The organism is Massilimicrobiota sp. An142, from assembly GCF_002160725.1.
Classification (GTDB): domain Bacteria; phylum Bacillota_I; class Bacilli_A; order Erysipelotrichales; family Coprobacillaceae; genus Allocoprobacillus; species Allocoprobacillus merdigallinarum.
Genome location: NZ_NFLD01000005.1, coordinates 55,796 through 113,466, shown reverse-complemented (window position 1 = coordinate 113,466; position 57,671 = coordinate 55,796). Strand labels below are relative to the sequence as shown.

The following is a 57,671-nucleotide window of genomic DNA, read 5'->3' as shown; positions in this document are numbered from 1 at the left end:
TGGTTCCATATTGTTCCATTATATAGCTTCGTGGCAATATCAGGGTGATTCATGAATAGCTTTCTGCCACTGATACCCTTCAGCATTTTGACTATATAGGACGGAGCAATCTTTGGTGGAGCAGAAACAAACAGATGAACATGATTTCTATCTCCAACAGCACATTCGTGAATAATGAATCCTTTATCCTGTGCTGTCTGTTGTAGAATATCTTTTAGTTCCTTGGCTATGTCATCTGTGAGTATGCCCTTTCTATATTTGACACACCAGACAATATGATAATTGATGTTGTAGACGCAAGTTCTTCTTTTTGTATATTTATCTTTCATACATATAGTATATCATATTTTTGATTATATTTGTTAATTATCTAAATATATTTGTATAAATAACAAATATACACTTAAACATATAGTCAATTCATCTCGGCACATCGCTACGCTATGAACCGAGAATTCTTGACTAGTTTCTTAAATATTTTTAATATCACTTTCTCGTACCCAACAAATTCCATCACCTATCAAATATGGATTTTTAGCTCCTGGAATTATTTTTGTAATAATTCCACTATGATACAAAGAAGATAATGATATATCAGAATCACTTGAAATGTAACATCTATCAAAAGATACTTTATCTCCTACTTCATAAGTTCTATTTTTTATTTTATTTAACTCATTATTCTTTATTATTAATGGATAGTTTTTATAAGAATAATTTAAATCTACACTGCCACTAATTCCTACAATTTTGCCCTTTGATGTATACTGCCAAATACCACAATCTATCTCACATTCTTTAGCTTCCCATTGAGCTATCCAACGGTCATATTTTTTTAAAGCTTGAGAATCTAGTTTTGTTGTATACCAATACTTCGAACAATAAAACATTGCATAATAATTATTATTTTCAATTGTTTCACAAAACGCTTTAATAATATTGGTTAATTCTTGTTTTGATAAACAACCTTGATTTGTTTCATCTTCAATATCAATAATAATAGGATAAGTAATCCTATAATTTTTTGCTAACGACAAACAGTATTCTGCTTCTTTAATAGCCTCACTTTCATTTACAGCAGTAGAATATATGTATAATCCCACAGGAATATTCATTTCATTAATTTGTTCAATGTTATCAAAAAATTTTTCATCAGTGTAGATTTTTCTATATGTTATTCCTCTGTATGCAGCACGTAAAATAATAAAATCTAATTGGTTTTTGATAATTGAAAAATCAATTTTTCCATTATGTTTAGAAATATCAGCTCCCTTAAACATCTTCATCATCTCCATCAATAAAATTTTCTAGAATAGCTATTACTTTTTTTATAGCCACATTTTTTTCTACACCAATGGTTGATAAATTTTCTTCTATACTTATAATTTCATTAATTAAATATCCTACAATAATCATATTTTTACATATATTCAAAGAAAAATTGACATCAATTTCATATCCTATCCACACCATTACTAATATTCCAACTTTTTTCATGATACCTGCATATCCAACTTTTGAACTTAATTTCCCATTGATGGAATTCGTAGATTTTTGTAGGAAAGCAGTATAAGTACCTAAACAATAGTCAATAATCATACTACCTATTAGAAAAAAAGTTAGAGTATCATTAACATTGAAAATATTCCATATAATTAAAATAAAGATGCATATAATACCTACTTTTATGATTGCTTTTTTCATAAATAAATTCTCCTTTCATTGCGTCAGTGAATACGTTTCATATTTTTCTTCAATTAGTATAAAGACACAGTCCATCAAGAAATAATTAAATTTATATTCTCATCTAAATAATTCATATTTTAAAATTTTTTATATCAGTTCTAGAATTAACTCTATTATCTAGCATTATAAGTTTCAAATAATATAACAATGTATCACACAAAAAAAGAACTTCCTTATTTGTTATAGAATATAATAATTACACTAGCTAATTTACTCGTAATTTAATTTTCGTAATTATTTGTCTATATTTCCTAAGCACAGAACTATGATTTGCATAACCTAAAACAATTGATATATCATCAAAACCCATTCCTTTATCTATTCTCATTTCTAATAATAAAATCTCATCAGGGAATAAAAGAAGTAGCCAAGAATCAACGAGATGAACAATATATGAATAATAATTATATAGGTCCATAAAAGTAGTTTGATTAGCTTTACTGCTTTCTTCCATATTCATTTCGTATAAGTGCTGTTTTGCAATAAAGTATAATCCTAGAGTAAGTTCTATTTCTTTATATGTATAATACATTTTATATACTCCCTACTCAGTAAATAAACCTTGTAAAACGTTTTACAAATTAATTATATTTTATTATCAATGCACTTTTGTGCTTTATAAAACTATATTAGAGTTTTTCATGAGTTATAATTGACAACAATAAAACATAATGGTATCATATTGACACTTAACATATTGTTAAAAAATTCACAGACTAGCAAATCATAGTCAAAAAAATCATCATGCTTTTTATATTAAAACAACTAAAACACATAAAAAAATCTTATGGATTACTAAAGGAGTATTTATGTTAAAAAAAATCATCATTTCTCTATTAGGACTATCATCAATATTAAGTCTTCTGTTTCTTTGGTTTTGCTCTTGGAGATTGGATTTATACGTTGAGAATAAAGATGATGATTCTTTTTTTCATTCCACTCAAATAAAAGGATATGCCAGAGGATTAGATGAAGCTAAGTTTCAAAGAAGTCAATATAATGAAAAAGATTTGCTTATTTTATTTCGTGATTGTGATATATTTCAATATCCTCATATTTATTATGAAGACACAATTTATTTAAAAACATCTGCATTACATTATTCATTGCATGATGCAAACACTTATGCACAATTTTCAATTAGCGGAAAATATTCCCAAGAAAATCAAGATGAATTTGAAAAACTGCAACAAGATTTTGAAAATGCTTTAGATAAAAACATAGCAAAAAGAAATTACAATTTTACCAGTTATATTGAATCAAATAAAAACCAAAATAATACTTCTTATACATTTACAATTTACTCTACTTTAATTTTCCCATTAACAAAAGAAAACATTTATGAGGAAAAAGGGTTATATGAACCACAAAATTATAATAAAAATGACATTCAAGTGGGAAGAAAACTATTTGAATATGATTTTAAGATATACCAAAAAAACATTCAAAAGAAAATAAACCAATATAAACTGTACTGTGAAATATCTACCATAACACTTTTTCTATCAATCCTTTTGCTTATAATTTATTTATTCAAAAAAAGGCTAAACGTATAAAATTTCACGTTTAGCCCAAATTTTACAACTCAGATATAACATATTCTATAAATGCATCTGCAGCAGCCAATCTATACTCTAATTCAGGTAATTCTTGGCCATCTAATAGTTTTTCTTTTAAATATTTCATTGGGTCCATGAACTCAACATTTGGAAACATTCCTTCTTGAAATACTGTAACTGCTTCAGAAAAACTATCAAAATCACCATAAGCTTGTTTAACATACAAACCACTTCTATTCTTCGCTAATTCAGAATTTGAACCAATAAAATAATCATAAAATGCATCTGCAATACTTGTTTGACTTCCCATGTAATATCCCAAATTGAATGCATCGATATCAGCAATATAATCTACATAAGGGAATGTCGTATCTGCTGTTTTACTGCAAATATTATTTTTTGCCCAATTTCTATAATTAGAACCACCTTTATTCTTAACTTCCGCAGTAAATGTAGTCAAATCTCCGCCCCATCCAGCAAATACATCTACTAATGGGTCGAATACTTCCCAATTAATATCCTCAAATCCTGGTATTACACTAAGATATAGTTCGGCACTAAGAGTAGCCATTAGATGATAAATGTCATACGTCATTCCACTAACTGGGTCTTTAAAATCATATCCTTTAGATTGGTCAACTCTTTCATCAGCTTTTTGAGTATAATTTGTATCTAATTTGCCTCCAGTTAGCTCCCAAAGAGTTCCTCGATATGATTGAGATTTTTCTCTAATATATTGTGCAACACATAAATTACTTTCTTTCACGTTTTGTCCAGTGTGTATCATGGCCAATTCGTATAAGTCTTTAATTACAAAATATACATTTTCAATATCACTTTGTCGTTGTGGATTCACTTTGGAAAATCCATCATCTCTACCAGAATAAGCTACTTTATCAACGGAAACAGCACCTGAACCTGAGCCATATGTCAAATCAACAGAGAATTGGTCAAAGGCCCAATCTTTTGGCATAGTAAATCCTAGATTTCCACTAAATCCATATGAAGAATCTAATACAAATAGTGTTGTAACTTCAGTTTCTTGTTTTAGAATATTACAAACATTTCTTGTACCATAGGCTCCTACTTTATATGAAGCTTTTCCATATGAGCTCATTACTGCACAAACGCCTTGGAAATATGGTACGATATAATTTACAATTTCCGTTACTTGTGGGTCGTAATCAACAGCAAAATATATTGTTGTTCCATAAGGAATACCAAATTCTTTAGCAGCCTTATATGCATTTTCTGCATTTTTCGTACCACTTTCATAACTAAAGGCAGAATTTGAACCACCATCTTCTTGGAAAATCGGAAAGATACGTAATCCCTCATCCAAAATTCTTTTAATTTCTTCATCAGTCAAATTTTTATTTAATCCACCTTCTACCTTTGTTAAATATCTACCCACAATTTCAAATCCATTTGATTTTAAAGTCTTAATTTGAGCCGTTGTGAGTTGTGTCGCTGTGTCACACCCCTTAGCACTTCTATCTGGGTCTCCATTACTACTTAATAAAGACTTGATAATTGAATAATTAATAGTATTTGTTGGTTTAGAGATTAATAATGAATCAGCAAAATCTTCCAATGCACTATCTAGCTCAGCATCATAATATGAAGTTGATGTATCAATTACAAAACCATTACATACAGTAGCATACTTAACCAACTTAATAATAGGGTCTTGTGTCCCTAACGAGAAAGATTGTTCCTTACATAAACTTGTAGTAGTAGGACCCCATGTACCTGTTGCCTCACTTTTTGAAATTCCTAATTCTTTTTGTAAAGCATAAATCAACATTTTGTTCATTTCACGATTATATAACCCATCACAAGGACAAATTTGATAATAATCGTAATAATCATAATTTAACTGTTGTTGAATAGAACGAATAGCATCTGTTCCTCCTTCTAAACAGACGAATGCGCTCATATCCAATAATGCTTTCATAATGTCTCTGTTCATATTACCAGAAGCAGTTGGAAAGCCCATATCTGCTTTTAATTCCTTAACAGCTCCATAGGTTCCATTCCCATAATAACCATTAAAACCTCCAGGTGAATATCCTTTACACCATAATCCTCCTTGTACGATATAAACTAAATTCCCTTCATCTCCTTGATTGATATTAGGACATTTAGCATATGTAGTTGGGCCAAAACTATCACTTGTTTCTTGGATACCAATTTCAATTTGCAAAGCACGTCTTAATCCATAAATAGTGGGCCAACCTGTTCTACCATTTTCTTCAACACGATTAAATCTACTATCATCACCATATGTTTTATTTAACCATTTCTGAACTTCTAATACCATTTCATCAATTCTTGGTTGCATTAAAATAATCCTCCTATAATTAAATTTTGTAGTTTTTAATATCGATATTTTTTCTACAACCTTATTCTAATTCTTTTTTTATGCACTTTTGTGCTATTTATGTTAAATTTCAAAAATGAAAAAAGTTCGTTATATTTGTTATTAACATGTATTCATCATAAAGAAAACTACAAAACAATTAAAGAATTAACTTCGTTTATTGATTTTCAAACCTTTTTTCATCCCTTTCTTGAATGTTCATACGATTCATAAACTCTAGTTCTTTTTGAGCTTGCTCGTTACAATATCTAGAAATCTGTGATTCTCCATTTTTATAGGTTTTGGAATCCTTAGAGGTAGTTTATTCAAGTTTTCAATTCCTTTTTTAATCTTTTTATGAGTTCAGATTGACCATAATGACTTGTTTCTATTTCAACAATTCCCCTTAAATACTCTATTAATTTTTCATTATTCATAATATACCTTTCATTAGCTACAGTAATCAGAAAAAGTATAACATAGTTAAAAGAATAGCTTTCTTTCTAATCATAAATATTAAAGATGTTAACAAATTTAACATGATATCTATTAATACTGTGTGAAAAAGACTGTAAAACACCTTGCTCTTTACAGTCTTTGTTGTACTCATCTCTATTGAAATCCTTTCCAGATTGTTTATCTATATAGATATTATTTTCTTCAATATGATAAAAAAGCAGGGCTTCTACCTGCCTTGCTACATTCTGCTCCTTGCTTGATACTCGGACATATCCGTATCTTTTCATATGTATTCCTTCTTTCTTAAATAAATAAGAATTATTATATGCTATTTGATACAAAAATAATTCTCTTTGAATTGAATACAAAAAAAGAAAACCCTTGGTTTTCTTCGTTTTGATATTAACTTTTAGCATTTTCTAATGATAACATCACTTATTTCTAACTGTCTTAAACACGTCTAAAACATATTGATAGTCTTCTATCATTTCTTTAAATATAGTATTTTCGTATTGATATCCACTATTATATTGTAATAGTTCTATTTCATCTATTTTTTTAGGACTTGAACATATAAATTCACCATCTTTATATTCCATTTCAACATATACTAAATTTATATAACTGTTTCCGTTACCATCCTTTAAATAAACAAATGCATAATCATACGTTTTATTGTTATCTAATTGATAATTGTCTTTCGGTCCCCATTGCATGGTTGCCCCTTTTATAGTATTTAAGTTTTCTTTTTGTTCTTTTGATATATCTTTTATATTTTGAATATTTTCATCATAGCAAATAATCCCATATAGTTCTGTCAATGAACCTTGCACCAGCTGAATGGCTGGTTTCTTTGAAGTGGCTTCATATTCTTTTTCATTCCCCTTAATTTCATATATTATATCTTCATCAGATTCAATATAATTTACAATTATTGGTTCCTGTCTAGAACTAATTTCGTTAGAAGTGGTTGCTATATTATTTGCTTGAAATCCTATCCATACACTTGCTAACAGTGAAACTACAGTCAAAAACATATTTATCTTATTGAAATTTCTTTCTTTTTTTATTTCATCTATTTCATTATAAATTTTTTCATTTTCCTTTTGAATATCATTTTTTATTTCATTTATTATTGCTTTTTTCTCATTATGGTTCATATTTAATTCTCCTTTCACCCTCAAATTATACTAAAAATCTCCCCATTTTTATAGTCATGGTGTGTCTTACCCCTATTTTTTAGTGATTTCTAGACACATTCCTTCAAAACTCTACTCGAAATCATTCTGTTTAGGATTGATTGAGATGATGAGGAGGTTTCAATACATTCAAAACCCCTATCAATCATCAAATTATTGTAGATAATTGACAAAAAGACTTCATTTTTGTAAGTTTCTGCTATCAAATGCAAATAATTGTAAAATAATAGAACTTTCTGCATTTCAGTGCATAAAGTTGAGTTTTTAAAAAGTTTATGCTATACTAGGCTTAAAGGAGGTATAGCGAATGATTGATAGTCATAAACTCAAAAAAAGAGATTTATATTTGAATAAAATCATAGCATTTCAAGACACTGAGCCTGTCAAAGTCGTAACAGGAATTCGTAGATGTGGAAAATCCAGTCTATTAAAGCTTATGATTCTACATTTAAAAGAAAGCGGGATTAATGATGACCAGATACTTGAAATGAATTTTGAATCTCATGCCTATAAGGATATGAATAGTGAATCTTTCTATGAATATGTTAAACAACACATTATACCTAACAAAAGAATGTATCTTTTCTTTGATGAAGTACAAAGAGTTCCAAACTGGGAAGATGCTATTAACTCTTTCCGTGTTGATTTCAATTGCGATATCTATGTAACTGGCTCTAATGCTTATATGCTTTCCTCTGAATATGCAACTTATTTGTCAGGAAGATGTATAGAAATTAAGGTATTACCTCTATCATTTATGGAATTTATAATATTTCATGATTTCGAAGTCAGGGAAAGAAAAAGTGCTTTAGGAGGCACGCGCAAACAAGTTGTTGATAAAAACGGGGAATATTATGACCTTCAAGAACTTTTTGAAGCTTATATGCGTTTTGGTGGAATGCCAGGTATTGCTGATGTAGGACTTGACCAAGAAAAAGCATTTGTATTACTTGAGGGTATTTATTCTACGGTTATTATGAGAGATATTCTTGAGAGAGAAAATCGAAGAGGACAAAAAAGAATTACTGACCCAGTTCTTCTAAAAAAGATTATTCTATTTTTAGCAGATAATATAGGCAACAATATTTCTGTTTCTTCTATTGGTAACACTCTAGTCAATGAAGGGCTTCTTGAGGATGGGAAACGAAAAGGTAATCCAAGTACTCATACGGTTCAAGCTTATATAAATGCATTGTTAGAATCATACTTTTTTTATGATATCAAAAGATTTGATATCAAAGGTAAAGAATTCTTAAGAACACTTGGTAAATACTATATCGTTGATATTGGACTTAGAAATTACCTGTTAGGTGTCAGAAACAGAGATAGTGGACATGCTATAGAAAATGTTGTCTATTTAGAGTTGCTTCGTAGAGGTTATGATGTTTCTATAGGAAAGGTTGACAATTTAGAAGTAGATTTTATCGCCACCAAGACTGATGAGAAACTTTATATTCAAGTTACTGAATCAATGGAAAGTGAAGAAGTACGAGATAGAGAATTAACACCACTTCAAAAAATAAAGGATAACTATGAAAAAATTGTTCTTTCTTTAAATACAGGCTTAGATACTTCTTATGATGGTATTAAATCTATTAATTTGATTGATTGGTTGATTACACCATATGTTTAATAAGACAAAACCTCTCAATATACTATTTATTATGCTATAATAAAAAAGCGGGGAAATCTTGTATGTTCCCTACTTTTCGGCCTGTTGTCCAGTGTCATTTCTTAAATTGTTAATTATTATGACAACAATATTCACCATTGCAATCACGATAACTTCCACGACAATTCCTTGGTAGTCATTGAGGTGGAATATATCGGTGATATATTGAATAGCGAATTGAAGGCACATATGAAAAAGTACCTGCGAACAACCGCCTAAAATAATAATCACCAACGTACCAGATATATTTAGAGCTGGTACGCTTTTATTTTATGTAATAATGTAGGCATATTCAAGTATAACTTGTATGAATGTTGTCTCTTTAACATATAACACTGTTCATAACACCGTCGATAACGGGGTTCCTCAACGCTCTTCAAACTATATTAGTCTAAGCTAACTCACATACAAAAAAAGATGGTGTTATAGGTATTTTTAAAGTATAAACTTGTATTGAACATACGCTATAGACAACTTTATATCTATATAAGCTCTTTTTATGCAGTCTAGACTCAAGCATAACTTGAATTTAACTTATATATATAATAAAATACCTCTGTCGCTTCCAAACGACGGAGGTGAAAATGTCTTTATGGCAAGCAGACTGTTGTCTGCCTTGAAGAAAAGTTGGAAAGCCATTCTGTTCATTATTTTAGTGGACATCATAGAATGGCTCACAACACTACAAATGTTACCTCTCGACACATTAGTTCTTACAATCACTGCCGATGTAACAATCAATTTAGTAGATACATTCTACAAGAGCCAGAAAAGGCAATAAACGCGGGGACTTGTCCCTGCTCTTTTATTATACCACTATTACTAATGTTATGAGAAAAACTAACAAAAACATCTGTTTTCTAAAACAATACTCAAAATAATCTTGATAAACATCCCAACAAAAGATATATTTTCTGTCTTATTCAAGTATAACTTGAGATGTGACTTATTTTTGTTAATTTATGTTAATAATCACTCCTATAAAACCCTCACTATATGCTCCCAACTCAAGCATAACTTGAATTATATAGACAAAAAAAGTATTCTCTGAGAATGAGAACGCCTCTGTAACCTTCTCTGAGAAAACTATTATTCTATTATAAGTGCAATACCTTATAAAACCTAATTATAATCTATTTAACTTATATTTATATACAAAAGAAAAAATAATACTATCTAAAATCTATCAAAACCCTATCAAACTTTTCTCTTTATGTATGAATTAACTTTTCTGTTACAGAAGTGAATAACTTTTACTATTACATAAGAAGAAATATATTACAAAAGTAAACAACTTTTACTGATGTAAGAGAAGAATATTTCTATTATATAAGAATAGATATTTCTTTAATTTGTACAGAAATGATATTTTTTTACCACTCACTTTGGCTCAAAAGCTTACTTTTTATGATAGAAACACTATTTTTGTGATACGAGTGATAATTTTTTATCATTAGAAGGCTAAATATGGATAAAAATGATAATTTTTTATTACGAAAGCCAACTTTTGCATTAAAGTAGAGCACGGAGGTGCTCCCACCCAGAGCTTCCAAGGAAGCTCGCCATTGCCCTAACTGTTCTTACATAATTTATAAAAACATTCGATAAAAACAGGGGCTCGCTCCCACCTTTCATTCTAGAGGGAGAGAAGCTCTGAGCAGGAAGCACCCTTGTAAATAAAAAAATCCCCCTAGGGTTTGACTAGACGCATTGGTCTATCAAACACGGAGATAGTTAAACTATCTCATCTAGGGATTGAGTATTCCGTCGGTCGGTCAGTCGTCGCGAGGTTTTCTCAGTTACAGTTACATGACTTTTGCCATGCTTCCATGGGTTTCCAAAACACCTTAAAAAGGGAACTGCCCCCTACCAGTCCAGACCTCCCTCGTCTGCTGGTACCATCTTCCACGCCGTCATTTTAGCAATATAAATATTACATGGTAGAACTCACCGGGCATTATCTAGACTTTAACAGTATAAGGTATCTTATCAACCTCGCCATCTGGGCTTTGAGGGTTTACGAGCTCGACATCCTATACACCAATAGCAACTAGAATATCAGTATCGATTTTCATAGAAACCAACTTTAGACATGATGGAGGTTGGTTGTATCTCATTGGTCTTGCCCTTATGTTACCCCTGCACTATATAATGTCCTGGGAGCCAGAAATTATACAATACAGGCATAAGTTTTTCCGCAGATTACAAATTCTATGTGGGCTGATAAAACCCCATTCACTTCATCTCCTGTCTTGTCTTTAATCCTCCTTTCCAGACAGATAAATTGAGAAACACTATCTCCAGGTGTGAATGAAACCTTTATAAAATTGATAAAGAAAAAGACTTCTATAAAAGAAGTCATAGTGTACCTTGATTCATAACATATTTTTTAGCTTTAATTGTTATATGGCAGATTCTAAAGCTGTTTTAATTAAAATAAATTAATATTGGTACACTTCCTTTCTTTCATTTGTTATTATAACATATTTTCCTAAATTTTTCAATATATAATTTGTTTATTTACTAAATGTCGTTTTCAAGGTTCTCTTCTCTATTTACATTATCTTAACATAATCTTTAAAAAAGTTTATTACATTTAGCATGTATTACGTGATAAAATACATTTGCGGCCGTAAATTACAAATATTAAGGAGAAATATAATATGAAAAAAATAGTTTGTGCATGTTTAGCATGTTTATTATCTTTTGGTATGATTTCTAATACTTATGCTTTAGAAAATATTTCTTCTAGTCAGCAACCAAACATAAGTACACGTACTGCTAATACTGTTACATATTCCTATAGTTTTAGTAATTATTATGAAACTCCTGCTAGTATTAGTAGTTATGTTCCAAATAAAGGTGGCATTAGTATTACATTATATCCAGATACAAATATGCCAAAAGAAACAATGACTTTTGAGCTCGTTAGAGATGGAACTAGAACAGGTAAAGAGAAAACAGTTGCGATGACTTCTGGAAAATTTGTAAGCTGGGGTGAATTACCTTCTGGTAAATATTCTATTAGACTTACTAGCTCTTATGCAGATATATATTCTGGTAGAAAAGTCTATGGGCAAATAAGAGTGATTTTTGGAGATTAAAATGGATTCGAACATCATTCAATTTCCTATACCTTTGTTTATTGTGATTGCAATAATTATATTCTCTTTTCTTTACTTTTTTAAAAATTATTCATTACTTTATTCAGGATTTGTGGGAATATATATATCATTTGTCATTAGTGTCTTATTTTTCCCTTTTGTTTTAAATCCTGGAGAAAATTATCATTTTGGAGAAGAATTAAGGTGGGCTGTTGATTTCTATCATCCTATATTAAAATTGGAGTTACTACCCGAATACACTCTTTTCCATTTTGTATTATTTATTCCATTTGGATTTATATTAAGAAAAGAATTTCCACTTAAAAATACAATTTTGATTTCTGTTGCTATTATATTTGGTATAGAAAATTTACAGTTACTTATTAATTTTTTAACTTTATATGTGCAGTATGTATATGATTTCGGTGATATCATCATTCATCTCATCAGTATATGTATAGGAATATTGATTTATTATCCAATACATTGTCTATATCCAAAGGTGCAAAGCTTATATAATCAGATAGCAAATAATGAGTAAGATGAAAAGGATTCATTTATTTTATATATTTTTAAGTGGAATACTTGTTCTTTCACTTTTATGGGTGGTTATATTATCTCGTTCTCAGGATTTTTTACCCTTCTTGATTCAGGACATTTCTCAAAGAGATAAAAATTTCGAGTCTATTGAGAAAATAAAATATAAAGATGACCTTTATTTCGTTCTATATCAGGACAATGCTGCTGAATGTCATCTTGTGATATACGAAGAAAATCATGATTTATTTTCAACAAAATACAATTTTTATGGAAGTTCTGACTCGTCGCAGGATATTGATACTTTTAATTATCTCGAAAACGAGAGAAGTATAATTGTTGTATATGGTAAAAACAACGTAAAAGCTATCAAATACTCTTTTGAAAATCAAAACAAATCATATACTAATGAACTAAACAATGAATATATATTAGATATCTACTTGATAGATGGAAGCAATAACCCTTCTGCTAATAATTTTCAATTGTATGATGAAAATAGCGAGATTATAAACAATATTCCATAGATAGACACTTTTTAAGAGCCACTTATGAGGCTTTTTTTCTATACAAAAAAGGATAGTCATTCTTTTAGAATAACTACCCTATTTTTATTTGACAATCCTTATTAGAGAACAACTGTCTTGTCTTCAATTGACTGATTGTCCCTACAAAAACTATCAACTGCGTTTTCATCTGTTTTGTCACAACTGAAGCCTTATATCTACCAATCTGTTTTTTCATTTTATCAGATACTTCCTTACGTGGAGTAATGACATAAAGCGTATCAGTCACCTTTGCTGCTTTCTGTAACTTTTCAAAAAAGTCTGCATCTTTATGATGTCCTAATTCGCATTCCCAGTAAGTCTTGACTGTAGGAGAAAAATCGGCACTGATATCTGGGACATATCTGTTACCACCCGCAACCTGAATCTGATTGTCTTTTGAATCATATGTGACATTTGTATAACCTAAAGTTTCAAGGATACTCGCAGTATCTTTTATGAGATAGGCATGTTCAAGCGTTGAATGCTGTGATTCCAATTTATCCCTTTGAGCTTTAACAGGAGTTTTTTCTGTTAATCGTTTATAGACTGCTTCTCCAAGTTGCGTTAATCTATACAGCGATAGGTTTCTTCTTAGAAATGTTGAAATGGATTCACTCTCTACAACAAGCTTTTCAGAAAGGTTTCTCATCTCATTCTTCAGTGTTGTTTCCTGAATATCAATCCTTTTCATAACCTCACCAAAAATCTCGGCAGTTTCCGAATAACCCTTTTCTCCCATGACTTTGACGATTTCTTCCTGGTATACTGTGAGTCTTTGAACAACTCTTGCAATATCATACACTTCTCCTCCCATAATCAGCTTGTCGTCTACCACTGCTTTATCCTGAGAAGGCTCTTCACTATTTGAAAATGTTGGAGGAGGTGGTGTAGATGCATGCAAGATTTTATTATTTCCCTCATTTCTCTCCAATGCTTCCTGAAGCGACAACACCTTAGAAGCCAATTCCTGATTTTCTCTTTGACATTCCAGATATAATTGCTGTAATTCTCGAATATTCTGCATAAATTCCTGCTTCTGCTCTATGATATTGGTAATGATGAAATCTCTTAACTGGCCATCACTCATCTTGAAGATTTCATTAGGGCCACCCAGTTGTTTGATAGCATATTTAAAATTGCAGGTTTTTTCAGCGATTGTTTCGAGGTTTTTTCTTAGACTCTTTGCCCTTGATTGAGCTTCTCTATATTCTTTTTCAATCCTATTAATCTGTGCATCGTATTGCATGATAAGGGAATCATTATTCATTCTCTTCACCTCCATATACATTTCTATATATAACAAAGTCAATCTGACTTCTTAAATATTTTAAAGTATTCAGTGAGTCAACAAAATCATTATATGCACTTTCAGCCCACGCCATATAATCGCTGGATGTATAATTTCCAAGCATTGTTTCCAGCATGGTTTCTGTAGACATGGCAAAACTGATGAGATTATCATTGTAGTTTGCCATAATCTGTGGGACTTCTGTATAGCGAGATACATTGTCAGTTTTTGCATTGAGTGTTTGAAGGATTTTTTGAACTTCATTCGTTGTTTCAAGGCTATTTGATGCAAGGGCTGGAATAATCGTTTTTAATTCCTCTTCTAAATTCAAACAATAATTATAAAGGTCATCTGCCTTTTCTACATATTTTCTTTCATAGTGAAGGTCATAGCTGACAACATATGCCTTATTATTTTCATCAAAATCCGTATTGAAATAACCTATTCCAAATAGTCCTATCAATACGACAATGATAGAAAAGATAGCAATCTTCTTTTTGCTGTATCTGACTTCATCATCCTTTGAATAGATGGCATCACTATCTTCACTTAAATAGTCTATCTCTCCACTTTCGTCCCATACTTCTTCTTCCTTTTTCTCGGTTTTCTTGTTTCTTTTCAATAGCTTTCTTTTTTTCTTGTCTTTTTTGTTTGCATTTTCTTTGGGTTCTTCAATCACATCCTCTTCTTCCCAAATATTCCAGTCTTCATTTTTTTTAAACATACAATGCACCTCTATTCTTTTTCCTTATTAAGAAACAATACATTGCTTACAATGACCTCTCTTACGATATTCGGTATCTTTTTATCTGCTTCTGTTCCACAATCAGGACAAATAAAATGTGAAGTCTGTTTTATGACTCTTTCCTGTATACTTCCTTCAACAAAGACACGAGACTTTTCTTTTAAATACTTATTGGATAATTCCGCGTCTTTCCCAAATGCAACAATATAAGGATACTCGGCTACTGAATCATAGACAGTATCATTGACAGCCATCTTATACTTGCAGTAAGCTTTCCCATCCTTTTCCCTGTAATTCAATGGAGAACAAACATTCCCGTCCAGAAAGACTTTATTGATTCCATATGCCATTTCTGGATTATCAATGTTCATGACCGTAAAATCTTCAAAAACGACTTCCGTTCTTTCACTTCTTACTTTCTGACTCTTTACATAAAAGCATTCTGAACATTCTAACTCCTTCACTCTTATGTATGGTATAGTCTTTAATTTTGCATCAGTCGTCATGAAATACTGCCCTTCATGTACTTTATCCGTTGCTTTTGTGATGGCAAATGGATTTTTGGTTTTGACTGTTAGAACTTCCGATTTCTTCAATTCGGCTCTATAAATATCTAAATCTATGCATAAATAATCATTGTCAAAATAAACAGGAGCTTTGACAACTCCTCCAACATATGCAAAATTACTCATTTCTCTATCTACCTCCTCTAAAATATGATAGACAAAAAAGAGACTTCAAAAAGTCCCTTCAAAAACAATGAGATAGATTATTGAGTTGCTAATACTTTGATAATATCTTCATATCTATAATAGGTATGCTTCTGTATTCTATACCCAACGAATTGCTCAGGATGACTACGCAAATATTCCTTCACAATTTTATGATACTTGTTCAGCTGGAATTTATGTAGTATATATTTGGGTTGTACCAGATATGGCAAATATGGCAAAGTATCAAACTGTTTGAGCAGTTGGATTGTCTCCTCATCTACCCTCTTTAGCATCAATATCTCCATGATATCTGATTCAGGTATATCTTCAACATTTTTCCCTTTATGTTTTTGATATATCTGAAACGATTCGTTTATCATTTTCTTCATTTCTTTATTTAATTCTTTCGCTCTTTCCAGAGTAAAAACTAATAGTACCTGGACTGGAACTGTCTTTCCATTAATATTTTTATTGATTATGACAACTTCCTGATTGTCTTTGAATTTGTCTATTAACCTTTGAATGATATCTTCCTTTAATAGGGAAAATACATTTGCGCTCATATGACTTAACTGAGAATAGGTCAACTTGTCCCACGTTTCCCAAGTCAAGGCATCAAGCCTATATCGACTTTCAGCATTTACAAAAACGCCGAAATCTTGTGGTGGTATTTGTTCCATTTCTTCTTTTGACAGGAAGGATAATTCTTCCATTGTCATTTTTTTTAATTCTTTCATACCTTGTCCTTTCTAATTAATTGAATATGACTGCATTTGTGTTGCGTCATTATTGAATTGAGTCTGTAATTGCTTCAATTCAGTAAAGTTATTTTCATCAATAGCTTGTAGCATCGAGTTCAATGTCTTTATCATGCTATTAGCTAATGTAACAATGCTTTTTTGTTTGTCCTGACAACTTGTTGCCACATGAACAGCATTTAATTCATCTTTTGTCTGTGTAATGGAATCAAGTGCCGTATTGATACCATTTTCCAACGATGTCTTCATTTCTGTTGTAGGTTTGACTGTATCCTCCAGATACACAAGCAATTGAGAATTCAGAGAAGAACAGGCTGTCAAAATGGATGTCGCTGATTGCGTCAACATCATCTTGGAATCAGGTTCTGATACTCTGATTATCTGTGGATTTCCTGGCGCCACTTTTGGCAAACTATAATCTGTACATCCTACAAGCATTCCTGCGCACATCAAAGCCAGAAAAATGCGAGAAACTTTCAATATCCTCCCCTCCCGCTAAAAAGCGACTTCTCTATTATTTTATCATAAATTGGGCTTATAATTGTTTTATGAAATTTCTCACATCATTTACGTAAAAAATAGTTGGATTTCCCTTTATGCAAGGCATTTCATTCACTTTTTCTCTGGATTCAAAAAGTGTAATCAGCCATCTTAGAATTTCATCATTCCATCCATATTGCTCATAATATTCCAAAAAGATAATTCTTTCGCATTCTTTGAGCGTACACATTTCCTGAATCTGTTCAAATGCTGACCCTGTATACAATTCATTGATTCTTTCTAGAACCTTTTTATAATCCATAAGTTTATCACTTAGGAAAACGTCCTTTTCAAAATATCTTTCCAGCTTTTCTTTCTTGACCAGATTTCTTTGTATACATAAATATGGGAAAAGACATGTCGTCACATCCTTGACACTAATCAAGTTCGTTTCCTCATAAAATTCGTAGGGCTTTAAATAAAGACTATTCTTTTTCATTTTATACTGTCTTTTTATCATTCTATCTAATAAAGTTTTAGACTTCTTATCATCATGTAAGACTTCTTTCCACTTTTCTAGTACATGGATATCAAATAGATTGTTCTCCTTATAAAGCTTTAGCGTTTCTACAATCTGTACTGCTGTCATCATCATAAGATATTTATTTGGAAGTAAATGAGTTCTTCTTGCCCCATAGCTGAAGCACTCAGGTGCTATTTTTTGAAAATTATCTTTATCTTGTTTTAACATCGAATAGATATTGGCTACCTTATAGTCATGTTCTTCCAGATAGTCTGCACCTATCTTTTCTATCATTTTTTCATATCCTTTTATATGACCGTAAGTTAAGGTATTGATATCTTCAAATATATATTTTTCTATCATATTATAAAATCCTTTCTATAATCAAAATCATATCACTTTAACTGTTTTTTGTCAAAATTCACCCTTTCATGGTATACTTAAATTGTATAATATATCGAAAAGGAGATGGGCTACCATCTCTTTTTTTATGGAGAAATGAAAAGGAGGAAAATTATGTTCATTCATTTAAATGTCAAAAGTTGTTACACCTTAATGAATTCAATCATCAAGGTAGATAATCTTTTAGATAAGACTTCCAGAATGAAAAGCGAAAGTGTCGCTATTACAGACATCAATACCATGCATACTTTCTTTGATTTTGAACAACATGCGCTCAAAAAAGACAAGAAATGTAAAAATGCTAAACGTGATGTTATCAAGCCTATCTTTGGCATTACTTTCATGGTCGAGTCTACCATTGCAAATGAGTTTTTCAATCTGACTCTTCTTGCAAAGGACAACACGGGTTATCAGAATCTGATTCAGCTTTCAACGATTGCTAATACCAATCACAAGCAGTTTGCATATGTAACCCTAGATACTCTTGCAAAGTATAGTGATGGCCTTATCTGTCTTACAGGTGGAGAGGAAGGAGAAATCTTTTATCTTGTCACTCATGACAGATATGATGATGCCGTAAATTATCTTCAAAAACTTAAAGATATCTATCATGATAATCTTTATCTTGAAGTATCCAATCACTTTCTTCCTGAAGAGAAAGTATTTTTGGAAAGTGGCTTTATAGATGATGCCTTGAATCTAGGTGTTGACTATGTGGCGACAAACAACTGTTATTATCTCAAGAAGGAAGATGCGCCCTATCGAAGTCTTGCTGTTTCTATGAATTCAGAATTAGCTAATCTCAAAGCCAGTGAAATTGACTGGGTTCATCAATATGCTTCTCGTCATGTAGACTACAATGATGAATTCTATGTCAAAACAGAAACGGAAATGAAAAGAGCATTCAAGGATTATTTAAAGAAATATCCTAGACTCTTATCCAACACTGTTGAAATTGCCCATCAGTGCAACGCATCCGTTCCCATTACTAAGACTTTTCCAGAATTCCCTTTACCTGTTGGATACAGCGAGGAATCGTATTTTAGAGTGTTGATGTTAAAGGGATTTGATGAGAGATTTCCTGATGAAGAGTCTCTTGCTGGATTCAGTAAAGAAGATTACATCAATCGTATGGAATATGAATTCAATACAGTGAAGCAGATGGGATTTTTGGGGTATTTGTTGATTGTTCAAGACTACATCAACTTTGCAAAGGATGATAAAGTCTTCGAACATCCTGAAAAGTATTTTCCGAAGAATATCTATCAAGATTATTCAAAGATTCCAGAACATATCTTAAATAAGAATTTTAGTATCAGAGTAGGTCCAGGACGAGGTTCTGGCGCTGGGTCATTACTTTGTTACCTTTTGAAAATCACAAACTTAAATCCTTTGGAACATGGATTACTCTTCGAGCGCTTCCTTAATTCGGAGAGAGTTTCCATGCCTGAAAATATCGGGCATTCAGTGTGAACCCTATAACTCAGGGGTGTAAAATTATTTATATAGATAAATTTAGCTTTATGTTATGAAATAACATCAGCAAAATTATATGGAAGAACCATCTATATAAATAAATTTTGCTAATGTAGACTTTGTGCTATGAAGTTGCATCAGCAAAATTATATGAAAGAACTATCTATATAAATAAATTTTGCTAACGGTATCAGTTGAATAAGACGGTCATTCAAGCCCTGCCGGGAGATAATGACAATAGCTTTATGCCGACGAAGCCGCTGACTAAGAGAGCTTAAGGTCCTGAAATGGATAGCTGGTAATATCCGTGCTACTTCTACAATTTTTAAAATTTAATAATTAATGAGGTGAAATTATTTGAAAGAAGGTGAGAAATTAAAACCAATACAAAATATGGAAGGCTATTTCATTAGCAATTATGGAAATGTATATAGTTCAAAGCAAGGAAATTTAAGACAATTAACCCCTTATTTAGATTCTCGAAACAGATATTATCTAATAAAATTGGTATCTGATGGAAAAAGAAAAAGCTTCTTATTACATAGGCTTGTTGCAAATGCTTTCCTAGAAAATCCTAAAAATTATAAAGAGGTTAATCATATTGATAATAATCCACAAAATAATTACGTTGATAACTTAGAATGGTGCACAAGAAAATACAATTTGGAACAAAGTTATAAAACAATGTCACCTGTTAGAAACTATAATCAATGCAAGTTATACATAGACAAAAAATTTGTTGGAGAATTTCAAAGTATTAAAGCTGCTGCAAGATATGCAGTTAACAATTATCAATACAGTTACCAATCATTATGTAAATATCTTCGTTGTGGAAATTGTGAAATTATTCTAAAAAATAAAAATAATAGAATAAATATAAGTGATGGGAAAGTACACAAAGCATACAACGTAGGTAAAGTAAATCTATACCATAACGATGAATTCATTGGTCAATTTAATAGTATAGAAGAAATTTATAGGATATATAAAGAAAAAGGAATTACTTTATGTAAGCCGTATTTAATCAAAACGGGTAAAAGTGGCGAATATAGAATTGAAAGAATTGTAGAAAAGTGTAACGACTAGAGCTTTAGCTCGTAGACTGGAAGATGAGTTACCAGTCGAAGTGTACTGACTGATATAATAATCAGAAGATATAGTCTATTCCCCTACTTAAATATCGGGAAACCGAGGGTGTAAAAGGATATCGACGAAGATTTCGAAAATCGATACCGTTATATGATTATTGAATATGTACAGGCTAAATATGGTTTCGACCATGTCAGCCAAATTGTCACATATAACGAATTAGGTGTAAAAAGTATTATCAAGAACGTTGGAAAAGTCCTAGGTATTCCTTATGCAGTAACAGACGACCTTTCCAAAAACGTTCCAAAAACTATCCGTAAACATGTCTATCTCGATGAAGAAGATACATGGGAAGATAGAGACGAACCCGTCAAGACTCTCGATGACCTCAAAAATCTTAAGTTTTTCAAAGACAAGATTGATAATAACGAGGACATTGCCCAGCTTTTTAAAATTGGAAAGCTTTTTGACGGATTACCATCATCAACCGGAAAACATGCCTGTGGAGTCATCATTGGTCCAAAGCCTCTGAATGAATTCGTGGCATTGATGGAAGTTGATGGGGTTCTGGTTTCCCAATTTGAAAAGAAAGCATCAGAAGCTATCGGACTTCTTAAAATGGATTTCCTTGGGTTGATTACCTTAGATATCGAAGAAGAAACTCTAAGACTCATCAAACAAGTTCATGGAGTTGACGTGGATTTGGATAGGATTCCTATGGATGACAAAAAAGTATTTGAACTGTTGCAGAAAGGACAGTCTGCAAAAGTGTTTCAGTTGGAATCTCAAGGAATGCAAAATCTCTTGAAAAAAATGCATCCAACAAATTTTGGTCATATAAACGCTGTAATTTCCCTATTTCGTGAACATACAGGCGACGTATTATGGCAACATAGTGCGAAAAACCTCTTTATATGCTGGAAACTCCTAAAGCTCATTTCCCCTCTTATATAAGTAAGATGGGTATCGAAAGATAGAAACAAGAAAATGAGATGACATATGGTGAAATAAAAGCCTCAATTGAGGTCCTAAGTGTTATAAACAATGGATAATCAGCAGAGAAACTTACAAATAAACATAACATTTTAAAATATGGCATCTAATGCCGGAGTGATATATTGACTATTGGAATATATATGATAAAAAATAGAATAAATAGCAAAAAGTATATTGGACAAAGTATTAATATTGAAAAAAGATGGAAAGACCATATAAAAATGTCTCATACAAATATTAGGAATAATCATTTATATAATGCTTTAAAAAAATATGGCATAGAAAATTTCGATTTTAGTGTTCTTGAAGAATGTACGAAAGATGAATTAAACATTAGAGAAAAGTATTGGATAAATTATTATCAGACAGTAGATAGAAATAAAGGGTATAATGCTACTTCAGGTGGTGATAGTCATTATTACCTTAGAGATGAGAGTAAACAAAAAATATCCCAAACGAGAAAAGAATTATATGCAAACACAAATCTCGCTGAAGTTTATTCAATAGCTATGAAAAAGAAAATTGCAAAGGATGATACCTACTATAAACAATTAGCCAGTCAACAAGCACAAGATAATATAAGAAAAATTAAATCGTTAAATAAAAGAGCTTATTGGTCTAATGAAGAAAACAAAAATAAAGCAATTAAATCTGTAGCTAATAACTGGAAAGATGAAGAATATAGAAATAAAAATCTTGCTCAAAGAGAATTAGCTTATAATTCTTTACTCCAATTAACAATGGATGGTAAAACATACATATTTAACAAAACTTTAGATTGTGCAAATTGGTGTATAGAGCATAACATATGTGACAAGAAACCATCATCAGTTACAGGTGCAATACGTGCACATATGAGGCACAATTCAAGAATGTTCATGGGTAGAAATATCCAAATCAGAAGAATTCCAAAAAACAATGTTTAATTATTTGTAAGCCTCCCAGAGACTACCTAGAGGCATCCCACGTGGATGATTGTATAGTCCAGCTTCACAGTATATATTACTGGTGGGTGAAAGCTCACGTTGAAGTTGCCGGGTCCAATGCAGTTTATTGATAACTATCTTGAAGGTATGAAAAACCCTTCAAAAGTCCATTATCCTCATCCATTATACGAAAACTCTTCAAAGGAAACATATGGTATCCTCGTCTACCAGGAGCAGATTATGCAGGTGGTACAGGATATGGCAGGTTTCTCTTTAGGAGAAGCTGACATATTAAGACGTGGAATAGGAAAGAAAGATAAGCAATATATTGATATGATGGAAGAAGAGTTTTCCAAACGCTGTCAGGACAATGGTGTTCCTGAAAAAACAGCAAAAGAAGTGTACGCTATGATTAAAAAGTTCGCAGAATACGGATTCAACAAATCACATAGTGCAGCCTATGCTATGATTTCATATCAGACAGCTTATTTAAAGGCACACTATCCTGAATGTTTTATGGCGGCCAACTGTACTATCAATGCCGATGATAAGGATAAGTTAATTCCATGTCTTGGAGAAATCAGAAATCTTGGTATAGAAATCCTTCCACCAACCCTTCAAGACTCCCTCTCTCAATTCTCTATCGAGAAGCATGAGGGGCGTTATGCCATTCGTTATGGACTCAATGGGATTGAAGGAATTGGGGAAGATGTGGCAAAACTCATCACATCCCTTAAACATTCCCCATCTCTTTACGAATTCATAGATAAGTTCCCAACAATTCGTACTAACCAGTTAAGCAACCTTATCAATGGTGGTGTCTTTGATAAATGGGGAGTCCGTAAGGAAATGAATGAGATTGTTCCATCCATTTTAGAAACTGTCAAATATCATCACAAAATCTCATCCATTTATGGAAGGACGATATTAGATGATATCATCGGAGAAGACAGTTATGAAGGGATTGAATATGGATTACAGGAAAAAATGAATCTAGAAAGAAAGGCTATCCACATCTGTCTCAATGGTCATCCATTAGAACAGATTCGACCTGTGCTCAAAGTCTATCAAGATACTATTCATGATTTAATGGATATGGATGATGGAACAGATGTGCAGATTCTCTGTCAGATAGATGATATTCAAAAGATTACGACAAAGAAAGGCGATGATATGTGTTTCTTGACATTAGGTGATGAATTCGATGCGATTGAAGGTGTTGTTTTCCCTAAGACCTACGAGGGTATTGAACATCTCATCAATGAAGAGGAAATTGTCATTGTCAGTGGACGTATTCAAAAGAAAGAAGACAATGGTGAAATTTCAACCACTCTTATAGTCAATGCCATGAAAAAAGCATTGGATAGAAAGCTGAGAATCTATATTTATAAGGATACTCTTTCTCAAATTAAAACAGACATTGCTCAAAAGAATGGATTATCTGAAGTCATCAGTGTAGATTCAAAGAATCTTTCCGTTCATAAGGAAGACTTTTATGTTGACTATATGAAGACAACTGAATATCTTATCCAGAATAAGATTCCATTTCTGGCATAAACGAATAGACTTCAGCCTCTGGTTGAAGTCTTTTTTTTGATTTATTTATCATATGAGCCTCAATAATATTTGTATTATTCCTAATTTTACTTGTTATTTTCCTAAATTAATGATATAATATGCTAGAGCTGGAAGCAATCGTCTAGATTAGCTCCTCTTTGGAGGAATTATTATAAAAAAACTTATTATCGCTGAAAAACCTGATGTCATGAAGAAATTCATCAATGCATTAGAACCATCAGCAAAAAGTCATAAATATGCAAAATACACCTACTTTTATGAGGGTACTCAATATATTTTTGCCTCAGCATGTGGACATCTTTTTCAAGCCAAGATGCCAGAAGAAATTGATGCAAACAACAAGCAATGGAAAATTGAGAAACTTCAATTGCCTGATATCTTACCACTCAAAGCTATTTCTTCTTCAAAAGCCTATTTCAACTGCTTGAAAGAGCTTGTTAAAAGAAACGATATTGATGAAATTGTTGTCTGTACTGACCCAGACCGTGAAGGACAACTCATTTGGGCATTAATTGCTAAGAATCTCAAAATGTCTGCTCCTGTTACAAGAGTCTGGATTCATGAATGGACAAAAGCTGGTTTATCTAAGGCCTTCAAAGATAGAAAAGATAATACTTATTATAAAAACCTTGAAACAGCTGGATTATGTCGTATGCAGGCAGACTACTTCATTGGGATGAACGGAACAAGAGTCAATACAAAGGCCTTTGGTGGATATAAGAACGTCATTAATGAAGGTCGTGTTCAGTCCCCTACTCGTTTTCTTGTGGCTAAACTTGAAAAAGAAATTCAAAACTTCAAGCCAGAAGATTACTGGACTATAACATTGACAACAACAAGTGATGACAGTGAACATTTGTCATTACAGTCTGGTCGTTTATCTCATAAAGAAGCATCATCTTTAGAGGCTCAACTTCATTCCTTACCATATACAATGCACAAGGAAGTCAATTTGAAGGAAGTGCGCTGTCCAATGCTTTACAAAACCAATGATGTTAATATGGAAGCCATTAATGCTTTAGGATTATCGGCTGAAAAAACGACCAACATTCTTCAAAAACTCTATCAGGACTATGGTTTAACAACATACCCAAGAACAGATATTCAACAGATTTCTGTATCTTCTAGCAAAGAAGTCATGAAGATTGTTGATAGTTTGGATGGAATTGGATTAGTTGATGAAATTATTGATGATATTAAAGAGAATCATCGTACATTCCAAAAGCATCTTATCAACTTCTCAGCTGGAGAAATGCCCCATGAAGCCATCACGCCAACATATGATGGTGAACCATCAAAGATTATTGGTCAATTATCATCAGAAGAAAAAGCTGTATATTTGATGGTTGTGAAAAGATTTTTACAGGGATTCTATCCACCTGCTAAGGTTGAGGAAACAAAAGTATCGACAGATGCAAATGGAGTCAAGTTCTCATGCACAGGAAAAATCATTGTTGAGGCTAATTGGATGAAGATTAATGGCATTCCAAAGGATAATATTCTACCTCATATCACTGATGGTAAGGATTATCATTATGTCAATCATAAGGTAGAAAAGAAAACAACAAAACCACCTGCAAGATACACTGAAGCAAGTTTATTAAAAGCCATGGAAAATGCAGGAAGATTTGTTGAAGATAAGAAAGCAAAAAGCATTTTGAAAGAAGTGAAAGGTATTGGAACAGAGGCGACTCGCTCTGACATCCTCAAAAAACTTTATAAGACTGGTTTTCTTGTGAAGAAAGGAAAAGTCATCTATCCTACCGATAAAACGATGGCACTTGTCGACATCCTTCCAAATTCTCCTCTTACATCTCCTATGATGACTGCACAGCTGGAAACAAAGTTATCTATGGTTGAAAAAGGGAAGATGAGTTTTAAGGAGTTTATGGGAAGTGTCAATGAACAGGTTGATGAACTGGTTAATTCTGCAAAAGACAACAGTGGGAAAACAATCGACTCTGTAGCACCAATAAAAAGTCAAAGTAGCCAAAAGTCATTAGATAGTATAGGAATTTGTCCATTCTGTGGTAGAGAAATGAAAGAAAACAGCAAGTCTTATTACTGCCCAGGGTACAAAGATGGGTGCAATTTCTCAATATGGAAAGAAATCGCCGGTAAAAAGATTTCCAAAACAACTGTCAGAACACTATTAAATAAAGGACAGACAAGTAAGTTAAAAGGTTTTACTTCACGTAATGGAAAGAAATTTGATGCCGTTTTACATATCAATAAAGGTACACATAAAGTAGAATTCAAATTCTAGAGGTGAAGGGAGTGACATATTTATATGATGAAAAACAGGCTATGGGATTAAAAAAAATATCATTCGCCACATTATTTACATTACTTTTATTCAGTATCACAGTCTTAAGGTATATGGCCATTTGGCAAGGTTTGATTCTCATCTTCCTAGCAGTCATCTTGATAATCATAGGACATACTATCTACACTCACCCTATTTCAGACATTATGAAAAGGCATAATGATAGTGTTGTGATAGATGATGCTATTACATTCCATGTTAATGATAAAGAATATACGTTTCATTCCATTGATAAAATACACATAGCTCCAAGATACTTCAAAATCACTGCAGAAGGAAAATCTTATAAATTTTATCGTGTATATGAGAAAAATAATGAACTCGCTAAAGAAATTGAACATTGGGTACTTCAAAAGGATTAGTCTCTTCTTTTTACTAAGCCTTTTGCTAATAGGCTGTACCCAACATGTACCAGGGATTGAAGGAGAATGGATATTGAACAATGGAAGTGTCATGGTGATATCTGAAGATGAATTTTACTGGTATCAGGACAACACAAAAGAGAGTTATTATCATGCCACTTCCCCTACTGTTTTAACACAAGAAGATGCATTAGAAGCCATTCAAGCACCAGAATCCAATAAAGCAAGTCTATTAGAAAAACATATCTATTATTATAAAATGAATTATGATACCTTTATTTTGAATGGTGAAAACTATTCTTCTTCATTATCTAAGCAAAGCAGTGAATTTGCTTTTCAGATGAATGGTATCAATAGCTTAAGCATAGTCAATCTCAACACCAACGAAGAATTCTCAGCAACACGACTGGAGGGATAAAACATGAAAAAGATAATTGAAAAAATTGGATTTGTTCTTTTATGTTTAGCTGTTTTTTTTGGTGTACAAGTGACATTTGCTACTGCCATAGTATCAGGAGAATCAATGCATCCCACTTACGAAGACAGGGATGTCGTTCTAGGCGTTAAAATAGATAGAAACTATGCCCGTCAGGATGTCGTTATTGTTGACTGTTCCCAATACAACATAGGAGCAGAATATATCATTAAAAGAGTCATTGCTGTTGCTGGCGATACAGTCGCTATTATGGATGGATATCTTTATATCAATGGAGAAAAACAAGAAGAATCCTATATCAGTGAACAGATGTATTCTGACATGGAAGAAGTGACTGTTTCTCAAGACTGCGTATTTGTCATGGGTGATAATAGAAATAATTCTATTGATTCTAGAATTATTGGTGAAATTAATGTAGAGGACGTTTATGCCAAAGTCGTATACGAAAATGATTTCATATCCTCTCTATTTCATAAGCTATATAAAAAGTAAAAGAGAATGAAAAATTCTCTTTTTTGTTATTTCCCTAAATTTTTCTTGATATTTTTTAGGATTTATGGTAAAATAGACTTGTGAAAAAGCTAAAGACAAATGCTATTAGCAAGGAAAAGAGGTTATGATATGAAAAACACATACATTAAAATTTACGGTGTCATTTATATTCTAGCACTGTTATTTATATATTTTTTTACATCTATTTCTATGATTGGTTTTATTATGATGACATTAATTGGCATTGCCAGTTTTGTCATCATAGGCTTATATTATTATAAAATGAAGACTATTGAGATTGAAAGAAATGAATATAAGGATAAAGCCAAACTGATTGCAACTGCTTATTTACAGGAAACTAAGAAAACAGCAGTCAATTCTTCTGCTGACAGTAATAAAATTAAAGATATGATTAATGAAAAGATGACTGAAAAAAATGTTGGCAATGAATTTACTCCTTCTCATAGCGATATCACTTTAAACGACATCGCCGGATTTAAAGAAGTAAAGGATGAATTATACGAAATCATCGACTTTTTAAAGCAGCCCTCAAAATATCATAGTATGGGAGCAACAATTCCTCATGGAATCCTATTTGAAGGCCCTCCAGGCACAGGGAAAACATTACTTGCCAGAGCTGTAGCTGGTGAAGCAGGTGTGAAGTTTTTATATACTTCAGGTTCTGAATTCGTTGAAAAGTTTGTTGGAGTTGGAGCTGAAAGAGTGAGAAAGCTATTTGACTCTGCAAGAGAAAGCAAGGAACCATGCATTATCTTCATTGATGAGATTGATGCAATGGGAGGAAAAAGAAGCAGTAACGGTTATAACAAAGAAAGTGAACATACGCTTAATCAGTTATTGGTTGAGATGGATGGATTTACCAAAGATAATAACTACATTGTCATTGCTGCCACAAATCGTAAGGATATGTTAGATTCTGCATTGCTTCGTCCTGGACGATTCGATAGACAAATTTATGTCGGTTTACCAACATATGAAGAACGCATTGATGTCCTTAAGTTGCACGCAAAGAATAAAAAGATTGATAATTTGGATTTTGAAAGTATTGCTAAGAAAACACAGGGATTTTCTAATGCTGAATTAGCTGCACTTATGAATGAAGCGGCACTTTTAGCTGTCAGATTCCATCAAAATGCTATCAATGATTCCCTTATTGATGAAGCTGTGGATAGAGTCTTGATGGGACCATCAAAAACAACACATCAGTATACTGATAAAGAAAGAAAAATTGTCGCTTATCATGAAGCAGGTCATGCCGTTGCTGGTCTTGTCCTGGAAAATGCAAAGAAGGTAGAAAAAGTCACAATCATTCCTCGTGGAGAAGCTGGAGGATACAACCTCATGATGCCAAAAGAAGAAACATTTTTCCCTACAAAAGGCTCTATTCATGATGAAATCGTTGGGTTATTATCAGGTCGTGTCGCAGAGGAACTTTTCTTCGATGATATAACGGCTGGTGCATCCAATGACATTGAAAAAGCTACGAATCTTGCCAGAAGATATGTTGGCTCTTTTGGGATGGGGAAAATGGGATTGATGAAAGTTGATAACCAAGCCTCTCAAGAAACTCAAAAGAAACTTGATGAGGAAGTGAATACCCTTTTAAAACAATGCCATGAAGAAGCAACTCATATTATCAAGGAAAATCAATCACTTTTAGATACCATTGCTAAAAGTCTTCTAGAAAAAGAAACCTTATTAGCACAGGATATCGAAAAATTATATATAAATGTAAAAGAGGCTGCCTAAGACAGTCTCTTTTTAGGAGGTGTATATGCTTTATTTAGATATTATATTGACTTTTATCTTACTGGTATTAACAGCCTACAGCGATGCAAGGAAACGAATCATACCCAATTATATGACATTACCATTTATTCCTATAGGTATTATCAATAGCATGTTTTTATATGGATGGTTGGAAGGATTGAAAAATCAGATATGGTTGATTCCATTATTTATTATATGTTTCATCCTTTTTAAACTCCACCAAATAGGAGGCGGAGATGCCAAACTGATGTTAGCAGTAGGTTCTCTATTAGGTATGGAAAACAGCCTCCTACTCTTTCTTATCACATTTGTTGTTTCATGGTTCTATTGCTTATATAAATTTATGCAAAAAAGAAAGAATCATGGTGGAAGCTTAAAAGAAAAACAGAGCATTATGATTCCTCTGGCTTTGATGATGTTGATTGGATATATTATATTTCTAATGATACTGTTAGTAATTACTCATTAAAAAAAGTTGATTTTTTTTCAACTTTTTTTAATCATTATTATTTATTTTATTTATAATATAATTGTTAATCGCTTTCATGGTTGGACAAAAATAATTAACTCCAAGGTTGTTATCATATCTATAACATCCACTTCCACACACAAAAGATAGTGAGCAATTTTTACAGTTTTCTTCATAATTTCGTCTTGATTTAATTATTTCTGTTAAATATCTTGAGGAGTCAATAATATCATATAATGAAGAATTATATAAATTTCCAATTGCATTATTTTTATCATATGCATTATCACAAAAGAATACATTTCCATAGGAATCAAAAGACATATACTGCCCACAATTTTCCCTACTACATGTTGCACATGTATCACTACAATACCCTAGTATTTTTGCAATAGACTCATTAAATTCTCTAATATTTAACTCATAATCACCATTAAAATATAAATCAAAAAGTTCTTTTAGGAAAAAAACTAATTCTTTCGTATCAACACTATCATCTGAGTCATCATTATAACAATAATTAAGACTTAGATTATGTATATCATTTTTAATACAGAAATCATACATTTCTTTTGCATAATTAAGATGAGAATTTGTAATTACACTAATTATTCCATAAGAGATGTTATTCTGATTTAATAATTGTATATTCTCTAAAACTTTATCAGTGCACTTTTTCTGACCTAATTCATTATAATGGAAATTAAGAAAATCAGGGCCATCAATACTAATTCCAACATCCATATTCATTATTTGAAATAATTCAATCCATTGATTATTAATATTGTAACCATTCGTTTGAATTGAATGTAAAATATCCATTTGATAGTTATGTTTTAACTCATTTTCAAAATTATATAACTCTTTATAAAAGGTTATGGGTTGAAGTAAAGGCTCTCCACCATGAAAAATTATTCTCATTCTTTTATTTCCCATCTTAGCATTATATTCAAATGTTTCTTTTATTATTTTCTTACATAATTCGAGTGTCATTAATTCTGAATGTAATTTTTTTTGTGAATAATAACAAAATTCACAATTAAAGTTACATGAATCAGTTACTTTAATTATGGGTATGATAAAACTCTGCATTAACATATCATTTTACCTCCTATTATTAATAATCATCAAAAAATAGATTAATTAAATCAATTATTTTTAGTAAATCCTTTTGTCCATAATCAAAAATAGGATTATATTCTGAAATTGATAAAAACTGTGCCTCCCTGTTTTTAGATAATGAAATTATTTCACGAATTTGATTTAGCGAAAGCCCATTTGGGATATAATCTGAATAACTGGCAAATTCACTTTCATCTATTACATCTAAATCTATATCTATCATATTTATTTTATTCATATCTATTTGTAATAACTCTTTATAATCTTCTTTAAAAATCACTTTTGTATTTCTAATAAATGAATGATGTCTATTTTTATCTCTACAACCCACCAACAAAAAATTATTATCATGAGATATGTATTTTAAAAAAGTAGAATGGGATAAATCGTTTTGAGGATAAAAATCTCGATGAGCATCTAATATTAAAAAATTAGATAACAAGTTAGATTTAATTATATGTTTATAAACAGGTAATATAGAAAGATGATTTCCACCAATTACACAACATTTTGAATTATCTATAACCTCTTTATCAATAATATCTTCTACTTTTAATAAATAATTTTCCGGACTTTCATTGATTTTTTGTTCAATAATAAAAACAGAGTATTTCTGAGTAGAGAAGTTATCCTTTATTATATTATATGCAGCTCTAGGGCCTGATTCACATGCAGGATTTCCACCAAAAGCAAATGGTAATAAAAAAATATAATTCATATATGTGAAAAGAGGCTGTAACGTAATAATCGTTACAGCTCTTTAAATTCTATCTATGAGAATCATTCCATGCTCCATTTGTATACTGCATATTTCTAGAAATTTTGGAATTTTTCTCAGCAATTGAAACTCTTTTCTTTACAGATTTTAATACACGTTTTCCATTCATAATTATTCTCCTTTCTATCGTTTGTTATCTATATCTAATATAATTATATTCCTATTCCTAAATTATATCAATATAGAAATGAAAAAGTGGGTGGAACGCTTTGCTAGAGTTAAAAATATTCATATTCGTTATCTTCCCACCCTCCTTTTTCATGCAATTAAATAATATTCTTTAGAATTTTACTTGTATTGACAGCGTCGTTTAATGCGTTATGTTGTTTCCCTTCAAATTCTCCATACTTCTTAACCATGCTTGCTAATGATGGCAAGTTTTTTATTTTGTCCTGTAACATCGTATATGATTGAATATCGATGAAATCCATACTTTGAAATTCTTTAACTAAATGATAATTTTTGCACTCCTTTTCTATAATCTTAGGGTCTCTTGTTCCCCATACAACATAAAAAGTATTTTCATCGCCTACCCATTCTAAGAATTCTTGAAAGACATTAGCAAAGTTTTGTGCTTCTTGTAAGTCTTCCTTCTTCATTCCTAGCAAATCCAAAAGAGATTGTTTTGGTAAATGAAGGGGTTTGACAAGTTTATTGAAAGAGTCGCTTTCTTTTACCCGAGTTCCATAGTTGTATGATAAAAGCCTTTGAGCTCCAATTTCAATAATTTCTGTCCTTTCTTTAGATTTCGTAAATTCAATGTCCAATACGATATATTGTCCATCTAATCTGTCTGACATTCTTTCACCCTCCTTTATAAAAAAAATGTATCAGTGAGATACATTCATCGTTTATTTCTACATGTATAGTATAACATATTTAAAAAAGAAAAGGTCGGAACGAATAATAAATAATGATTCGTCCCAGCCTATACTATCTTTCTACTTTTAAAATCTGTTTAAAAATCTTGAACATCTCATTAGGCAATTCTTTCACGTCTTTTACGCAGACATGATTATCATAGATGACGCCAATATTTTCAAAATTAAAATCTCCAATCCCAATTCCAATTGAATGGACGTTGTAATGCTTTTTGAAAGTATTGATAACTTCTCTCATGTCATCGATTGCCGGTTGTCCACCATAATTGTGTCCATTTGGTTGTCCATCACTCAAGATGATAAAATACAAATCCTCGTCATCTTGTGCATGTTTAATTAATTCTCTACAAACATGGAAAATTGCCAGGCCATCTCTGTTGCATCCTCTAGAACTCATTTTAAATAATGAGTTCAATGCTGTATTTTTCTTACATTTTTCATATGAGATGTACTTTCTGAGTTCAAACTCATCATCTTCATCATGGCCATAAACAGCAAATGGGATTTTGAGTTTTTGTGCAGCTTTTGCAATCATCCAACATCCTAATATGGCATTATACAGTTCTGTACCATACATGCTTCCAGATTCGTCTACAAGAATAGCAAATCTTATTTTGTTTGTCTTACCTTCGATATCCTTTTTAAATAACTGGCAGTCTGTTTTGATTCTATGAAGATTTGAGAAATCAATATCTCCTTCATAACGTCCTCTTGATGTATCATCCATGCCTTTTCTCATAAGAACTTTTTTAATTTTTTTAGATAATTCATTAACATAGATGTTCAAATTATCTTTTTGAATTGTTTTTTGGGCTTCTTTTCCTTCACGAGAATCTGATAAATCCAAAACATCATTGATGTCTGTTATGCTGATTCCAATACCTTTATGACAGCGTCCTTCGGCTGCTCTGATATTATGGTCGCTTTTAATTAATGAATCTTGAACCATATCTTCATTTCGCTGAAAAGTCTTTTTTGCATTATTTAATGCCTCTGTCATATCAGTAACACTTTCATCACTTAACTCTTCACTTGTTTTTGTCGCATTAGGGATTGATGTTCCATTTGGCCCATCACCTGAACCTCCTCCTGATGTAGCATTATTATTTTCATTTCCTGTGCCTGCGCCATCTGCTCCCTGTCCATCATGTGAAGCGTCTCCTTGGTTTGAACCCTGTCCACCAACACTTAATAGCTGCCCTGTTTGATTGGCTTTGTTTTGTAATTGTTTCTTTAGGCTATCAGGCAGAGGTAAACTATTCTTATTTGATGTAGGCTGAGGTTGACTTCCTCCTTTTTGCCCAGGCAATCCATTTCCTCCTGCTTGAGTTGGCTGGCTTCCTGGACCACCTGTTGATTGAGTAGATGCATTTGCGTTTTGTTGCATGTTGTTCAACTGGTCTTCAGCATAATCAATATCTCTGATATAAGCGTTTGTTAAGTCTTGCGCTATCTTCTCGATAATTGGTTGACACATATCCAAGAAGACTTCACTGGAAATATTTCTATCTTCTGTTGTATTGGACATAAATCTCACATATTGACAGATATCCTTAATCTGATTGATTTCTGCAGGCTCAAAAGTATGCGATATGATAGTCATATCAATAGCCATTCTATATCCTGCTGTAGCCATTAATCTGGCTTCAGTGATAATTCCATCCAAAGTGGCTTGATTCCAGTTGTCTGAATCCAATGGAATCGCATCGTTATTGATGCCATCTAATTTATGTTGTGTATCTTTTTCTACAATATAATTTCTTGTAAAAGCAATGCTTCCATTTTCATCTTTACCCATTTCTGACATGACTCTCTCTACTGCAGCATCTTCAAAAGAGTTTAGGACATCTGGTAGATTACTTGCCTTAGTAAATTCTAAAATGGCATCATACAATTTTGTTTCACAGTCCTGTTTGAGAATAGGGTCAGATTCTTGATAGTATGCCTCTCCGATTGCCTTGATTTGATTTCTTAACTGATTCACATTATCTGCGTTTTTTCTAATCACATCAAAATCACTATATAAAACATGACCGGATTCATGTAAAATCACGCCTTTAGCAAACAGATGATAGTGAGATGTTGAAAACTTATCATCTCTAAACATATTCAAGTCAATATTCATCAATGTCTGACCTTTATCATTAACACTTGTAAAACTTCCTGCATTTAAAAGCATTTTAAATTGAAGAGGCTGTTTACAATAAGTTTCAGCCATACTTTTATAGCTGGCTCTATAACCTTTACTTGTAAGCAACTCAATGCCAGTTAAAATCTTCTTAACCTTCTTTTTCATTAATTTTCCTGTTTTTCTTTTCATAATTTACTCCTTCCTTAAAATAAAAAGGCTGAAATACCAGCCTTTTCAATTCTTAAAGTTCATATTTTTCAAATTCATATTCTTTCTTGATGACTTTCTTTTTAACACTTTCATCGAAATATTTTCTAATCTCATTAGAAGCATAATCTACGACAGGGTCCCCTGTAGCAGAGAAGTTCTTGATATTATTACTGCTTAAAACTGTATCAACTTCTTTTGATAGAGGTGTTAAGATTGTAGAAAGTGCTGCTCTTAATGCATTACCTTCCAAATCCATTGTCTTTTTAGCCCATGAAATACAAGAACGTAAATCTACTCTTTGAGTAGTTTCATCCCCGTCTTCTATGATTTCTTTTGTGATATTGTTTTTGACTTGAATCATCGTTTTGGCTACTCCTAATTCAATTCCAGAATTCGCAACGACGATTTTAGCTTCTGTTTCATCTGTATGTGCCAATTTATGGAATTCATCAATACGTGAAATATGTGACAAGTTGTCTTCTTTTGTCCCTTCATATCCAATATTGAAAGCTTCACAATATCTGAAGTTTTTATGAGCTCTGATAGTTTCTCCAGTTTGAGGAATTGTACACATACGAGTATCATCAAGCAAGTTGTTTGTCGCTGACACGACACCAGCGTTGACCATATTTCTTTCATCAAATAAGAAGATACCACCGTATCTCGCAATTTGAGTCAATGGGCCATCAACGAAGACCATATCTCCATCTTTGATTGTCATATGTCCAAACAACTGTGCTGTTTCTGTATCTCTATTACCTGTTACCAGTGCGAAAGGTAATTTTAATGCTCCTGCCATCATTCTGACAAACGTTGTTTTCCCAGAAGCAGATGGTCCAAAGAATCCCATTTTCCAGATGTTTCCATGATAGAAGCTTAAGATACATTCCCAAAGCTCATCATTATCATCCATAAACTCTTTATTTCTTTCATAAAGTTCAATACATGCATCTCTTTGAATCTTTAATTCTTCAGGTAAATCTTCAGCTTCTTCATCAGTCATTAACGTATAATCTCTATCTTTATACGGAATAGATGAGTTTGCTTTAGATTTCGCTCCTTTTTTCTTTCTTTTGACTTTGAGAGGTTTGATTTCCGGAATATAGATAGGATTTCCATCTTCATCTTCTTCTCCAGTATCAATAGACATATCATCAACCTTATTATGCATAGCAACTAATGGCAAAAGATTATATTTAATCTTATTAGCATAGATATCAAAGTCCTTATCTTTATTAGGTATTTCAGTATCAAACTCATAACCATTAAACATTGATGCTGTTTGTAAAATACTATCACATAAAGTGACAAAACTTTCTTTTTCAGCCGAATCTACTAAAATAGATGTTTCATCAAAAGGTTCAGTAGGTAAATAGTTAATACCTGCTAAAATCTCATAAGCCTCTCTTTGTTCATCTGTTGCTTTTTCACCAGCTAAGACAAATTGCAATAAGTCATATGCTAGGATAACTTTATATAAAAGATGTGAATAGATATTCGTTGCATAGATTTTCTTTTCATCTAAGTTAATAATGAATTTTTCTATATCACTTGCAGAACCACCAGGCAATTCTCCATAAATAAATTGCTCAGTTCCATTTTTACCCCATCCTATCATCGTTTCATCATTTGTTAACTGAGATTCTAAAATTGCTTTTGCAATCTTATCAGATAATATAGATGCTACTTTTCCAGTAGATGGCAAGATTGTCTTGTTTTTAATACTATAGAATCTTTCATCTTCTCCTCCTGCTGTAAAAGTTGTATTAGGAATCATTTTCCCTGCTTCTTTTTTTGAATATGCAAATGTTAATGCATCATACTTTGGTTTTTTTAATGTTTTTGCCATAATTTTGTTTCATCCTTTCTTGTTTTAATTTTTTCTCCTAAACAAAAAAGACACATCGAAATGACGTGTCTTTTATTCGTATTAAGATTACATTAATAGTATATCATATTTAAATAGATAATGGATAAAGAGGATTAGTTATTTTGAAATAGATATGCATAGAATCTATTTAATAATATCCAATCCATCTCATCTTCATTTGCATTAGAAAAAGCAAGATTTTCCATCATCTTTTTCAGAAACTTATATTCTTTTGGATTATCTTGCTTTCTTTTTTCGATATATTGAATTGTTTCTACTGTATTATCTTCTTGAACATGCCATTGGCTATTATAGCTTATTCTATCTGATTCTTTTTCATATGTAAGATAGAGATAATTATCAGTATTCATAATATTTTTGTATTTGTTATGCCACATTCTATTTTTTGATTCCTTATCCTTATTCTTTCCTTGCTTTATCTGAATAGCATAATCATTATGTTGTTTGGAACATATAAGGTATGAATCAATGTTTGGGGTTTTAGGTGGGCACATCATAACAGTGTAATGGTTATCTTCACCTCTTTCTTTATCTTGAATTCTGAGTTTTATAGATTCTAGATAACTGCAGCAAATCTCATAATTTCTATTTGCATAATTATCTTTTTCAATACAATTCTTCGTTTCCTCTATTTTCTTTCTTAAATTCATATAATCACTTCCTTTCAAGAACATTTCAAAGCATCCATAACCAATAAGAAAAAATCTCTTTCTGTTAGGTTGTCTTCAAAGTGTCCAAGCTTATAAATATTTGAAATGTTGCTCGCTAATTTGGGATTATTGTGCAATAATTTTGTTACATTATTATTAAGATAATTTTGATAAACTTTTATCATATTATCAGCCATTTGTTTTAATTTCTTACGCATCTGAACAATATCAATATCATCATTAATAATCTTGTCTCTACACTTTGAAGTATATTTCATAACTCCATTTGCACATAAAGAATCAATCTTTGTCAATCTGTCTCGTGCAGATTGTCCGTCAATATCCTTTAAAATATGAAGAGATTCGTTCTGATAGTAAATCATCGCATTATACACTTCATTTAAACCATCTAAGACATAATCTAATTTCTCTTTTCGTTCATTCTTTGAAATTAATCCCTCAATAAGGTTTCTAAACATCTTGATATTAAAAGTTGTTTTTTCTAGATTCTTATCCTTTTCATATAATGCAGTCAAAAGAATATAATTCATTCTATTTGTCTGTTTAAATGTTGTTGTCTTATCAAATGGCAATGTAAGATATCTTATTGCTTGTATATAAACAAACATATCATTAGCATTTATCCATTTATCCTTATTTCTATAAGTAATGGCAAATAATAATCTATACAAAATCTTCATAAAATCTATTTTATCACTTTGATTCCATGAACTCATATTCTTTTCCATAACCAAAGCAATCAATTGAATCATCTGTATGTCATATTCATCACTTTGCGTTGACAGCATATCTTTTGTATAAGCTTTTCCTAATGATTTTCTGACATTATAATACTTTGACCATTCCTTAATTTCATCTGGGACATTCTTTAATTGTTTCCTTGCTAAATAACTTTGATGAATTGATGAAAAGTAACTATTACCATCAATCACAACCCATTCTTTTTCAGTATTATGAAAAACGTCATGCAATAACCCAACATCATTCTTCAAATTTCCATATTTCATATATTTGGTTGATTCCCATAAATCGTCTAACCATTTATTAATAGAATCAATTAATGAGTAATGAAAGACTATAAATTGATGATTCGTTTTAAAGTCTTTATTAGTATTATTAATGATTTGAGATAATCTTTTGAGATTATTGTTGGATTTTTTGCAGATTTGTTCTTCTTCACTCCCACTATAGATACTTTCTTTCATATGAACATATCTAGGATTAAAATTAAACTGATATTCAACATCTGTTGCTTTTAATTTAATTTCCTGTACATGGTTATAAATTGAAATCTTATCAAATTCTGGCAGATATCCTATAATCATTGCTTTATTTCGAGATTGTCCTATCTCCACTGATTTGAATTGTTCTTTTTTCATTTTTTTGTCACTTTCTCTTGCTTATTGAAGAGCTCCTTTCCATTATTTTCGTAAATATGAGCAATAAAAAAAGACATATCTGTTGACATGTCCTGTTTCGTTTATATTTACATTTATATTTTACCATAAACTTGCTCATATTATTTTTTCTGCGTAGAAACTAAAATAAGCTTTCTAAAGTATATTTAAGTATTGATATTCAAAGTCATTAAAATCTTGGTCAAATGTGTATAGTCTTATATCATTTTTTTGACAAAATTCATAATATATATAGTCATTTATATCCGCTTTAATTAAATTACATAATATTTTATCAATATCACTATGATATATTTCAATTTTTTTAGAAAATGCTCTAATATCATTGATTGCATGTGAACACACATTTATTGCATTAGAATAATATTGATGGCATGTAGGGTCATTTCTAAATTGTTTTATATTTCCAATTCCTGATTGCCCATTTTGTTTTAAATCTCTATTACATTCTTTTAATTTTGCTTTAATTATAGTTTGAGTTAATTCGATTAATTGAATATCTAATGTAATTATTTCATCATTACTACTTAATATATTATTTAATAAATCTGTTGCTTTTTGAGTTTGTAATATCTGATGAGCAGAAGTTGGATTTGCTCCAGCTACTAACTCAAACCATACACATGTATCTAAAAATACTTTACTCATCTAAATCCTCTCTTTTAATTAAAGCACCTTCTTTTACAAGTTTTATTTTCTCTATAATATCTGTAGAAGCATTATTTATATCTATTTTATTCATAATGTTTTTATCATAATTTAATATTGCATCGCCGATAACTGGATTCAAAAAAGCTGTTATAACATACTTGACATCATTAAAATCTAAAACTATTTTTTCGCCTCTATTTAAGCCTTCCTTCATTAAATCATAACATTTTCTTCCTTCTTCATAAGAGACAGCTGTATCTCCTTGTGCAAAATCTTTAATCTTTATAATCATCTTCTCACCCCATTATCATTTATATTATATATCATTTAAATTAATACTTCTAGTTTGAATTGTGTTTCTATCAGTATCATATTCCAAGTAATTATCCAAATCATAAAGATGTACTGTAAACGACACAATTGTGCCGGGAAATGAAGCATTTTCTAGGTTTGTGGTATTAGCACTTTTTGGTGACAATTCATATATTTCATTGCCAGAAAGAATTATTAGTTTACCATTTACATTTTTTAAATATTGAATTAATGTACTCAACCCATATCCTCCACTACCTATGCGAGTTGTATTTCCTTGCTTAATAGCCCAGTCTATTCTTTTTTCTCTGGTTTTTTCAACTATATTATTTTCTTTAAAATACTTGTTTACATTTGCAATTATAGTATTCCCATAATCTATAACATTAACCGTAAGATATATTTCTCCTTCGATTAAACTCGAGTCCTGAAAAAAATAATATTCTTTTATCTGATTATGATAACTTGCATTTGAAAATATTTCTCCAATTGTTGTTTTTAGAAATTCTTCAATTTTATTTTTCTTATGTACAATACTTTTACTTAAAATATAATCCGTTATTCCTTTTACAACATGAGTAAATTCATTTTCTCCATACAATGTATAATAATTTATTTTTCCAACATATATTTCATTCATTTCAATAAAATTATATTTATCAGCATCATAAGATTTAATAGTATTATCGATTCTGTTATATAAAATTTTTTGTACCATACATTTTATTCCTTTCTTTTTGTAGAAATAGGCACAAATATTATATAAATATGTCAATGATATATTATCAATATATATAGACCCTAACTGTGTAATTACTATTTGCGTTATTTCATCATTCTTATCAACTATAGGGAAAATCCTAGATACTTCTTTTAAAAATCTAGAATTAAAGTTTATGTTTTCATCTATGATTACCCCTAATAGTCCTCCATTGTAATTCATTTTAAACATTTTTCTCAACTCTTTTCTTTTGCTATATCATATCATATTCAATAATGATAATCCATTCTAACCAAATTATTATATCTAATTAATTTTTGCTACCTTCTTCCCCCTTCTCCTCTCAATCTATCAATAGCATCTTCCATAAACAATGCATCTGGAGGCATTCCTAATTTTCTTGCTATCAAATAGGCATCATAATATGTCAGTTCATTCAATCCTCTTTCCAGAGCACTGTAATACTGTGGAGTGACAAGCAATTCTTTAGCTAATTCGGCTTGAGTGATGCCCCTTTGTTCCCTAATGGACTTTAAAACTGTTAATGGATGTCTTTTTTTTCCCATATATAACCACCTCTTATGATTTCCTACAAAATCCAATTTATATGCTACAATAATATTGTCTTAATTAACCGATAATATAATAATGTCTTGGCAGATTGCATTGTATGCAGACCACCTCCCTCCATTTTTTCTGTCAGGATAAAAAATAAGACTGCTGAAATTTTTTTCTCCCTTATTATTTCAGTAAAAAATGAATATAGTTGATATTTGATTTTAGAGATAGGAATTTCATCTTATCATGTTATGAAAATCTATCTCATACGAACAGGTCTCCCAGATGGGAGGCCTTTTTTATATATCAACCTCAGTATTAACTGATTCACTGAATGTTATCATTCCACCACTCATAGCATCATAGAAATTTTTATTATTTTGATAAGGAATTGTCCATTTATTATCTTCACACTCCATATAAATAATCATTTTCTTCTGCGATGTCTTTTCTACCTCTTGTGTAGCTTTCAAAATACTGTCTTCGTTGCTTTCGACAAATTTGTCATGTTGATAATCTTTTGTAATTTTACTATTATCATTGAGTAACGTTTCTATAACAGTATCTATAACTTCAAGATTATTATATGTACGCAGACTTATTGTGACAGAAGCCTTTGCATCTTTTTTTCCTATACCATCTATAACAATATCTCTATCTAAGTCATACTCAGGTCCTTCATATATATGTTTATTAATAATATCACTAATGACTTCGTTCTCTTCGAATCCAGTCTTATATTGGAATATATTGTCCTCTGCCTTTGTCTTTGAAATATCATAGATACCCTCCATGTTCTGACTGTGCCAGTTGTCGAACAAAAAGGCTATCGTTTCCTTAATTTCTTTTTGTTTTTCTACATTGTCTTTAATGAAATAAACAGTTGAAAAGATTAAAGAGAAGAAGAAAGTATAAATAATGATTTTTTTTATGATTTTATTTACTGTCATGTTCCACCTCCACATCTTTATTTTATCATATCAAGCATGACTTTAGTTATTTTCTAAATATATATTTAAAATATTTCGTTTTATTACAAATAGCAATGTTGATGCTATAATATATATGTATATTTATTCCGACTTGAGACTTTATTTCAAAGTCTCTTTTTTGTGTTTTGGGAGTCTGATATTTATCTTTCTTCACTTCACATCATTTATGGATTAAATATCAACTATTCATTTCAAGTCCTAATAAATTTAGGCCACCTGAATATATAAACTATAAAATATATATTCTTTGCCAGGGTGAGGTATATTCATTTGAATGTATCGGAAGGGAGAATATTATGGCAAACTTTATAACTTTATCTTCATATGCAGATTTAGCATCACAGTACGAACAGGCATACGCAGAAAATACTGCTGCCATGAACAATGTTGAAGGAATGTTTAACTTGGTACAAATTGCACTAATTATCTTATTCATAATGGCTATCTTTGCTATTATTGGAAGTGCAGTTCTTAACTTACTTGCTCACAGAGAAAAAGTTAAGGTTGAAAGAGCTAAAGTTGAACAAGCCAAAATTTCTGCAAATGCAGATATGTTGGAAGCACATATTAAGGCTGCTGACCAACAAAATGCTCCATTACTTAGAGCACTCATGTCAAACTTCTCTAAAGAGGAGCTTTTGGCAATGTTGAATGATGTCAATAAAGACACTCAGCAAAAAGTATCAACTTCTAACTATACTCCTATAGTTGAAGACGATGCTAAACTTGATAAAGAAATTGATAGTTTATTAGATGGTTTCTTTACAGGTGAAGAAGATGGCAAATAGCTTGCCATCTCTTTTTTTATCCAAGCCATGAAATACTATATACAGTTAGAACAATAGCTAAGGCGTACATTATCATGCCCTTAGCCATTTTTTTATTGATGGTCAATCTAAACCCATTAACAACCATTCCACAAACTATCATCATCAAAACATAATTCATTTCATCACCTTTCAAAAATTCTATCTACTTTTGGTTAGGTATTCTTATCTAACTTTCGAAATACTGGTTCCATCAAAATCAAAAACAACAAACTTAGGCTCATACATGCAAAAACAGCCAAAAAGCAGAGTCCCCACGATTGAGCAAATAGCTTAAGAAATAAAGGTATTATATCTCCTATAGTCATTGTATCACCTCTGATATTTTGTTTTTTTGTTTTTGTTAATACTTATTTTTGATTGAAACCAATTAGTAATTTTTATATCTTTTCAAAGCCTTTAAATGTTTTATATCCTTTATACGAAATCTTTCATTTGAAAATCCTTTTAAATACTCATCTATCTCTGGTTCATCATAAATCGAATAAAATTCTTTACCAAAATCATCAATAATAAGTGTTACTTCATAGGATGCCACAATATTATCTTTCAAAAGTTCTTCTCTTATATTTATAAATTCCTCTTTATTATAAAGTTCTATTGCCTTAGATAACTCCTTTTTAGAATATCCACGTGGATTAGACAAGAGCCCATTTTTCATTTTAATTAGCTCATCTATGTCATTTGTTGTAGCTAATATATATATGTTATAATCTTCATCCGTTTTGATTTTATAATTCTTTTTATGTTTTAGAGTGCTATGCCAGCAATTATTTTCTATATTCTCTACTAAATTCTCAGAGGAATTCATTTCTTTCATTTCGATTTCGGATTTAAAAGTGGAAATTTTCATGCAGAGATTTAACATTCCTTCAGCATATCCAATTTTATATACTTTTTCATTATTATCTTCAGACGTTCTAGTTATTTGATTTAACCTTCTTTTTAATAATGTCAGTATTTGAATGAAACGTATATTATCACCTTGAGTCAGAAGTTCGTATAATATATATTCTAACTCCTTGGGATTTTCTAAGAAGTTATCAAGATTTTTTGGGTCTGTAAATATCTGTTCGATACTTTGATTTGTTTTATCCATATATTACTCCTCCTATTTAGGATAAGGTTATTCATTTTCTATCAATTTTTCCATCTGTTTTTGTGTTTGAAAATGCAAGCTCATAGACGTCCCACTAAAGAATAGAGTTTGTATTCTTTCCACCTCGATAAACGGCTTTTCAGCATCAAAGTAAATTTTGGTATCAGACTTGTCTTTATCTAATGTCTTCAATTCATTATCTTCTATATACTTCATTGTATATTCATCACAGTTGCTCTTTAGCAAGGCAATAGTCTCGTTATTTTTCATTTCTTCAGCAATATAATATTTTGTTGTTATCTTATCAATTGGAAAGAAAATTCCTACTGCCACAGAAATTGAACATAAAATAACGCATAATAATGATAAAGCAGGATGAAAATCTTCCATCAAATATAAACCTAAGCAAAATAATAATATTCCTATCAATATAAGACTAAATGCTATTATCATATATACCTCCGTTACTCTTGGGTTTCTAAACTATTCAAATGTACAACTACTTCTGTCTGAATTTTATTGCCATAAACATTGTAATTATCAGTTTTCACCATATATGGCTGCTTATCATCATTAATATCAAAAAGAACCTTACAGCTATTTGCTTTCATGCTCTTTAATTCACTTCCATCTAAATATCGTATTGTTTTATCACTCTCTTGATACGTGTAATAAGTTCCTTGTTCAGGTATAGGCTTGAGTTTGATAGTGTTTTCCTGAGTAGATGTCGTCACAGGAATAAAACATAAGAATCCTACGATTATGGAAATGGCAAAAAAGGATACTCTTTCTCTAAACTCCTTCATAACAACATCGTAATCATCCCAAAGAAATTGCAAGAAAGCTATAAACGCAAAGAAGAAACATGCGAATCCTATATAAAGGAAAAGCTCATTATTAGTCATCTTCTAGCACCTTCAAATGAATAACAACATTTGTTTCTAGCACGTCACCGTATGTATTTTTGCTCTCTTTGATTTCAATATATGGTTGATTCTCGGCATCATAAAATTCTCTATAATTATCAATATTTAAGGTCACTAATTCTTTGCCATCCAAATATTTTATCTTTGTACCACCAGACAAATTCTGAACATCATAATACGATGATTGCTCTGGTAATTCTTTGAGAACAACAGTTCTTTCATCAATATCAACAATCTCGTTTCTCATTTGTTCTTGTTCTTTAGCGTTCTTCCTATCTATTCCATCTTTTATGAGTATCCCACCTATGACCAAACAAAACACAGAAAAGAATATCGTCATATATAAGTCCATTTCATTTATGAAACAATATATAGCATAAACGCATCCAATGATTAAAAAAATTATTCCGAGTATAATAATTACATTTGCCATCTATTACCTCCTCACATCTTGAAATGCCATTTTGGCATCTCAAGTCTATTCATTTCCCTCAATAGTCATATGAATAGTTACATTTTTTTCTATTGTCTGATTGATGATGCTTTTCCCTTCCTCTATTTCCATATAAGGTTCATCTTTGGCATCATAGATAATCTCTAAATCATTGACTTTGTCAGTTATCAATTTATTTCCTTCCATATACTGCAATGAACTTTGTTCATCTCCTTGATGATAAATATAATATTCATGAGTATTAGGAATTTCTGTTAGAAATACCGTATTTTCAGAATATAATACACTGTTTCCAAAAAGGACTAACGCTAACGCTGATGTTCCAAAAAAGAAACAAGCAAAATATCCCATATGAGTCAGAAGTTTTTCATCTTCATCACAAAATAGTCCTATTAGACTAAAAACAATGACTATAATTGCAATAATACTTCCAATTAATATATTTGAGTTTATTGTGATTTCCATTCTCCTACCTCCTCATGCTTTTTTCAAAAGAAATTATATCTACACTCCATTTATAATCCTTCCCAAAACCTCACAATCTTCCCCAAGTCGATAAGTGATAACTCGGTTATAGTTGCCATATATGTGAGATTTAAGGAAGTATCTTCTCTCTGCTCTAGGAACAATCTCCATAGACACTGGGATTATCTCGATACCATTCAAACTCTCGGATATTCTTCGATGCTCCAAGCACACCTTATCACATATCCACAGTATTTTAGGTATATGAGTCAGCTTGGAATAAACGATGATTTGTCCGAGATGTCGGGAGTCACTGTTGCCATATTGATTTTCTACTATCAGACTCCCCTTCCCTCCAGATTCTTTGTAAATCATATCTAAACGATAGTCTCCTACTGAAACTTCAGTCTTATAGAGATGGATAGGATTATCAAAGAGGTTGAGGGTATGAATGATATCTGGTATTAAATTGTTTTTTGCTAGCCATGGTGTAAAATCCAAAGCTTCATTAGGGAATAGATTTCTTAATTCCAACTCCTTTCACTCCTGGGTAAAATCCCAATAAAATTTCTAACATAAAGCTGTCGCCTTTTGAATTTCTTGATATATAGAAAAATCAGGTCTTGTTTCTCTATCTCTACATAACATATCTAAATAAAAATTAAGTGACTCATACTTTGAATAACCAAATTGATGATTATGAATAACTCCTATGATTTCGTTTTCTTTTAAATTCAGATATCCTCGATTATTATTATTTCCTCCTTCAGTAGCAAAGAAGCATGTATAAGCTACAAATCCTTCTTCATTGCATTGAATATCTATCTTTACATTCAAAAAGGAAATCATTTCATTGTTTGGACGCTTCCACTTTCCAAATGTAAAGAAATCTGAATCCTTATGCTCATGATATATGAGTTTCATCTTAACAAGATTTTGAATATCTTCCTCTGTTGGATTATAAATAAAGCAATGTCGAATCATATTTTGAGATGTCATATTTCTTAATTTAATTTCATTGCTGATGCTTTTGAATTCTTCTAAAGTCATATTTTTCAACTCCTTTTATTTCAGTGTATACATTCTTCTTAGCCCAAAATCTGGGTTATTCATGTAAATAGCTATTTCTTTTTTTTAACGCTTCTTGATAGCTTAAATAATTAATATTTCCACAACCCGGACAAATATCAGCATCTTTATAAAAAGCTATCGATGTATAAACCTGATATTGAAATAACTTCCCACCCCTTATGACGCCATATATTTCAAAATTGCCTAAATCTCTATACTTATTAGGAGATTTCTTTCTCAAGTATCTTGTTTTAAAACAGACATAGGAACAAAAACCATTTTCATTGCATTCTATATCTATAACACCGTGAAACTCATTCTCTAGATGAGACTCATAGTAGAACTGAAAGCATGATTTTTTGTCCTCATCTATTGAAAGAATTAAGTCACTTATATAAGGTAAATTTAATTTTTGAAAGGTCTTAAATGTTTTCTTTGAAGGTTTATAAATAAAAACATGCTTTATCATATGAGTACCTGTACTATTTCTTATCTTGATTTCATTACTAATATTTTTTAATTCTTCTAAAGTCATGCTTGTATCCCTCCTAAGAAAAAAAAGCCACCATAAAAGGTAGCTTTTCAGATTCTATAAAATTATAACTTAGCTCCTTTCTCTTTCTACTTCTTTTAATTTCTTTTGTTGAACCTTGTCAACGAATTCTGTAATCACATCACGTTCAATACAGAACTCTACATACTCATTGACATAATGTTTCACTTTTTCATCAATTTCATCATTAATATTGCCACTATAGTTTGCTTCAAATTCTTCTACAATTCTATCCGCTTTATTGACATACATATCTGCTAATCTCATGGCTTCCACTTTTGAAACAGGATTTGTCTTGTAGAGCTTTAATTCATTGAATTTCGGTCTTGTTAAAAAATCAAGAGACATTAATGACTCAAACTTGATTTTACCAAGTCTATTGATTTCTTCAATCATGTAAGTATATCTCAATAAATGATGAAAGTCCTTAGGAACATATCCATAGATTTCAATGTCCTTAGCAGTCGTTTCTGTTTCTTTTTCCATATGTTTACGTCTATCATGTACATTGCCTTTTAAGCATTTCATAAAACGCATAACATCTCTATTGCAAATATCATGACGAACTTTCTTTAATTGTTTTTTCAATCTTAAAGTTGGTACGCGATGATAAGAATTGTTTGTTAAAAAATAATCAGAATACAAAAGTTCAAGATAAGATGGATTGCATTTATGTAGCAATGAAGGTAACAGTCTTATATCTTTAACATCAATGATGCTGTTATCATCCATAGTATAAATTTTGCTGACTGGTTGTTTATTGCTTACCATGTCCTTTAGCGTAGGAACTATAAAGCACTTAACGTCAACATCACTTTTTTTTGTATCCATAGCATAATTTTGGCTTCCCTGAAGACAGATAAATGCCACATTATAGTCAGTATTTTCCTTCATCCATGCTAATCTTTCTTTTAATTTATTAATAATAAAACTTTTATTAGCCATCTATCATACCTCCTTCAAATGTATACATATTATATCATATTAACTGTTTTAAGTCAATATAGATATGCTATTATCTACTTTTTGTTGTTTTTATTTTACAAGTATATAAACAATAAACAGTTAACAAATGTCCAAATATAATACAAATAGTATGGAATATAAAACTTCTTATCATTCATATTTGGATATATGATATATCCTATCAACATTCCATGCATAATCCCGATGGGGCCATAAAAGAACAATCCAGTTTTTACATCAGCCATGCATAAAATCATAAACAGGGCTATGTAGCCAATCCAAAATCTTATCCAATTATGAGTGAGTGTTTTCATGGTTTTTGATAGTTTGTTCAATACTTAAAAAATCCTTATATAAATCATCATGAATTGCCTTGAATTGTTCAATTGCTTCTTTTAATGTCCAATCACCTTCATCTACCTTTTCTCTTTCCATGCGTTTTTGAATCATTCCCAGAGCATGTGGAATATCAGTAGCATATCCTAAAAAATCATATAATGGGTTTCCCTTTTTATCAATCTTATGTAACTCACGATAAACCTTATATCCCTGTGAATAAGATTTGATAGTAAAATCGTAATTAACTCTTATCATTTCTACCTCCATAAAAAGACAGAGAAAACACATAAATGAATACGTATCTTCTCTGCCCTCCAGGTGTCTACACCTATTTCAAATTGTCTATATTTTATCATATAAATGTTGCTTTGTGCGAAAAATACAGAAAAAAAATGAAGGGGATTACTCTCCTTCATTAGTCTGATTATCAGATAAAGTTGACATTGCTTTGATTCCAAGCAAACTAGATAACATTGGATTTAATCCCATGCCGATACTTCCTTCTAAACCTGAATTGACTTGAGTTGTACTTTTCATAACGTCCTCAATAAGCTTTGCACTGTTTCCTTCACCATACATAGTAATATTACCAACCTTTTCAAGAGGTTTTGCAGCTGCTTCAACAGCTTTTGGCCAAGCATTGAAATACATTTCAGCAATGGCAGCTTCTCCATATTTTTTCATAGCTTCTGCTTTTCTATCAAGAGCTTGAGCTTCAGCAATACCTTTTGCTTCAATGGCTTTGGCTTCAGCCTCACCTTTGGCTGCAATACCAGCAGCTTCCTGTTCCATTTGATATTTGATAGCTTCTGCTTTAGCCTTTTGAGCTTCGGCTTCTTTTTGAGTCTCAAAGAATCTTGCTTCAGCTTCTTTTTGACGCTTATACAATTCAGCATCAGCTTTTTGTTGAGCAGCAAATTTTTCAGCTTCTGCCTGTTTTTTGATTTTGGCTTCTAATTCTTGTTCAGTGACTTCTACATCTTTTCTTCTTAATTCAATTTCCTTTTCTTGGCGCATAATGTTGGCATCTGCAGTGGCAATTTCAATAGACTTACGAGATTGTTCTTCTTGAATCTTATAAGCAGCATCTGCTTCTGCTTTCTTTGCATCAGAAACCTTCTTTAATTCTGCCTGTTTAATGGCTAATTCATTATTTCTTTCTGCAATTTTTGTTTCCGCTTCAATTCTAGCATCATTGGCTTCTTGTGAAGCTTTTGATTGGGCTTCTGCAATGTCTCGTTCGCTCACTGCTCTAGAAATGGCTGCATTCTTTTGAATTTTTACAATATTATCAACACCAAGGTTTTCAATAACTTGTTGGTCATCCATGAAATTCTGAACATTAAAAGAAACGATATCTAGTCCCATTTTTGCCAAATCTGGTTCTGCATTTTCCTTAACCAATTCAGCAAATTTTTGTCTATCAGAAACCATTTCTTCCAAATTCATTCGGCCGACAATTTCACGAACGTTTCCCTCAAGGACTTCTCGTGCTACTCTTGCAATATATTCTGTCGATTTATTTAAAAAGTTTTGTGCAGCTAAATTCAATAATTCTGTTTTGTCACTGATTTTTACATTCACTGTAGCATCGACATTAATATTGATATAATCGGCTGTTGGTACAGCGTTAGAAGTTTGTACATCAATAGGAATTAATTGTAAATTCAATTCATCTTTCTTTTCTAGGAAAGGTATTTTAATTCCTGCTTTACCAATCAAAACTTTTGGTTCTTTTCTCAATCCAGATATAATATACGCCGTATCTGGTGATGCCTTGACATAACCAGTCAACACAATCAAAACAATAATGATAATAACGATGGCTCCTATAATAATTCCTGGCGATAAAATAGTATTTAACATTCATCCAACCTCCTTTCTTTACTATTTTTGACTTCTCTATAATAACATATTTTTATAAATATTTGTTATTTTTCTAAATAATTTTATGATTTTCCTATTATTAACATATCCGTTTCTTTATAAAAAATAGACTACCCTATATGAGCAGTCTATTCAACAAAAAAGTTATTATCTATCAGAGATACACTATTCTCTTCTTCTCTCTTATCTACACTTAAGATGATTTCAGCTTCCTCTCTATTGGAAACCATTGTTGCCCCTTGTGCCAAGCAAAGCAAATCCACATAGACTTTAAGATTGAACTTTGATGAGTACAAGTCTTCTAGTCTATTCTTTCCTCCAAAGATTAGAAGTCTTTTGTCTACAGCAATAAATCCATAGTTCATATAGTCCAGCTGACTTCTTAGATAATGTGAGAAGAAGCAGTTCTTTGGATTATATAGCTTCACGTCTTCTCCTAATTGATTGACAGCCATCATTCCAACAAAACACTCTTCTATTTCCTTGAAACTTCTCTTTCCATCGTAGATATCAATTTGAGCATCGACACGAGCTACATTCTTTGTCATATCAATATCAATATATTCTGCAGCGTTGCTATGTGTGATATCTCCTGATGTCACAATACCATTTTTATGATATTCTCCATACCATCCAACATGAAATGCATTTCCTTCCTTATCAAAGGCATCAGCGTGGAGGTCAATATCCACTCTCTTCTTGTCATTCCAGTAGACAAAGAAACGTAATCTCTTTACATTCTCTGGAATCTTGATGGCAAGTCCACTTCTGATGTATCCTCCCTCATCAGATTTTGATGAACACTCAACAATGGAATCTATCATGGAGAAGTTTCCTTCATCCACATAGACTTTCTTGTTCTGTAGAGGTGTTTTGAGATATTTCATCTTTTCAAAAAGAACCTCACTTAAAACTTCATAAATTCCTTCAGCCTCTTCTCTTTCCTCATGTCCCCCGAAATACGTCAAGACTGTTATAAGAGTTGGCATAGATAAGTCTTCACGATGATACATCAGTTCCTTCTTGATTGATTCTTTATCATATCCTAGTCTCATCAACCATGCCATCATTCTCAGTAGCATTCCTGGTCTTTGACCAATGTAAGAGACGGCCTTTTCATCCTTTATCTTAAGCATAGCATCAACCTGTCCATTCCATGAACGCAACTCCTTGTTTCTTAGCTTTTTGACAGCATTCATATGAGGTAATGAGCGAGAGTAGTTCTGATAATCAATCCCCTGTAAAACCTTGATATTTCCCTCTCTTTTCTTCCAAGAAAGCATCAGGTTTATTTCAAGGTCTGCAGGGGAATATCTTTCCAGAACCTGCACAAACATTCTTTTCTGACTTGTCTTGAAATGGTAATGATTTCTTTTATAGATGTATGCGATGACTCTTAACACATCTCCGGTATGTTTGCAGATTTTTGAAAGTGTATCCTGAAATGATTGTTTTTCTAATGTATTGAAAAGAATCCATGATAATTCCAATAAATTCTCCTTAAATGGGATAGGTGTTTGCTGAAGGATTTTTAAAGGAATTTCTGTACACGCATGTCTGACAATTTCTCTTTCCATGGCAGTCATTCTTTCAGTCTTTGATACAGATAATGTGTAAGGAGTTTGATATTGGAGTTTACAAGGTAAAAGTCTTAGTACCTTGGCTTCTAATAACGTATCATCCTCTTTAATCTTTTCTGTGTCTTCAACGCTAGGCAACCATCCTTTACAAATCTCAATTGGCAACATAGATTCAAGTCCATATGTCGAAAAATAGTGAACCATTTGATGGAAGCGATATGTTGCCTCATCCATCTTCATGACCTGTTGAGGAAAGTTTGGATACATTGGCTTAGCTTTGATATTTGGGATGATGGATTTGATTGAGGAGTAAAAGGTGTCTAATGATGGAGAAGTTGCTAATGTAATGATATCCTTAGCTGTTAAAGTATAACCGAGAGATAATAGATTCTCATTCAATGTGATGGCTTTAATGAGATTTTCATGAGTTAATGGCAATTCTGTATCATCATAAACAGCCATTCTATATTGTGAAAGTAATAAATACTGATAATTGTTCTTTAATTCCATGTTTTATACCTCCTTATATACAAAGAAAAGGGGCATAAAGCCCCATGCGAACTATCTTGTAGCAATAAGCTTTTCTGCTTCCCCAATCTTCCGTTTTTTAGAATTAAAAGGATGCTACATCAAATGCTTTCCAAGGAAAGCACACAACAGAAAAGTACGTTCACAAATTTCAAGCTATCTGATAGCGAGTAAAAGAGTATCCTTATATACTTTATAATATGACTTACTTTTTAAAAGGATGCTATCTGCAAGAGATACCCTTCACGCTTGAAATTTTCTTTACGCTTCAATAGGCTTCATTCTTTTCTTGTCTGAATATGAATATCCAAGTTTATTTGTTTTCCTTTGAAGCAAAGGACAGCTTTTGTGTATCTTGGCATCGCTTAGACGATGCGTAAAGAGTCTTTTCTTTGCTCTTTCATCCCTCCAAAAGCTATCCGTATATGTATTACGGATGATTTCTTTCTTGCGAGCCATGTGCTTGTAATCATTACGAAGCTTTGTAGCTCTGTCGTGTCTTTTTCTCATATAAGACATAAAATCACCTCAATAGAATTTATGGAGATTTCTGCTGGAATCGAACCAGCTTGACAGGAGTTGCAGTCCTGCGCATAACCAATCTGCCAAGAAACCATGGCACCTCCAAGACGACTCGAACATCTGCTTTCGGTTTTGGAGACCGACGTTCTACCAACTAAACTATGGAGATATTTGAAGATGATACTGGTTTTCTATCATCAATAATGTCATAGTATAGTGAAGATGATAGTTCCCTGCTACCATCTTCTATTATAGTGGCTCCTGATATTAGGATTACCACTATCATTTTATCATGAATTGCTAATTTTGAAATTTTTTTGGCATCGGGAGAAGGATTCGAACCTCCACTGACATGGTTCAGAGCCATGCGCATTACCATTATGCTATCCCGATATAAAACAGACGTACATACCTCAACAAGCTGCTCCTCGTTTGCTTTCATTGCATAAAAGAAGGACTCTGTGACCTCCAACCATGGCATCAACTACAGAATATATCACCATATGTTTTTCTTCTCTGGATTTTTCTACCATGGAGCCTGTGCCTCGACATTTGCATCACCAGAAGGATTTCCCTTTCCTTGTTACCCGGATAGGAAAGCCTTGTCCGCACAGCCAATTTACAAACGGCATTGTTCATCTTGGAACCACTTTATGTTATATCTCAATCGAGTTTCTATAATGGGAATTCCACCCACCATGAAGCAAGTGTGCCTTATCCCGTTGAAAGGATTTTCAGCCATATGTCTGTTTCTTGTGATGATATTAGCGCGACCCACCAGCAACCACGAGGAGGTTTCATCACAATGCTGGCATAAAGAGAAAACTGTAAGTATAAAACTACAAGTATTTTTCTCCTTTGATTTCTTCACCATTATACATGGCTGTGTAATACAAAACTTTTGTGTTAGGAACATAATATGCTTTTACATCTTTCACTTTTGTTAAAGGGACATTCTTCATTTTTAAAGAGTCTTTAACATGATTGACTAATTCTTCATATGTTACATTCAATTCATTTGTCTGAATTTCTAGTTTCATTTTCATCTTCTATCACCTCCGATAATACATAAATAAATTCCTCATTATATTTGTCTGATTGAATAAGATTTTTGATAGCTTCTTCTTTGCTCATGGCTTTCTTATAGCATCTGTTTACAGTCATAGCGTCAAAACTATCAAGAATTCCTACCATTTGAGCGATAAGAGGGATTTGCTTATAACCATAAGGATATCCGCTCCCATCAAGTCTTTCATGATGATATAAACATGATTCCTTGCATAATTCTATCAACTCCCTTTCTTCTTTATTCAAAGATGTGTTGTTGAAAGCTTTTTGCAAGTCTTCATATCCTAAAATGCAATGACGTTTCACACATTCATATTCATCATCCGTCAACTGAGTTGTTTTTTCTAAAATATAATCTGGAATATGTTTTTTCCCTATATCATGAACAGCAACAATCATAGGGAAGTTCTCGATAAACACATGTGACATTGTGACATCACACTTCTCTTGTATTCCTTTTATAAAATCTTTCGCATATTGATTAAGAGATTGAGAATGTTCTGTTGGTACAGTGTTTATCATAGATTCAAGTCTCTGATAAACAAAATCTCTTATCATCTTAATACCTCACTGGTCTGCCTGAATGGAATCGAACCACCATCTCAGAGTTCGTAGCTCTGCGTCCTATCCATTGGACTACAGACAGATAAATATATATGATAGCCTTTCTCTTATACTTGGTTATTGGTGCATCTTTCAGCTTGAGTTTTTCCCATCCTCAATAGGAGTAGAGTCTTGACGGATTTTTTCTAGAATTATCCATCATTCACATTGGCTATTCTCTCTCATCTTCAAGTCCTTTCATCATATTGACTTCATCAGCGTGTTTCCATCCTCTTTCCTTCGTCTTTTCTCTACACATTGGACAGGAGCAATGAATTTTGCCTTTTGAAAGACGGTGCGACTTTCCTTTCGTGTATCCGTAGTAAGAGCCAAGTTTTTCATTGTTTTTACATTCACCATTGCCCGCATCATAAACATTCTTTAATATTTTTTCTTTTCTTTTGATATGAACACATGCTTCATGTCGAATATCTTCTTTTGAATGACGTTTTTGAGTATATGACAAGAATATCACCCCACAAAATTCCTATATTCCTCTCCATGAATTCTTTTTCTTTTGGCTCTTTTATTTCTAAAATATTGTCGAGACTGACGAGTCTGAGATTTCCAGCATTTATCAACATGGATGAATTTATCGTCAAACAGGTCTGGCAAATTCCTTGCATTTCTTTTAGAACGTTCTTGGATAGGCCATCCGTTTTCCTGATAGTATCTTTTCTCCTCTTTAGATAACTGCTGTCTTTTTTCATTTGTTGTTTGAGGATTTCGCCAATAGTAGCGTAGAGATGGATAATAACGACCAATATCGAAATGTTGTGCTGTTTCCTTACGCCTTCTAATATTTTCCTCAATATAATCACTGATATAGTTATTCATATCTATAGGATAGCCCATTTCATTGACTACCTTATATTGTACAACTTCTATTTCATATATTTCATGGACAGGGAAATCATCATCTGATTTGGCAAATGGAATATATTTAAGCGCTTTAGGAGACACAAAGCATCCTGCAACATTCTTCCTAAACCATTCCATATCTTCATACTTTTCAGGATTGAATTCATCACAGATAAGATTCCATTCTGTTGTCCACCAAAATCGAGGATAATTGTGAGCTTTTAAATAGGATGGTTTATAAGGAAAAGGATAATCAATATCAAAAAGATAATAACAACTCGCTTCTGATTGATACTTCCTTTTCAACGACCAAGTGCGTTTATATATTTTACATTGCACTTACATCACCCCCCTACCCTCCAAAGGCAACAATATAAATGTCTTTTCTATCTACATCACTGAATTCCTTGAATTGTCTTATATTAATCCAGTTATTGATGATGGTACATAGAATATTTCTATGGTAGGACATATCTTCATAATCAGTCCAGTGATAGTAAAAATATTCCCTTTGTTTATCTAATGACAATCTATCAAATTCGCTCTTGCAGATAACAAGTGGATGCCCATCGACAGATTCTTCATCATTTTCCAAATATTCTTCTATGTCATATTCGAAATGATTAATTTCCATATCTCTTTGTAGAGTTTGATATATATAAGCTTCTTTATGGCTTCTGTCTGGAATGGAATCTATGTCTGGTAATTGGAAAAGGTAACCAAATCTGGCTTCATCTTCCTCATCACCTTCGTTTGGTAAATGGATACCATATTTATCTAGGTCATTAACGTATTGTCCATAATCTAAGAAACCGTATGAGAAGCTACGGGTATGATAATATATGGGAAGGGGTTTGCCAGAGATATCATAGTATCCAGCATACTTATACTTATTATCCTTTTTAATAAAAACATAATAATCATAATAAGTTGACAAATCTATCACCCCATTTGAGTATTTTGGCAGCAGAAGAAGGGTTCGAACCTTCAAATGCAGGAGTCAAAGTCCTGTGCGTCTACCAATTTCGCCATTCTGCTATAAAAGAAAAGACCTAACAGCGCTCCTATGGAGTTACCCAATGGACTGTTGACCATTAACTTATTCAATGATATTCAAATAGAGGTTAATAGCCTCAAGAATTCTGGTTTGTCTTTTACCTACTCTTATCCTTTGTTCGGTATTTGACAGCGATGTTTTTTCTTTTGACGGTTCACATCAAACCACTTTTACCTATACAGGACGGAAATATATTGTCAATCCGGCTGTCGTCAGATTTTTTATTCCCATACGATTTCTTGTTCAAGCTGCCCCAAACCTCGCACTTGAAACTCAGACCAACAAGGCATTAGCTAGATGCTTTCGGTTTTGGAATAGTGTCGCAAAAAAGCTTACAGTTCCTCACCGTGGTCCTTTCCAATATAGATTTTTCTCAGAGAATCCTTAACTCTGGCATCCGGTCTGGAGTCGAACCAAACTTCCCCAGCACTAACGGCTGTGTCTTTACCATATAAGCTACAGATGATATAAATGGTAGGAACGGCAAGACTCG

General features: G+C 31.8%; 60 protein-coding genes and 6 tRNA genes (2 of these 66 running past the window's edge). 17 read left to right on the top strand and 49 right to left on the bottom strand.

Annotation, left to right across the window (positions count from 1 at the left end):
• From tnpA to B5E87_RS03760, 4 genes are all read right to left on the bottom strand, one after another.
• A protein-coding gene (tnpA, locus tag B5E87_RS03775; protein WP_087243596.1) for an IS200/IS605 family transposase crosses the window boundary here: on the bottom strand, positions 1-329 show its 5' portion. It extends 70 nt beyond the left edge of the window; only the first 329 of its 399 coding nucleotides appear in the window; it begins with the start codon at positions 327-329; its stop codon lies beyond the left edge, outside the window.
• Between the two features lie 141 nt (positions 330-470).
• A complete protein-coding gene (locus B5E87_RS03770) occupies positions 471-1,280 on the bottom strand; it encodes a glycoside hydrolase family 25 protein (protein WP_158095544.1) in 810 nt (269 codons plus the stop codon).
• On the bottom strand, positions 1,273-1,704 hold the full coding sequence (locus tag B5E87_RS03765) for a phage holin family protein (protein ID WP_087243594.1): 432 nt from the start codon (positions 1,702-1,704) through the stop codon (positions 1,273-1,275). The genes B5E87_RS03770 and B5E87_RS03765 overlap by 8 nt, the downstream gene beginning before the upstream one ends.
• Before the next feature lie 247 nt (positions 1,705-1,951).
• Entirely contained in the window at positions 1,952-2,278 is a 327-nt protein-coding gene (locus B5E87_RS03760; RefSeq protein WP_087243593.1) for a hypothetical protein, read from the bottom strand.
• Positions 2,279-2,555: 277 nt separating this feature from the next.
• Here B5E87_RS03760 and B5E87_RS03755 point away from each other — a divergent pair, with 277 nt between their 5' ends.
• On the top strand, positions 2,556-3,302 hold the full coding sequence (locus B5E87_RS03755; protein ID WP_087243592.1) for a hypothetical protein: 747 nt from the start codon (positions 2,556-2,558) through the stop codon (positions 3,300-3,302).
• 22 nt (positions 3,303-3,324) lie between these two features.
• Here B5E87_RS03755 and B5E87_RS03750 read toward each other — a convergent pair whose 3' ends face one another.
• The 3 genes from B5E87_RS03750 to B5E87_RS03740 form a co-directional block, all read right to left on the bottom strand.
• The gene (locus tag B5E87_RS03750; protein ID WP_087243591.1) at positions 3,325-5,649 is read right to left on the bottom strand and encodes a glycoside hydrolase domain-containing protein; all 2,325 of its coding nucleotides are present in this window, start codon (positions 5,647-5,649) and stop codon (positions 3,325-3,327) included.
• A 521-nt stretch (positions 5,650-6,170) separates the two neighbouring features.
• Positions 6,171-6,413, bottom strand: a complete 243-nt coding sequence (locus tag B5E87_RS15635; protein ID WP_087243601.1) for a recombinase family protein — start codon at positions 6,411-6,413, stop codon at positions 6,171-6,173.
• A 144-nt stretch (positions 6,414-6,557) separates the two neighbouring features.
• A complete protein-coding gene (locus B5E87_RS03740; RefSeq protein ID WP_087243590.1) occupies positions 6,558-7,286 on the bottom strand; it encodes a hypothetical protein in 729 nt (242 codons plus the stop codon).
• Between the two features lie 346 nt (positions 7,287-7,632).
• Here B5E87_RS03740 and B5E87_RS03735 point away from each other — a divergent pair, with 346 nt between their 5' ends.
• From B5E87_RS03735 to B5E87_RS03715, 4 genes are all read left to right on the top strand, one after another.
• Positions 7,633-8,958: an ATP-binding protein gene (locus B5E87_RS03735; RefSeq protein ID WP_087243589.1), complete on the top strand. Its 1,326-nt coding sequence runs from the start codon at positions 7,633-7,635 to the stop codon at positions 8,956-8,958.
• A gap of 2,702 nt (positions 8,959-11,660) precedes the next feature.
• Entirely contained in the window at positions 11,661-12,101 is a 441-nt protein-coding gene (locus tag B5E87_RS03725) for a hypothetical protein (RefSeq protein WP_087243587.1), read from the top strand.
• A 1-nt stretch (position 12,102) separates the two neighbouring features.
• Positions 12,103-12,642 (top strand): hypothetical protein, encoded by a 540-nt coding sequence (locus B5E87_RS03720; RefSeq protein ID WP_087243586.1) that lies wholly within the window; start codon positions 12,103-12,105, stop codon positions 12,640-12,642.
• Positions 12,635-13,165, top strand: coding sequence for a hypothetical protein (locus B5E87_RS03715; RefSeq protein WP_087243585.1), 531 nt, complete (start codon positions 12,635-12,637; stop codon positions 13,163-13,165). The genes B5E87_RS03720 and B5E87_RS03715 overlap by 8 nt, the downstream gene beginning before the upstream one ends.
• A gap of 73 nt (positions 13,166-13,238) precedes the next feature.
• Here the strand turns inward: B5E87_RS03715 and B5E87_RS03710 are convergent, their stop codons facing one another.
• The 6 genes from B5E87_RS03710 to B5E87_RS03685 form a co-directional block, all read right to left on the bottom strand.
• Positions 13,239-14,453, bottom strand: a complete 1,215-nt coding sequence (locus B5E87_RS03710; RefSeq protein WP_087243584.1) for a hypothetical protein — start codon at positions 14,451-14,453, stop codon at positions 13,239-13,241.
• Entirely contained in the window at positions 14,446-15,198 is a 753-nt protein-coding gene (locus B5E87_RS03705; protein WP_087243583.1) for a hypothetical protein, read from the bottom strand. The genes B5E87_RS03710 and B5E87_RS03705 overlap by 8 nt, the downstream gene beginning before the upstream one ends.
• Before the next feature lie 11 nt (positions 15,199-15,209).
• Positions 15,210-15,911 (bottom strand): single-stranded DNA-binding protein, encoded by a 702-nt coding sequence (locus tag B5E87_RS03700; RefSeq protein ID WP_087243582.1) that lies wholly within the window; start codon positions 15,909-15,911, stop codon positions 15,210-15,212.
• 77 nt (positions 15,912-15,988) lie between these two features.
• On the bottom strand, positions 15,989-16,669 hold the full coding sequence (locus tag B5E87_RS03695; protein WP_087243581.1) for a hypothetical protein: 681 nt from the start codon (positions 16,667-16,669) through the stop codon (positions 15,989-15,991).
• Between the two features lie 12 nt (positions 16,670-16,681).
• Positions 16,682-17,140 carry a hypothetical protein gene (locus B5E87_RS03690; RefSeq protein ID WP_158095543.1) on the bottom strand — a complete coding sequence of 153 codons (459 nt, stop codon included), beginning with the start codon at positions 17,138-17,140 and terminating at the stop codon, positions 16,682-16,684.
• An 85-nt stretch (positions 17,141-17,225) separates the two neighbouring features.
• Positions 17,226-18,056 carry a hypothetical protein gene (locus B5E87_RS03685; RefSeq protein WP_087243579.1) on the bottom strand — a complete coding sequence of 277 codons (831 nt, stop codon included), beginning with the start codon at positions 18,054-18,056 and terminating at the stop codon, positions 17,226-17,228.
• 153 nt (positions 18,057-18,209) lie between these two features.
• On the opposite strand from B5E87_RS03685, the gene B5E87_RS03680 reads away from it, so the two are divergent.
• The 11 genes from B5E87_RS03680 to B5E87_RS03630 all read left to right on the top strand — a co-directional run bounded on the left by B5E87_RS03680 (position 18,210) and on the right by B5E87_RS03630 (position 30,036).
• On the top strand, positions 18,210-19,568 hold the full coding sequence (locus B5E87_RS03680) for a PHP domain-containing protein (RefSeq protein ID WP_158095542.1): 1,359 nt from the start codon (positions 18,210-18,212) through the stop codon (positions 19,566-19,568).
• Positions 19,569-19,928: 360 nt separating this feature from the next.
• Entirely contained in the window at positions 19,929-20,657 is a 729-nt protein-coding gene (locus B5E87_RS03675; protein WP_087243577.1) for an HNH endonuclease, read from the top strand.
• A 120-nt stretch (positions 20,658-20,777) separates the two neighbouring features.
• The gene (locus B5E87_RS03670; RefSeq protein ID WP_275112294.1) at positions 20,778-21,614 is read left to right on the top strand and encodes a DNA polymerase III subunit alpha; all 837 of its coding nucleotides are present in this window, start codon (positions 20,778-20,780) and stop codon (positions 21,612-21,614) included.
• A gap of 182 nt (positions 21,615-21,796) precedes the next feature.
• Positions 21,797-22,582: a GIY-YIG nuclease family protein gene (locus tag B5E87_RS03665; RefSeq protein WP_158095541.1), complete on the top strand. Its 786-nt coding sequence runs from the start codon at positions 21,797-21,799 to the stop codon at positions 22,580-22,582.
• Between the two features lie 99 nt (positions 22,583-22,681).
• Positions 22,682-24,139, top strand: a complete 1,458-nt coding sequence (locus B5E87_RS03660) for a helix-hairpin-helix domain-containing protein (RefSeq protein ID WP_143746875.1) — start codon at positions 22,682-22,684, stop codon at positions 24,137-24,139.
• A gap of 166 nt (positions 24,140-24,305) precedes the next feature.
• Positions 24,306-26,426 (top strand): type IA DNA topoisomerase, encoded by a 2,121-nt coding sequence (locus B5E87_RS03655; protein ID WP_275112293.1) that lies wholly within the window; start codon positions 24,306-24,308, stop codon positions 26,424-26,426.
• Between the two features lie 11 nt (positions 26,427-26,437).
• On the top strand, positions 26,438-26,848 hold the full coding sequence (locus B5E87_RS03650) for a hypothetical protein (protein WP_087243572.1): 411 nt from the start codon (positions 26,438-26,440) through the stop codon (positions 26,846-26,848).
• Between the two features lie 73 nt (positions 26,849-26,921).
• A complete protein-coding gene (locus B5E87_RS03645; RefSeq protein WP_087243571.1) occupies positions 26,922-27,266 on the top strand; it encodes a hypothetical protein in 345 nt (114 codons plus the stop codon).
• A 3-nt stretch (positions 27,267-27,269) separates the two neighbouring features.
• Positions 27,270-27,776 carry a signal peptidase I gene (lepB, locus tag B5E87_RS03640; protein WP_087243570.1) on the top strand — a complete coding sequence of 169 codons (507 nt, stop codon included), beginning with the start codon at positions 27,270-27,272 and terminating at the stop codon, positions 27,774-27,776.
• A gap of 129 nt (positions 27,777-27,905) precedes the next feature.
• Entirely contained in the window at positions 27,906-29,546 is a 1,641-nt protein-coding gene (locus B5E87_RS03635) for an ATP-dependent metallopeptidase FtsH/Yme1/Tma family protein (protein ID WP_087243569.1), read from the top strand.
• A gap of 25 nt (positions 29,547-29,571) precedes the next feature.
• A complete protein-coding gene (locus tag B5E87_RS03630) occupies positions 29,572-30,036 on the top strand; it encodes an A24 family peptidase (protein ID WP_087243568.1) in 465 nt (154 codons plus the stop codon).
• 27 nt (positions 30,037-30,063) lie between these two features.
• Here the strand turns inward: B5E87_RS03630 and B5E87_RS03625 are convergent, their stop codons facing one another.
• From B5E87_RS03625 to B5E87_RS03570, 12 genes are all read right to left on the bottom strand, one after another.
• Complete coding sequence (locus B5E87_RS03625; protein ID WP_087243567.1) at positions 30,064-31,134, bottom strand: radical SAM/SPASM domain-containing protein; 1,071 nt, start codon at positions 31,132-31,134, stop codon at positions 30,064-30,066.
• 19 nt (positions 31,135-31,153) lie between these two features.
• Entirely contained in the window at positions 31,154-31,876 is a 723-nt protein-coding gene (locus tag B5E87_RS03620) for an arginase family protein (protein WP_087243566.1), read from the bottom strand.
• A 326-nt stretch (positions 31,877-32,202) separates the two neighbouring features.
• A complete protein-coding gene (locus tag B5E87_RS03615; RefSeq protein ID WP_087243565.1) occupies positions 32,203-32,736 on the bottom strand; it encodes a 3'-5' exonuclease in 534 nt (177 codons plus the stop codon).
• Positions 32,737-32,869: 133 nt separating this feature from the next.
• On the bottom strand, positions 32,870-35,137 hold the full coding sequence (locus B5E87_RS03610) for a vWA domain-containing protein (protein ID WP_087243564.1): 2,268 nt from the start codon (positions 35,135-35,137) through the stop codon (positions 32,870-32,872).
• Between the two features lie 52 nt (positions 35,138-35,189).
• Positions 35,190-37,007: an AAA family ATPase gene (locus tag B5E87_RS03605; protein ID WP_087243563.1), complete on the bottom strand. Its 1,818-nt coding sequence runs from the start codon at positions 37,005-37,007 to the stop codon at positions 35,190-35,192.
• 134 nt (positions 37,008-37,141) lie between these two features.
• The gene (locus tag B5E87_RS03600; RefSeq protein ID WP_129736868.1) at positions 37,142-37,699 is read right to left on the bottom strand and encodes a hypothetical protein; all 558 of its coding nucleotides are present in this window, start codon (positions 37,697-37,699) and stop codon (positions 37,142-37,144) included.
• A gap of 14 nt (positions 37,700-37,713) precedes the next feature.
• On the bottom strand, positions 37,714-39,099 hold the full coding sequence (locus tag B5E87_RS03595; RefSeq protein WP_087243561.1) for a hypothetical protein: 1,386 nt from the start codon (positions 39,097-39,099) through the stop codon (positions 37,714-37,716).
• A 174-nt stretch (positions 39,100-39,273) separates the two neighbouring features.
• Positions 39,274-39,786 carry a hypothetical protein gene (locus B5E87_RS03590; RefSeq protein ID WP_087243560.1) on the bottom strand — a complete coding sequence of 171 codons (513 nt, stop codon included), beginning with the start codon at positions 39,784-39,786 and terminating at the stop codon, positions 39,274-39,276.
• Positions 39,779-40,081 carry an STAS-like domain-containing protein gene (locus B5E87_RS03585; RefSeq protein ID WP_087243559.1) on the bottom strand — a complete coding sequence of 101 codons (303 nt, stop codon included), beginning with the start codon at positions 40,079-40,081 and terminating at the stop codon, positions 39,779-39,781. Before B5E87_RS03585 ends, B5E87_RS03590 begins: the two co-directional genes overlap by 8 nt.
• 24 nt (positions 40,082-40,105) lie before the next feature.
• Positions 40,106-41,044, bottom strand: coding sequence for a hypothetical protein (locus tag B5E87_RS03580; RefSeq protein ID WP_158095540.1), 939 nt, complete (start codon positions 41,042-41,044; stop codon positions 40,106-40,108).
• A 98-nt stretch (positions 41,045-41,142) separates the two neighbouring features.
• Positions 41,143-41,388, bottom strand: a complete 246-nt coding sequence (locus B5E87_RS03575; protein ID WP_087243557.1) for a helix-turn-helix transcriptional regulator — start codon at positions 41,386-41,388, stop codon at positions 41,143-41,145.
• Positions 41,389-41,679: 291 nt separating this feature from the next.
• Entirely contained in the window at positions 41,680-42,330 is a 651-nt protein-coding gene (locus B5E87_RS03570) for a hypothetical protein (protein ID WP_087243556.1), read from the bottom strand.
• A 338-nt stretch (positions 42,331-42,668) separates the two neighbouring features.
• Here B5E87_RS03570 and B5E87_RS03565 point away from each other — a divergent pair, with 338 nt between their 5' ends.
• Positions 42,669-43,160, top strand: a complete 492-nt coding sequence (locus B5E87_RS03565) for a hypothetical protein (protein WP_087243555.1) — start codon at positions 42,669-42,671, stop codon at positions 43,158-43,160.
• 409 nt (positions 43,161-43,569) lie between these two features.
• On the opposite strand, the gene B5E87_RS03560 is transcribed toward B5E87_RS03565, so the two are convergent.
• The 24 genes from B5E87_RS03560 to B5E87_RS03445 all read right to left on the bottom strand — a co-directional run.
• The gene (locus B5E87_RS03560) at positions 43,570-44,298 is read right to left on the bottom strand and encodes a hypothetical protein (protein ID WP_087243554.1); all 729 of its coding nucleotides are present in this window, start codon (positions 44,296-44,298) and stop codon (positions 43,570-43,572) included.
• Between the two features lie 27 nt (positions 44,299-44,325).
• A complete protein-coding gene (locus B5E87_RS03555; protein ID WP_087243553.1) occupies positions 44,326-44,751 on the bottom strand; it encodes a hypothetical protein in 426 nt (141 codons plus the stop codon).
• 11 nt (positions 44,752-44,762) lie between these two features.
• The gene (locus B5E87_RS03550; RefSeq protein ID WP_087243552.1) at positions 44,763-45,203 is read right to left on the bottom strand and encodes a hypothetical protein; all 441 of its coding nucleotides are present in this window, start codon (positions 45,201-45,203) and stop codon (positions 44,763-44,765) included.
• Complete coding sequence (locus tag B5E87_RS03545) at positions 45,196-45,657, bottom strand: hypothetical protein (RefSeq protein ID WP_087243551.1); 462 nt, start codon at positions 45,655-45,657, stop codon at positions 45,196-45,198. Before B5E87_RS03545 ends, B5E87_RS03550 begins: the two co-directional genes overlap by 8 nt.
• A gap of 45 nt (positions 45,658-45,702) precedes the next feature.
• A complete protein-coding gene (locus tag B5E87_RS03540) occupies positions 45,703-46,143 on the bottom strand; it encodes a hypothetical protein (RefSeq protein ID WP_087243550.1) in 441 nt (146 codons plus the stop codon).
• 39 nt (positions 46,144-46,182) lie between these two features.
• Positions 46,183-46,677, bottom strand: a complete 495-nt coding sequence (locus B5E87_RS03535) for a hypothetical protein (protein WP_087243549.1) — start codon at positions 46,675-46,677, stop codon at positions 46,183-46,185.
• A gap of 36 nt (positions 46,678-46,713) precedes the next feature.
• Positions 46,714-47,193 carry a hypothetical protein gene (locus B5E87_RS03530; protein ID WP_087243548.1) on the bottom strand — a complete coding sequence of 160 codons (480 nt, stop codon included), beginning with the start codon at positions 47,191-47,193 and terminating at the stop codon, positions 46,714-46,716.
• A 55-nt stretch (positions 47,194-47,248) separates the two neighbouring features.
• Entirely contained in the window at positions 47,249-47,749 is a 501-nt protein-coding gene (locus B5E87_RS03525; protein ID WP_087243547.1) for a hypothetical protein, read from the bottom strand.
• A gap of 69 nt (positions 47,750-47,818) precedes the next feature.
• A complete protein-coding gene (locus B5E87_RS03520) occupies positions 47,819-48,712 on the bottom strand; it encodes a DNA polymerase beta superfamily protein (RefSeq protein ID WP_087243546.1) in 894 nt (297 codons plus the stop codon).
• Positions 48,713-49,027: 315 nt separating this feature from the next.
• The gene (locus B5E87_RS03515; protein WP_087243545.1) at positions 49,028-49,327 is read right to left on the bottom strand and encodes a hypothetical protein; all 300 of its coding nucleotides are present in this window, start codon (positions 49,325-49,327) and stop codon (positions 49,028-49,030) included.
• A 147-nt stretch (positions 49,328-49,474) separates the two neighbouring features.
• Positions 49,475-50,938, bottom strand: a complete 1,464-nt coding sequence (locus B5E87_RS03510; protein WP_087243544.1) for a flotillin family protein — start codon at positions 50,936-50,938, stop codon at positions 49,475-49,477.
• Positions 50,939-51,087: 149 nt separating this feature from the next.
• A complete protein-coding gene (locus B5E87_RS03505) occupies positions 51,088-53,049 on the bottom strand; it encodes a hypothetical protein (protein ID WP_087243543.1) in 1,962 nt (653 codons plus the stop codon).
• A gap of 279 nt (positions 53,050-53,328) precedes the next feature.
• The gene (locus tag B5E87_RS03500; RefSeq protein ID WP_143746874.1) at positions 53,329-53,577 is read right to left on the bottom strand and encodes a hypothetical protein; all 249 of its coding nucleotides are present in this window, start codon (positions 53,575-53,577) and stop codon (positions 53,329-53,331) included.
• A gap of 31 nt (positions 53,578-53,608) precedes the next feature.
• Positions 53,609-53,682: transfer RNA gene (locus tag B5E87_RS03495), tRNA-Cys, on the bottom strand.
• A 1-nt stretch (position 53,683) separates the two neighbouring features.
• Positions 53,684-53,758: transfer RNA gene (locus tag B5E87_RS03490), tRNA-Trp, on the bottom strand.
• A gap of 149 nt (positions 53,759-53,907) precedes the next feature.
• A tRNA-Gln gene (locus B5E87_RS03485) sits at positions 53,908-53,982 on the bottom strand.
• Positions 53,983-54,428: 446 nt separating this feature from the next.
• Positions 54,429-54,635 carry a hypothetical protein gene (locus B5E87_RS03480; RefSeq protein WP_087243541.1) on the bottom strand — a complete coding sequence of 69 codons (207 nt, stop codon included), beginning with the start codon at positions 54,633-54,635 and terminating at the stop codon, positions 54,429-54,431.
• Positions 54,604-55,215 carry an HD-GYP domain-containing protein gene (locus B5E87_RS03475; RefSeq protein ID WP_087243540.1) on the bottom strand — a complete coding sequence of 204 codons (612 nt, stop codon included), beginning with the start codon at positions 55,213-55,215 and terminating at the stop codon, positions 54,604-54,606. Before B5E87_RS03475 ends, B5E87_RS03480 begins: the two co-directional genes overlap by 32 nt.
• Before the next feature lie 13 nt (positions 55,216-55,228).
• Positions 55,229-55,303: transfer RNA gene (locus B5E87_RS03470), tRNA-Arg, on the bottom strand.
• Positions 55,304-55,432: 129 nt separating this feature from the next.
• Positions 55,433-55,726, bottom strand: a complete 294-nt coding sequence (locus B5E87_RS03465) for a hypothetical protein (RefSeq protein WP_087243539.1) — start codon at positions 55,724-55,726, stop codon at positions 55,433-55,435.
• 5 nt (positions 55,727-55,731) lie between these two features.
• A complete protein-coding gene (locus tag B5E87_RS03460; protein ID WP_087243538.1) occupies positions 55,732-56,460 on the bottom strand; it encodes a hypothetical protein in 729 nt (242 codons plus the stop codon).
• A gap of 13 nt (positions 56,461-56,473) precedes the next feature.
• Complete coding sequence (locus B5E87_RS03455; protein ID WP_087243537.1) at positions 56,474-57,058, bottom strand: hypothetical protein; 585 nt, start codon at positions 57,056-57,058, stop codon at positions 56,474-56,476.
• A 24-nt stretch (positions 57,059-57,082) separates the two neighbouring features.
• Positions 57,083-57,159, bottom strand: a tRNA-Gln gene (locus B5E87_RS03450).
• A gap of 491 nt (positions 57,160-57,650) precedes the next feature.
• Positions 57,651-57,671 (bottom strand) — tRNA-Ile (locus tag B5E87_RS03445); it runs 54 nt beyond the window's last position.

Excerpts from the sequence above, each read along its gene's own strand:
- B5E87_RS03770 (WP_158095544.1), bottom strand. The coding sequence starts at position 1,280 with ATGTTTAAGGGAGCTGATATTTCTAAACATAATGGAAAAATTGATTTT.
- B5E87_RS03765 (WP_087243594.1), bottom strand. The coding sequence starts at position 1,704 with ATGAAAAAAGCAATCATAAAAGTAGGTATTATATGCATCTTTATTTTA.
- B5E87_RS03760 (WP_087243593.1), bottom strand. The coding sequence starts at position 2,278 with ATGTATTATACATATAAAGAAATAGAACTTACTCTAGGATTATACTTT.
- B5E87_RS03755 (WP_087243592.1), top strand. The coding sequence starts at position 2,556 with ATGTTAAAAAAAATCATCATTTCTCTATTAGGACTATCATCAATATTA.
- B5E87_RS03750 (WP_087243591.1), bottom strand. The coding sequence starts at position 5,649 with ATGCAACCAAGAATTGATGAAATGGTATTAGAAGTTCAGAAATGGTTA.
- B5E87_RS15635 (WP_087243601.1), bottom strand. The coding sequence starts at position 6,413 with ATGAAAAGATACGGATATGTCCGAGTATCAAGCAAGGAGCAGAATGTA.
- B5E87_RS03740 (WP_087243590.1), bottom strand. The coding sequence starts at position 7,286 with ATGAACCATAATGAGAAAAAAGCAATAATAAATGAAATAAAAAATGAT.
- B5E87_RS03735 (WP_087243589.1), top strand. The coding sequence starts at position 7,633 with ATGATTGATAGTCATAAACTCAAAAAAAGAGATTTATATTTGAATAAA.
- B5E87_RS03725 (WP_087243587.1), top strand. The coding sequence starts at position 11,661 with ATGAAAAAAATAGTTTGTGCATGTTTAGCATGTTTATTATCTTTTGGT.
- B5E87_RS03720 (WP_087243586.1), top strand. The coding sequence starts at position 12,103 with ATGGATTCGAACATCATTCAATTTCCTATACCTTTGTTTATTGTGATT.
- B5E87_RS03715 (WP_087243585.1), top strand. The coding sequence starts at position 12,635 with ATGAGTAAGATGAAAAGGATTCATTTATTTTATATATTTTTAAGTGGA.
- B5E87_RS03710 (WP_087243584.1), bottom strand. The coding sequence starts at position 14,453 with ATGAATAATGATTCCCTTATCATGCAATACGATGCACAGATTAATAGG.
- B5E87_RS03705 (WP_087243583.1), bottom strand. The coding sequence starts at position 15,198 with ATGTTTAAAAAAAATGAAGACTGGAATATTTGGGAAGAAGAGGATGTG.
- B5E87_RS03700 (WP_087243582.1), bottom strand. The coding sequence starts at position 15,911 with ATGAGTAATTTTGCATATGTTGGAGGAGTTGTCAAAGCTCCTGTTTAT.
- B5E87_RS03695 (WP_087243581.1), bottom strand. The coding sequence starts at position 16,669 with ATGAAAGAATTAAAAAAAATGACAATGGAAGAATTATCCTTCCTGTCA.
- B5E87_RS03690 (WP_158095543.1), bottom strand. The coding sequence starts at position 17,140 with ATGTGCGCAGGAATGCTTGTAGGATGTACAGATTATAGTTTGCCAAAA.
- B5E87_RS03685 (WP_087243579.1), bottom strand. The coding sequence starts at position 18,056 with ATGATAGAAAAATATATATTTGAAGATATCAATACCTTAACTTACGGT.
- B5E87_RS03680 (WP_158095542.1), top strand. The coding sequence starts at position 18,210 with ATGTTCATTCATTTAAATGTCAAAAGTTGTTACACCTTAATGAATTCA.
- B5E87_RS03665 (WP_158095541.1), top strand. The coding sequence starts at position 21,797 with ATGATAAAAAATAGAATAAATAGCAAAAAGTATATTGGACAAAGTATT.
- lepB (WP_087243570.1), top strand. The coding sequence starts at position 27,270 with ATGAAAAAGATAATTGAAAAAATTGGATTTGTTCTTTTATGTTTAGCT.
- B5E87_RS03635 (WP_087243569.1), top strand. The coding sequence starts at position 27,906 with ATGAAAAACACATACATTAAAATTTACGGTGTCATTTATATTCTAGCA.
- B5E87_RS03630 (WP_087243568.1), top strand. The coding sequence starts at position 29,572 with ATGCTTTATTTAGATATTATATTGACTTTTATCTTACTGGTATTAACA.
- B5E87_RS03625 (WP_087243567.1), bottom strand. The coding sequence starts at position 31,134 with ATGTTAATGCAGAGTTTTATCATACCCATAATTAAAGTAACTGATTCA.
- B5E87_RS03620 (WP_087243566.1), bottom strand. The coding sequence starts at position 31,876 with ATGAATTATATTTTTTTATTACCATTTGCTTTTGGTGGAAATCCTGCA.
- B5E87_RS03615 (WP_087243565.1), bottom strand. The coding sequence starts at position 32,736 with ATGTCAGACAGATTAGATGGACAATATATCGTATTGGACATTGAATTT.
- B5E87_RS03610 (WP_087243564.1), bottom strand. The coding sequence starts at position 35,137 with ATGAAAAGAAAAACAGGAAAATTAATGAAAAAGAAGGTTAAGAAGATT.
- B5E87_RS03605 (WP_087243563.1), bottom strand. The coding sequence starts at position 37,007 with ATGGCAAAAACATTAAAAAAACCAAAGTATGATGCATTAACATTTGCA.
- B5E87_RS03600 (WP_129736868.1), bottom strand. The coding sequence starts at position 37,699 with ATGAATTTAAGAAAGAAAATAGAGGAAACGAAGAATTGTATTGAAAAA.
- B5E87_RS03595 (WP_087243561.1), bottom strand. The coding sequence starts at position 39,099 with ATGAAAAAAGAACAATTCAAATCAGTGGAGATAGGACAATCTCGAAAT.
- B5E87_RS03590 (WP_087243560.1), bottom strand. The coding sequence starts at position 39,786 with ATGAGTAAAGTATTTTTAGATACATGTGTATGGTTTGAGTTAGTAGCT.
- B5E87_RS03585 (WP_087243559.1), bottom strand. The coding sequence starts at position 40,081 with ATGATTATAAAGATTAAAGATTTTGCACAAGGAGATACAGCTGTCTCT.
- B5E87_RS03580 (WP_158095540.1), bottom strand. The coding sequence starts at position 41,044 with ATGAATTACAATGGAGGACTATTAGGGGTAATCATAGATGAAAACATA.
- B5E87_RS03575 (WP_087243557.1), bottom strand. The coding sequence starts at position 41,388 with ATGGGAAAAAAAAGACATCCATTAACAGTTTTAAAGTCCATTAGGGAA.
- B5E87_RS03570 (WP_087243556.1), bottom strand. The coding sequence starts at position 42,330 with ATGACAGTAAATAAAATCATAAAAAAAATCATTATTTATACTTTCTTC.
- B5E87_RS03565 (WP_087243555.1), top strand. The coding sequence starts at position 42,669 with ATGGCAAACTTTATAACTTTATCTTCATATGCAGATTTAGCATCACAG.
- B5E87_RS03560 (WP_087243554.1), bottom strand. The coding sequence starts at position 44,298 with ATGGATAAAACAAATCAAAGTATCGAACAGATATTTACAGACCCAAAA.
- B5E87_RS03555 (WP_087243553.1), bottom strand. The coding sequence starts at position 44,751 with ATGATAATAGCATTTAGTCTTATATTGATAGGAATATTATTATTTTGC.
- B5E87_RS03550 (WP_087243552.1), bottom strand. The coding sequence starts at position 45,203 with ATGACTAATAATGAGCTTTTCCTTTATATAGGATTCGCATGTTTCTTC.
- B5E87_RS03545 (WP_087243551.1), bottom strand. The coding sequence starts at position 45,657 with ATGGCAAATGTAATTATTATACTCGGAATAATTTTTTTAATCATTGGA.
- B5E87_RS03540 (WP_087243550.1), bottom strand. The coding sequence starts at position 46,143 with ATGGAAATCACAATAAACTCAAATATATTAATTGGAAGTATTATTGCA.
- B5E87_RS03530 (WP_087243548.1), bottom strand. The coding sequence starts at position 47,193 with ATGACTTTAGAAGAATTCAAAAGCATCAGCAATGAAATTAAATTAAGA.
- B5E87_RS03525 (WP_087243547.1), bottom strand. The coding sequence starts at position 47,749 with ATGACTTTAGAAGAATTAAAAAATATTAGTAATGAAATCAAGATAAGA.
- B5E87_RS03520 (WP_087243546.1), bottom strand. The coding sequence starts at position 48,712 with ATGGCTAATAAAAGTTTTATTATTAATAAATTAAAAGAAAGATTAGCA.
- B5E87_RS03515 (WP_087243545.1), bottom strand. The coding sequence starts at position 49,327 with ATGATAAGAGTTAATTACGATTTTACTATCAAATCTTATTCACAGGGA.
- B5E87_RS03510 (WP_087243544.1), bottom strand. The coding sequence starts at position 50,938 with ATGTTAAATACTATTTTATCGCCAGGAATTATTATAGGAGCCATCGTT.
- B5E87_RS03505 (WP_087243543.1), bottom strand. The coding sequence starts at position 53,049 with ATGGAATTAAAGAACAATTATCAGTATTTATTACTTTCACAATATAGA.
- B5E87_RS03500 (WP_143746874.1), bottom strand. The coding sequence starts at position 53,577 with ATGAGAAAAAGACACGACAGAGCTACAAAGCTTCGTAATGATTACAAG.
- B5E87_RS03480 (WP_087243541.1), bottom strand. The coding sequence starts at position 54,635 with ATGAAAATGAAACTAGAAATTCAGACAAATGAATTGAATGTAACATAT.
- B5E87_RS03475 (WP_087243540.1), bottom strand. The coding sequence starts at position 55,215 with ATGATAAGAGATTTTGTTTATCAGAGACTTGAATCTATGATAAACACT.